The sequence below is a fragment of the Corynebacterium sp. CCUG 71335 genome, assembly GCF_024454075.1.
Classification (GTDB): Bacteria; Actinomycetota; Actinomycetes; order Mycobacteriales; family Mycobacteriaceae; genus Corynebacterium; species Corynebacterium genitalium.
Map to the genome: position 1 here is coordinate 56,953 of NZ_JAGPYY010000010.1, position 45,966 is coordinate 102,918.

Below are 45,966 nucleotides of genomic sequence, written 5' to 3' on the forward strand. Positions count from 1 at the left end.
CGGATGTCATGGAGCGAGAAGGTGTGACCAACCCGGCTGTGTACGTCATCGGGGAGGTGGCGGGCCTTGAGGTCCTTGGATAGCCTCATCCTCGAGGTCGCCGACCTTTCTACGCCTGGGGCTGTGGTCGTGTGCGACGACCCGACAGGTGACCTTGTTGCTGCTGCCCTGGAGACGGGGGTGCCGGTGTACTGCGTTGATTCCGACTACACCCGCGCCCACGCAGCCCACGCAGCTGGGGCCGTTGTCGCCGGCATCGACGGTCCCTTGCGTGCCGATGAGTTCCTCGCCTCCCGCGCTCCTGCGGGAGCAGTGGCCGCCGGAGAAATGCCGAAGTCTTTGGGTCGGCTCGACTATCTCGCGCGCTCACTGGCTTCGGCTGGTGTCGAACGTGTGGTGTTCGGAGGGAACAACAAGCACCTTGCTCGTTCCATGAACGACGTGCTTGCCTCCTCCTTTGCGGAGGTCGCTGCCTCCCGAGGCCGCGGCAAGTTTCGCTGCCTCGTCGCGTCAGGGCCGCGCGATGTTGCCTACTCGCCGGTGGAGGTAGGCGGGTTCACTGCCGTCGGAGGAGTGTTCTCCGGCGCGCGGGAGGACTACGGCGGGGCGCTGCTCGCGTCCACGCTCCTGGATTCCAGGGCGGAACTGGGGAAGGTGCTGGATTTGGGGTGCGGGAACGGGAGCGTCGTCAAGCGACTGCTCGAAGCGGGCGTCGATGCGACCGCGACGGACGCTGATGCTGACGCCGTCCTCTCCACCCGTGCTCTGGGCATTGAGGCGACCTGGGACGATGCAGGTTCGCAGTGGGAGGCGGGGACTTTCGACACAGTCGCCCTGAACCCGCCGTTTCATGACCGCGCAGGTGTAGACGCGACGCTGGTCCAACACCTGCTTGACGCCTCCGCGCGCCTGTTAGCGCCTGACGGTCAGCTGTTCATCGTGCACAACTCGCACCTGCGCTACCGCGGCGAGGTCGAGGCGCGGTTGAAGTCCGTGGAGCAGGTGGCGAGGAATCAGAAGTTCACCGTCCTGCGTGGCACTCGGGGCTGAACATCCCCAACTGCGCTTGGCGGGCGGCGGCCTCCGCCGACTGCATGCGCGAATAGTAGGTGTCATTCGACTGATAGACCACAGCGCGCGCTAGCCCCTCTTCGACCAGAACCTCGTTGATGAAGACGTCCCCGTCGAACACGGCAGCAAGGTCGCGGCCGTACTGGTCCTGGCGCTCCTTGTCGTAGACGAGGGTGACTGTTGAACCGACGGGAGCCAGTTCCTCGAGACGCTGCGCGGCCGCGCTGCCCATGCACTCCTCTGGCTGGCCGTCACGGGCGAGCTCCGGGGCATCGATGTTGAGCAGGCGGAGCCGCAGCCGCTCACCGTTCGAGTGGACGACGAGGGTGTCGCCGTCCACAACCCGCTCCACCTTTGCAGTTTCGCCATTGGCCAGAGCCGGGGTCGGAGCGTCTTCCTGCAGCGTCATCTCGAGGACAACGCCGAAGACAATCAACAAAGCGGCGAGAAAACCGAGAGCAGTTTTGCGCATGCTTACCCTTAGATGAACACTGCCACGAAGACGACTACGAATGCAGCCAGCATCAGGAAGGTGCGCTGCCGCACCGGCTTATGAGCCCAGTTCATCTCCACATTCGCGTTATTAAACGGCGAAATCTGCATCACCATCGGGTCGTTCGGCTCTTTGTACACACCCATTGCGCTGCCATAGCCGAAGTGCTTCTTACGCTCCACTTCGTCCTCATCGGTAGGCATTTCAGCCAGGACGTTTTGCCATTGCAGCATGCTACGGAAGAGGTTGACCATTGCTGCGCCGATGGCCACGATGAGAACCACAATGCCGACCCCTTCAGGAACCCGGAAAGCGGGCAGGCTCATCGTGATCTGCAGGAAAGCACTCGAGACGGCCACCGCGAGGGCCATCCACGCCAGAGCCCGGTCCTGACTGGCCAAGAAACGCGCCGTCTTGTCCGCCGCCGTCTGAGAGAACGGGATGTCGGAATTGTCGGGGACAGGCATGCGTCGATAAGCAAAGGGCGCTTTGGGGACCGACACCCACAGTGCGAACGTCAACAACGCGGCGAACCACACACCGAACGTCGCCGACTTCACCGACTTCAGATCCGTGCGGTTCACAGTGCCATCAAATCCAGTCTGCATGGGAACCTGGTCGGGAATCTGGTCGAACTGCAGCATGATGAACACGAACGCAGCCAATGAAACCAGCAGAGACGCGATGTAAATGTGCCGGGTGCGCATTGTTTCAGGGTAACAGGGAACCGGAAGAGGGTCGTGAGCAGTCTAACGAGATAAGGCTGAGTGTTAGGCGGAACCGTGAAGAAGAATCGTGCGGAAGAATTGTTGGGGATGCTCGTGGATGTGCGCGAGGCGTCCCGGGGGAACACAGAGTTGCTGCAGCGGCTCGTGGACGGGGAACTTATCGCTCTCTCGCGCCAGTACGCCATCGAAAGAACAGTCCTTACCAAGCTCAAATACCACGAAAAACAATGGCTCCGAGCAGTAGCGGTGGGAAAAACTATGAAGAAGGCTGTCCTGAGCGGAAGGACAGCTGCGCGAGTTCTTGGGATGTGGGTAGTCGCAACCAGCACGGAACAAGCCGAGTTGATGCTGTCGTCCGGAGCAGTGCCGGGGAAGCACAAATGGGGAAGAGGGATCGTATACAGAAAAGGGGCTCTATGCGACACCGAAGTGCTAGACATCGACGGGGTGCGGGTAACCGACCACGTACGGACCGCCTTCGACATTGCAGTGACTCATGGGTTCAAAGAAGGACTCGTCGCGTTCGACTGGTTGCTAATGACCGGCACGGTGACCAAACGCGAACTCAGACGGCGCATACAGTTGATGCGCGGCCGACGAGGTGTACCAGTCCTACGGCAGATCCTGGCCTACGCAGTAGACAACTCGCAATCAGCCTACGAGAGCTACGCTCGAGCACTTCTCATCGAGGACGGGATTACCTGCATCCGAACCCAGGTGCAGATCGGACCGTTCACGGTGGACATGATGATAGGCCGCTTGGGTGTCGAAGTGGACGGTGAAGAGAAGTACGACGGCGTCACCTACAAACCGCTAGATGAGACCCTGCGCAGAGAAAGAGATCGAGCCGTCTACATCCAGAATCAAGGCTATCCACTACGGCGGGTTCAGCCAGCTGAGCTCCTCCGGGATCCCGGCGGGTTTGTGGGGATGGTCAGGGAAGCACTGATGGGGATCGAGAACGGTGCTGCGTAGCGGTTTGGGGTTGGTGGTTCACCGTTGGTGGTTCGCCTTCGATGGTTCGCCGTTCCGCAAAACCCCTGGTCGCGCTAGAAGGCGAACCATGATCGGCGAACCATGATCGGCGAACCGTGCGAGGCTCGCTGGCCGGGCCAGTGTGCGGGCGGCCGGGCCAGCGTGCGGGCGGACGGACCAGCGGCTAGCGGGCCGCGGCGATGAGCTCCTGGACGCGGGAAACAATCTCGTCAGCCGGCACCTCGAGGATCTCCCCACCGTTCTCACCGCCGCGGATGCGCAGCTCGATGATGCCGTCTGCAAACGAGCGCCCAAGGATGACGATGAACGGCATGCCCAGCAGCTCGGCGTCTTTGAATTTGACGCCGGGGGACACTTTGGGGCGGTCGTCGACAAGCACGTCGATACCGGCGGCCTCGAACTCGCCGACGAGGCGCTCGCTAGCTTCCATCGCAGCGGCGTCCTTGTTCGCCACCGCCAGGTGTACCTGGTAGGGGGCGATTTCGACAGGCCAGACGAGGCCTTTGTCGTCGTGAAGCTGCTCAGCGATCACGGCGAGCATGCGGGTCACGCCGATGCCGTAGGAGCCCATGGTGGGCACGGCGCGCTTGCCGTTCTCGTCGAGGATCTGCACGTCCATGGCTTCGGTGTACTTGCGGCCGAGCTGGAAGATGTGGCCGAGCTCGATACCGCGCGCCAGGCGAAGGGTGCCGTTGCCGGTCGGGGAGGGGTCACCCTCTTTGATCTCTGCGGCTTCGATGTAGCCGTCGATCTCGAAGTCACGTCCGGCGACGAGGCCGACGACGTGCTGCTGCGCAGCATCGGCACCCGTGATCCACGAAGAGCCAGCCACCACTCGCGGGTCGGCGAGCACGCGCACGCCGTTAGCGTTGAGGCCGCGCGGGCCGACATAGCCCTTGACCAGGAAGGACGACTTCGCGAAGTCCTCATCGGAGGCAAGCTCAAACGTCGCGGGCTCGAGCGAGGCTTCGAGGCGCTTCTCGTCCAAAGCGCGGTCACCGGGCATAAGGATGCCGGTCAGCTGCGGTCCGACAGGCGTGCCATCCTCAGAAACAACGCGCGGGTCATCGATCTTGACCACCATGCACTTGAGCGTGTCAGCGGCGGTGACCTCGCGGTTCTCGACAGTCACGCCGGTCGAATTCGCCCAATCCACGAGCGACTCGATCGTTTCGGACGCCGGGGTCTCATGGACAACGGCCTCCGGCAGCCCCTCGACCGGACGGTCTGCAGGGGCGATCGTCTGCACGGCCTCCACATTGGCAGCGAAGTCGCCTGCAGTGGACACCACGAAGGTGTCTTCACCGTTGTCGGAGTAGGCGAGGAATTCCTCGGACGCGGAACCGCCCATGGCACCGGACGTAGCTTGGCAGATCTCGTATTTCAGGCCGACACGGTCGAAAATCGCCTGGTAAGCACGACGGTGGGCAGCGTAGGACTCGGACAGTCCCTCGTCGGTCATGTCGAAGGAGTAGGAGTCCTTCATCACGAATTCACGGCCGCGCAGGATTCCGGCGCGCGGGCGCGCCTCGTCGCGGTACTTGGTTTGGATTTGGTACAGCGTGACCGGGAAGTCCTTGTAGGAGGAGTAAAGGTCCTTCACCGCGAGGGTGAACATTTCCTCGTGCGTTGGGCCGAGCAGCATGTCGGTGCCCTTGCGGTCTTTGAGGCGGAACAGGTCGTCGCCGTACTCGGTCCAGCGGTTGGTCGCCTCGTACGGTTCGCGCGGCAGCAATGCGGGGAACAGCAGCTCTTGGGCGCCGATGGCGTTCATCTCTTCGCGCACAATCTCCTCGATGTTCCGCACGGCCTTCAACCCCAGCGGCAGCCAGGAGTACACGCCCGGCGCGGCGCGGCGAATGTACCCGGCCCGCACCAGCAGCTTGTGGCTGGGCACTTCGGCGTCGGCGGGGTCTTCGCGCAGCGTGCGCAGGAACAGGGTGGAGAGGCGTGTGATCATAAGCTGCAAGTTTAGCGCTAGGGTGTGGGCCATGCTCATCGTGCTCCCACCGTCTGAAACGAAGGCCCCCGGCGGCGAGTCGGACGGCCTCGACGTGTCATTTTCCAGCCTCGATCCGATCCGCCAGGAGATCATGGAGGATCTGGCTGCGCTCGATGTCGACGAGATGATGGCCGCGCTGAAACTGCCCGCGACCAAGCGCGAGGAGGCCGAGGAGAACAGAGCGCTCATGCGCGCCCCTGTCATGCCGGCCATCTACCGCTACACCGGGGTGCTTTACGACGCCCTCGACGCCGCCACCCTGACCGACCCCGCCGTCTCGCGGATCGCGATCGGTTCAGCACTCTTCGGCGTGGTGATGGGGTCGGACACGATTCCGCGCTACCGACTCTCGGGCGGGTCGAAGTTGCCTGTACGGCAGACTGATGCTGCTGCACAGAAGAACTCGATCCCCACCATGAAGAAGCGCTGGGGCAGCGCGATCACGGATGTCTTACAGGAGCAGGGCTTCGTCGTGGATATGCGCTCCGGCGCGTACCAGCAGCTCGGGCCGGTGCCCGGCGCGGTGACGGTGCGGGTGGAGTCGGTGCAGGAGGACGGCAGCCGGAAGGTGGTCAGCCACTTCAACAAGCACTACAAAGGCGAGCTGGCCCGCGTGCTGGCATCGGCACCGGATGCGGATTCGGTGACGGATATTCAAGGAGTTGCCGCGATCGCCGAGGCTGCAGGGATGACCGTCGAGATCAGCGGCAGAGAGCTCACGCTGGTGGTCTGAGCCACTCCGCCACTGTTAAGCCGGTTAAGCGGTGTTGGCGGCGTGCTGGGCGTGCGCCGCCAAATGGATCACCAGTGTGCGCCACTCGGCCGGGGCATCCTCGGTGAACGCATCGGAGGCAGCTGTGCGCCACCGGTCAACAAGGGTGGCTTCGATGTTGTCCACAAATGCGGCAGCTTCGCCGGGGTTGGTGGGGCCTCCGCCGTCGACCTCATAACCGGGCGCACGCGGGGGAAGGTCGGGGAAGGCGTCGCGCATGGCGTCGATGCGCATGTCGTGAAGCGGACGCAGATTGTCGATGCGTGCCTGGAGCTCGTCGTCAGCGTAGGCGGAGGCGAGATCGAGGCCGAACTGAACGGCATGCTCTTCTTTGATCAGCCCGGCGGCGGTCTCTGCCACGGACTCGTCGGCGATGGGTTCCTCCGGCACCGGGAAATCCCAGTCGTCGGATCCGGGAGCGTCCAGGCTCGCTGTCAGGTCGACCGCCTGCGCCACGACCAACGGAACGGACTCGTCGGGAAGCTTGCCGCTCTGGGTGACGAGTGCGTCAGTCAAGGCGACCGCCGCTGCCACATCGTCCTTGGCGCCGGTGGCGTCGCCGGGGCCGCGCTCCACCTCACAGGATGAGGGAGGAAGACCTGCGGAGTCGGTGCCGCAGAGGCGGGTGATTTCGTCGAAAAGCTGGCGGGCGTGGAACTCGCGCATTCCTGCAGCATCCCCGTCGAGCGTTCCCGCGTCCGCTTCCGCTTGGCGCGCCAGGGTGAGCAGGTCTCCGTCGGGGTGGGGGCCGAAGACGTCGATAGGCGAGCAGGCGGTCAAGGGCGCCGCCGCGGTGAGAGCTACTGCGGCGAGGGTGCGGGAAAACTTCACGTGGAAGACTGTACCGGCCCGCCCGTACAGTGGTTCTCATGGCATTTCCGGAAGTCGAAGAACTCAAAGAGCTCATCCGCCCCGTCACAGACGCACGAGGGTTGGACATTGAGGCTGTGCGCACCGTCAAGGCCGGCAAGAAATCGCAGGTGGTCGTCGCTCTCGCGGCTGACGAAGCACCGACGTTGGACCAGCTCGAGGAAGTCTCGGGCGAGCTCAGCGAGCTTTTCGACGCCGCAGAAGCTGCCGGCACCGTTAACTTCGGCGCGGGATACACCCTGGAGGTGACTACTCCGGGCGTGGATCTTCCGCTGACGCAGCCGCGTCACTGGCGGCGCAACCGGGGGCGCCGCGTGAAGCTAGGTGGTGACATCTACCGCGTTGGCCCGCTCGATGACGCGGAGGAAAATGTCGCGTTGATCAGCCCAGCCGCTAAGAAGTCCGACGAACCGGGCGTGCGGGTCGCTCCCATTTCGGATGTGTCGGGTGCGGTGGTAGAAATTGAGTTCAACGCAGCACCGGAGGCAGAAGTTGAGCTGTCGAACATGAGCTTTGCCGACGTGGAGGGCCGTGCGGAGCAATCCGGTGCAGAAGCTGAAGTCAGGAAGGACGACAAGTGAATATTGACATTGCCGCGCTGAAGCAGATCGAGTCAGAGGCAGGAATCCCCGTCGATGACCTGCTGGGCACGATCGCCAGCGCGCTGCTCTTCGCCTACCGCGAGGGCAAAGATGAATTCGGTACCGGCGCAGCGGGGGAGGGCACGAAGGCTCGTGTCGACATTGATACGCAGACCGGTGCCGTGGCCGTCATGGTCAGCGAGCTCGACGACGACGGCAACGTCATCTCCGAGTATGACGACACCCCGGTGAACTTTTCCCGCGTAGGTGCGCAGGCGGTGCGCGAGGCAATTCTCAAGCGCATGCGCACGGCCGCCGACAACCGCGCTTACAGCGCGTACTCGGAGCTGGAAGGCCAGGTCGTCTCCGGTGTCGTGCAGCGCGACGCCAGCGCGAACGAGCGCGGCATCGTCGTGGTGCAACTGGGTACGGAATCTGACCCCCAAGACGGCATCCTTTTGCCCGCGGAGCAGATTCCGGGCGAGAAGCTGGAGCACGGTGACCGCGTGAAGTGCTATGTCGTCGGTGTCTCCGGCGGCGACCGCAGGACCACCGTCAACCTCTCGCGGACGCACCCGGAGCTCGTGCGCGGCCTGTTCGCCCTCGAGGTCCCTGAGGTCGCTGACGGCTCCGTCGAGATCGTCGCGATTGCCCGCGAGGCCGGCCACCGCTCAAAGGTGGCCGTCAAGGGTGTGGCCAAGGGCATCAACGCCAAGGGCGCATGTATTGGGCCGCGCGGCGCCCGAGTCACCAACATCATGGAGTCCCTCGGTGGGGAGAAGATCGATATCGTCGACTTCTCCGACGACCCGGCTGTGTACGTCGGTAACTCGCTCGCACCGTCGAAGGTCGTGCGCGTGGACGTGGTCGACCACGACGCGCAAACAGCCCGCGTGGTCGTGCCGGATTACCAGCTCTCACTCGCCATCGGCCGCGAGGGCCAGAACGCACGCCTGGCGGCCCGACTGACGGGGTGGAAGATCGACATTCACTCCAATGCAGACCTCAGCGCTGGGCAATAGCGGCTGAGTAACAGTTTTCTGCCTGGGTGGCGTAAGGTAAGACACTGGCTTCTTTCCCGCACGCCCGTGCGGGGTCGGGGCCGCACAAGGGAGTATGAGCGAAAAACATGTACCTATCCGGACGTGCATTGGCACACGCCGTGCACTGCCGGATGCTCGCCTTCTCCGTGTGGTCGTCGACCCGGATGATCCGTCGCGGATCGTCCCGGACCCGAAGCGGTCCATGCCGGGCCGCGGTGCGTGGCTGACCCCCACGCTGGAAGCGTTTGAGCTGGCGGAGAAACGCCGCGCCTTCGGGCGGGCTCTCCGCGTGTCCGCGCAAGTGGACACAAGCGATGTACGGAAGTACGTAAGTGAAAAGGACTAAAGAACTGATGAGTCTTCAACCATGAAGCAGAAAATGCATCAGCGATGAACGTCATGACCATCGTCTAGAGTCCGGTCGCGTAGCAGCGGCCCGTCTCTAGCCCAACCACGAGGAGACACGTGCCCGGAAAGCTACGCGTTCACGAGCTTGCGAAGCAGCTCGGCGTAACAAGTAAGGAATTGCTCGCCACCCTGAAGGAGGAAGGCGAGTTCGTCAAAACCGCTTCCTCCACCATCGAACCGCCGGTGGTGAAGAAGATGAAGGCGGTTTATGAGGCACGCGGCGGCGCAGACAGCGGCGACGCGAAGAATGCTAAGGACACCAAGGCCGATTCGGCTGCGAAGAAACCGGCTGCGAAGAAACCGGCTGCTAAGCCGGCAGCGAAGCCTGCCGCCAAGACGCCTACCGCGAAGAAGCCGGCTGCCCCGAAGTCTGACAGCGCTCAGGCTGAGTCTGCGGCGCCGAAGCCGGCAGCGGCAAAGCCCGCCGCGAAGCCGGGCCCGAAGCCCGCGGCACCCAAGCCCGCGTCCAAGCCGGCTGCTGAGAAGCCTGCGGACAAGCCCGCTCCGAAGCCGGCAGCGGCGAAGCCTGGCGCACCGAAACCGGCGGCGAAGCCCGGCCCGAAGCCGGGTGCTAAGCCTGGTGAGGGCGATGCTGGATCCGCCATGCCGCGCCCGATGCCGAAGCCGGGTGGCCGCCCCCGCGTGGCCAATAACCCGTTCTCTTCGAACGCGGGCGGTCCGCGCCCGCAGCCGCGTCCGGGCGGTGGCCCCGGCGGCCAGCAGAAGCGCGGCGGTGGCCAGGGACAGCGCGGCGGCGGCCAAGGCGCACCGCGCCCGGGCGCACGTCCCGGTGGCGGCAGAGGAGCTCCGAGCCCCGCAGATATGGCGAACCACCCGAACCCGGCACAGATGCCGTCCCGCGCCGCAGGTAAGCGCGGCGGCGGTGCGGGCGGCCGCGGTGGACAAGGCGGCGGTGGTCGTGGCCGCGGTGGCGGCTTCGGCGGTCCCGGCGGTCCCGGCGGCGGTTTCCGCGGTCGCGGTGGGCGCCGTGGCGGTACCGCCGGTGCATTCGGTCGTCCCGGTGGTGCACCGGGCAAGCGCCGCAAGTCCAAGGGCCAGAAGAGGGCCGAGTATGAGGAGATGCACGCACCGAACGTCATTGGTGGCGTTCGCCTGCCCGACGGCGGCGGCAAGACCGTCCGTCTGCGCCAGGGTGCAACTCTGACCGACCTGGCTGAGAAGATCGGCACCGAGGCATCGAGCCTCGTGCAGGCTCTGTTCAACCTCGGTGAGATGGTCACCGCGACCCAGTCTGTGTCTGAGGAGACACTGCAGCTGCTGGGTGCGGAGATCAACTACGAGGTGCAGATTGTCTCCCCGGAGGACGAGGACCGCGAGCTTCTCGAGTCCTTCGATCTGCAGTTCGGTGAGGACGAAGGTGGCGAGGAAGCTCTCGAGCAGCGCCCGCCGGTGGTCTCCGTCATGGGTCACGTCGACCACGGTAAGACCCGCCTGTTGGACTCCATCCGCCAGGCCAATGTTGGTAAGGGTGAGGCCGGCGGCATCACCCAGGGCATCGGTGCTTACCAGACCGAGGTCACCCTGGAAGACGAGCCGCGCAAGATCACCTTCCTGGATACCCCGGGTCACGAGGCCTTCACGGCGATGCGTGCCCGCGGTGCGAAGTCGACCGACTTGGCTATCCTGGTGGTCGCAGCCGATGACGGTGTCATGCCGCAGACGGTGGAGGCCATCAACCACGCCAAGGCTGCGGAGCTGCCGATCGTGGTGGCTGTGAACAAGGTGGATAAGGAAGATGCCCAGCCGGACAAGATCCGTGGCCAGCTCACCGAGTACGAGCTGGTTCCGGAGGAGTACGGCGGTGACACGATGTTCATCGACATCTCGGCAAAGCAGGGAACGGGCATCGACGAGCTGCTCGAGGCCGTCCTGCTCACCGCCGATGCAGCGCTCGAGCTGACTGCGAACCCGGACATGGACGCTCAGGGTCTGGCCATCGAGTCCCACCTGGACCGCGGCCGCGGCCCTGTCTCCACGGTGATCATTCAGCGCGGTACCCTGCGCGTCGGTGACTCCATCGTCGTCGGCGGCAACTTCGGCCGCGTGCGCCGCATGGTCGACGAGTGGGGCAACGACGTCGAGGAGGCTGGCCCGTCCCGACCGGTTCAGGTCCAGGGTCTCAACGGCGTTCCCGGCCCCGGCGACAACCTGCTCGTGGTGGAGGACGACCGTGTCGCGCGCCAGATTGCTGCACAGCGTGATGCGCGTCAGCGCGCCGCGATGCAGGCCCGCCGCAAGAAGCGCGTCTCCCTGGAGAACCTGGACCAGGCGCTCAAGGAGACCAGCACCCTCAACCTCATCCTCAAGGGCGACAACGCCGGTTCGGTGGAAGCCCTCGAGGAGGCTCTGCTCAAGATCGAGGTGGACGACGAGGTGGAGGTCAACATCATCGACCGCGGTGTCGGTGCTGTGACCCAGACCAACGTCTCGCTGGCTGCGGCGTCCGACGCTGTCATCGTGGCCTTCAACGTCCGCTCCGAAGGCAAGGCCACCGAGGAAGCCAACGACGAGGGCGTGGAGATCCGCTACTACTCCGTCATCTACCAGGTCATCGACGATGTCGAGGCCGCTCTCAAGGGCATGCTCAAGCCCATCTACGAGGAGCGCGACCTGGGTGCGGCGGAGATCCGCCAGATCTTCAAGGCCTCTGCTGTCGGCCTCATCGCCGGTTGCATGGTCACCGAGGGTTCGGTCAAGCGCGGTGCGAAGGTCCGTTTGGTCCGCGACGGCAACGTCATCACACCGGACGCGACGATCGATTCGCTGCGCCGCGAGAAGGACGATGTCACCGAGGTGGCCAGGGGCTACGAGTGCGGTATGGTCCTGTCCTACCCGGACATTCAGGTCGACGACATCATCCAGACCTACGAGATGGTCGAGGTGCCGCGCACGTAACGTCGAAAAGCAATAATTGCTTATCGACGATTCCCCGGCAGCGCCCCGCGACGAGAGAGACCCCTCTCGCGCGGGGCGTTTTGCATGCGCGGGGTAGAGTGGTGGCTTGAATTGACGGCAGCTCAACGTGAGTCAAGGAGTGGTTACTGTGGCGGATAACACGCGCGCACAACGACTAGCTAAAAGGATCCAGACGATTGTCGCTAGCGCTATTGAGCGCCAGATCAAGGATCGCCGGCTGGAGCTTGTCACAGTGACCGATGTCCGTGTGACCGGTGACCTCCACGACGCGACGGTGTACTACACGGTGCGCGGCGAGAGCATTGATGATGAGCCTGATTACGACGCTGCTGCAGAGGCACTCACCCGCCACAAGGGACAGCTGCGCAAGATTGTCGGTGAGGAGCTGGGCGTTCGGTTCACTCCGACGTTGACGTTTGAGCTGGACACGGTTCCGGAGGCGTCGGCACGCATGGAAGAGCTGCTGGCCCGTGCCCGCGCGCGCGACGAAGAGCTCGCGGAGCTGAAGAAGAACGCGCAACCGGCTGGTGCCGCAGATCCCTACAAGACCCGAGCGGGGGACGAGTAATGGCCGTAGTGCCCGGTTTGTTTGCGCCGGGCGAAGGTGAGTTTGCGGCGGTGGCGCAGCGCCTGCGGGATGCCCCTGTCGTGCATGTGGTGACCCATATTCGCCCGGACGCAGACGCTATCGGGTCCGCATCGGCGCTCGCTCTTGGGTTGCAGTCGATCGGCGTGGAGGCCACCGTGCGCATCGGCCAACGCGAAGCCGTGCCCGAGAACTTGGACTCGATCCCGGGTGTTACCGATGTCATCCTCGGCGAACCGCTGCCCGCTGAGGGCTTGGTAGTCACCACTGACTGCGCTTCGATCGACCGCACTGGGTCCTACCGCTCGGTGATCCAGCAGGAGCGTGACCGCGTCGTGGTCATTGACCACCACGAGTCCAACCCAGGCTTTGGAAGCATGAACCTGGTCTTGCCCTCGGAGTCCACGACCGTGATCATCCGCGAGCTGCTCGGGCACCTGGGTGTGGAGATCACCCCGGAGATGGCTTACTGCCTGTACGCCGGTCTGGTGACCGACACGGGCAGTTTCCGCTGGGGCACCCCGCGGATGCACCTGCTCGCCGCTGAGCTGATGGAGCTGGGCGTGGAACCGCGCTCTGCCGCGATGGCGCTCATGGATGCGGTCTCTGCTGAGGATCTGCGCTTGATGGGTGCTGTCATGGCCGGAATGGAGACCCGTGTGGCCGGCCACCACACCATGTCGGTGCTGGCTATTGATGACGAGCATCTGCACGGCATGAACCAGACCGCTGTGGAATCCATCATCGAGTACTCCCGCGCGCTGACCGGCAGCGACATCGGTGTGGTATTCAAGGAGCTCCACCCCGGTTATTGGTCGGTGTCGCTGCGCTCCAGCGTGGTAAATGTCGCCGAGATCGCTGCAGTGCACGGCGGCGGCGGGCACATCCCGGCGGCCGGTTATTCGGCCCGCGGTCCTGTCGCAGACGCCATTGATGAGCTGCACGCGACCGTGGCTGCCCTCGACGCGACGGCGCTGTGACCTGTGGTTGAATCACCTGCTGAAACTGTCACTGCGCGGCGAGTTCTCGCCTTGGCGCTACCTGCGCTTGGCGTGCTTGCGGCCAACCCGCTGTATCTCTTGCTGGACACAGCCGTCATCGGCCGGCTGGGAGCAGGCGAGCTCGCTGCGCTTGCCGCCGGCGCGACCGTCCAGTCGACGGTGACCACGCAGCTGACGTTCCTGTCCTACGGAACGACCGCGCGGGCCTCCCGCTTCTACGGGGCAGGGAAGAAAGAAGATGCCGTGGCCGAAGGAGTCCAAGCGACGTGGGTGGCCGTGGGGGTCGGGTTGCTGCTAGCCACCATCGTGTGGATGTTCGCCCGCCCGATCGCCTTGTTCCTCACTAACGACCCCGCCACCGCGGACCTCGCTGCGACATGGATGCACGTTGCTGCCATCGCGATCCCGCTCACGCTGATCATCATGGCGGGCAACGGCTGGCTGCGCGGGATCCAGAACACCAAGCTGCCGTTCTATCTGACTCTGTGCGGACTCATCCCCGGCGCGGCGGCGCTACCGCTGTTGGTCAACCGCTTCGGGCTCGTGGGGTCGGCGTGGGCGAATGTGATCGGCATGGGCATCACGGCTGCTGGGTTCCTCATCGCACTGACCCGGTCCCACAACGGCGGGTGGGCTCCCGACTTCGCGGTCATCCGCCGCCAGCTGGTGCTCGGACGCGACCTGATCCTGCGGTCCCTGTCGTTCCAGGTGGCTTTCGTCTCCGCAGCGGCTGTGGCAGGTCGTGTGGGTGTCGCTGCGTTGGCGGCGCACCAGATCATGCTGCAGCTGTGGAACTTCCTCACCCTGGTGCTTGACTCGCTGGCGATTGCTGCCCAGACAATGACGGGGTCCGCGTTGGGTACCGGCCGGGTGCAGGACGCGCGCCGGGTGGGGGAGCAGGTGACCAAACTCTCCGCCGGGTTCGCGTTCCTCCTCGCCGCTGTCTTCGCGCTTGGCGGGCCGTTGATCCGCGGGCTATTCACCACGGACGCTTCTGTTCTCGACGTCATGGCCACACCGTGGTGGCTGCTCATCGCCATGATCGTGGCAGGCGGAGTGCTCTTCGCGCTCGACGGCGTGCTGCTCGGCGCCAGCGATGCGGCGTTTTTACGCAACCTCACCATCAGTTCGGTGCTCCTTGGATTCCTGCCCGGCGTACTCATCGCCTACTGGGCTGGCACTGGTCTGACAGGAATCTGGGCGGGGTTGGCCGCGATGATCGCGATCCGGCTCACTGGTGTCATCTGGCGTTTCACGTCGATGCGGTGGGCGCAGTAAGCAGCGGTTAGAGTGAACTCACCATGACTACCGCGACCAGCACGACCAGCACGACCAGCACGCTGTGGGCAGTTTCGGACCTTCACCTCGCTGTGAAAGCGAACCGGCCATGGCTAGATGAAATCCAGCCGCAGGATCCCTCCGACTGGCTCATCGTTGCCGGCGACGTCGCCGAGCGCACTGATCTGGTGGTTCGTGTCATGGCGAAACTCACTGAGAGGTTCGACACTGTCGTATGGGTTCCGGGAAACCATGAACTCTTCAGCCGCAGTATGGATAGGTACAAGGGGAGGGAGAAGTACGCGGATCTCGTCGCAAAGCTGCGCGCTTTAGGCGTGATCACCCCGGAAGACCCGTACCCCGTTTTCGGGGGCGTGACCATCGTGCCTTTGTTCACGCTGTATGACTACTCGTTCCGCATGCCCACCATGACTGTGGAGGAAGCGCTCGAGTCGGCGCACGCGCAGCAGATCGTGCTGACTGACGAAGTGGCTATCGCGCCGTTTGTCGACATTCGTGCGTGGTGCTGGGACCGCTTGGCGTACTCCACCCGCCGGCTGTCGCGCATTGAAGGCGAGACCATCCTGGTCAACCACTGGCCCCTGGTGCAGGAACCGACGAACTACATGATGTTCCGTGAGATCGCGCTGTGGTGCGGCACCCGGCACACGCGCGGCTGGGCCAAGCGCTACAACGCGCGCGCTGTCATCTACGGACACCTGCACATGCCCGGCGTGCAGCGGATCGACGACGTCGACCACATCGAGGTATCTCTCGGCTACCCCGAAGAATGGAAGCGCCAGACCAACCGCCCCACGTGGCCGTACCCGGTGATGGAGGTGCAGCAGTGATCGACAAAGAGCTGTTCCCTGACCCGGCGCGGGTGGTGTACATGCGTATCGACGACACCGCAGAGACCACCGACCTGACTAACTACAACGACCTGCATCCAGAGGAAAGGGTGGTGGTCAGCCGGGCCGTCGACATTCGGAAGAGTGAATTCGGCGATGCCCGCTGGTGCGCTCACCGCGCGCTGCAAGAGCTCGGGTTGGAATCGGCGGGCTCGATCCTCAAGGGTGAGAAGGGAATGCCGCTGTGGCCGGACGGTTACACAGGCTCCCTTACCCACACGGAAGGTTTGCGCGTTGCCGTCGCCGCCCCGTCGAGCGAGTTGCTCTCCGTCGGCATTGACGCTGAGCCTGCCGAGCCGTTGCCCGAAGGCGTGCTCGACCAGATCGCACGCTCAACCGAACGCCACTGGGTGGATAAGCAAAAGTCTGCCGGCAATGCGTGGGCAGACCGCCTGTTGTTCTGCGCGAAGGAAGCCACCTACAAGGCGTGGTTCCCCATGACGCGGCAGTGGCTCGGTTTCGAAGACGCCGAGATCGAAATCCGCTCCGACGGCACCTTCATCGCGTACCTCCTGGTGCGGCCCACTCCGGTCCCGTATATCCGCGGCCGGTGGGTCGTGCGCGGAGGGTACGTCTACGCCTCGACGTTCGTGCCGGCGTCACAGCGTCGAGGGACGGGCGACAAAGAGCGTCGATAAGCGCTTGCCCTTTTCGCGAACAAGCGCCACGGCGCGGCCATCCGGTCCCACAGCGGCGTGAACGCCGTCGAGCCCGCGCGGCTCGAGCCACTTGCCCATGGCCAGCGCAGCGTATTCGTCAGCGGTGACGTTCAAGACGGGCCACGCGGCAGTGAGCGCTTCATCGAGCGAGAGCGACAACGCGGGGGAGTCCTCGAGCCGCTCGAGCGTGCGCGCGTGCTCCAACGTGAAAGGGCCGACTGCTTCACGGCGCAGCGCCGTCAGGTGCCCACCCACTCCGAGCGCCTCGCCCATGTCCCGGGCGAGCGAGCGAATATACGTTCCCGAAGAGCAGTGCACCCGTGCATCCACGTCGACGAAGGAACCCTCGCGGCGGATGCCGGCGACGTCGAAAGAAAACACTGTCACCGGCCGCGCCGGGATGGTCACCTCTTTGCCTTCGCGGACGAGCTCATGGGCGCGCTTGCCGTCGATTTTGATGGCAGAGACTTTCGACGGCACCTGCATGATCTCCCCGGTGAGTGCAGTGACCTGCTCCATGACCTGTTCGTCGGTGAGCGTGGACGCGTCGGTCTCAGCGAGGACATCGCCCTCGGCATCATCGGTCGTGGTGGAGGCACCGAGGCGGATCGTGGTCGCATAGACCTTGTCATCGGCCACCAGGTGCGCAAGCAGCTTCGTGCCGCGCTCAATGCCCGCGACCAGCACACCAGTGGCCATCGGGTCGAGCGTTCCCGCGTGTCCCACCTTGCGCGTTTCGAAGAACCTGCGTAGCCGCGCGACCACATCGTGGCTGGTCATCCCTGCCGGTTTATCCACGACGACAATGCCGGAGTGTGCCAGCGGATCGGTGTGGTTGGCGGTGTGCGCATCAGAGTTCATGGATCCAACCCTATGCACTACGCTGGCGCGGGTGGATATTTTGTCTGGGCTCGAGGACATTCCCGCTGATCTTAAGGACCCGGTAGTCACCATCGGCGTGTTTGACGGTGTGCACCGCGGCCACCAGATGCTGATCACCCGGGCGGTTGAGCACGCCCAAGCGGCCGGAGTGCCCAGCGTGGTCATGACGTTCGACCCGCATCCCGTCGCCGTGTTCGCGCCCGACCAGACACCGCCTGTATTGCTTCCGCTCGCCGAGCGCGCTCGTCTGATCGCGGACCTCGGTGTGGACTACATGCTCGTCATCGACTTCACCCGGGAGCTCGCAGGAGAGAGCCCGGAAGAGTACTTCGAGTCGGTGATCGTCAATAGGCTGCACGCCTCCCGCGTTGTCGTCGGCGAGAATTTCACGTTCGGTGCACGCGCCTCCGGCACCGCGCAGACCATGCTGGCGCTCGGTGAAAAGTACCGCGTCGACGTCGATGTCGTTTCCTTGCTTTTCGACGGATCCGCCCGCATCTGCTCCACCTCCATCCGCTCAGCGCTGCGCGACGGTGACGTCGCCGGGGCAGCCGAATTCCTCGGCAGGGAATTCTCCATCACCGCCCCGGTGGAGCGCGGCGCCGGCCGCGGCGGGCGCGAACTGGGCTACCCGACAGCGAACCAGTACGTCGCCGACACCGATGCGGTACCTGGCGACGGGGTCTACGCCGGCTGGTTCACTGTCCTCGACTCCTCACCTCTCGACGGGGACATGGAACCTGGAATCCGCTATCCGGCTGCGATTTCGGTGGGCACTAACCCGACCTTCGGCGACGACCGCCGCAGCGTCGAATCGTTCGTCCTCGACCGCGATGCCGACCTTTATGACCGTCTCGCCCGCGTGGAGTTCATTGCCAAGGTGCGCGACATGGTCAAGTTCGACTCCGTCGATGAGCTGCTGGAGAACATGGCCCGGGATGTTGCCCGGGTCCGCGAAATCCTGTCCTAGCCCGTCGGTGCCTGTAGGGCCTAACGGCTAGTGTGGAGTCCCATGAGCAAAAAGATGATTCTGGATCTGGACACCGGCATCGACGACGCGCTCGCCTTGGCGTACGCCCTCGGTTCCGAGGAAGTCGACCTCATCGGTGTGACCGGCACTTATGGCAACGTGCTGGTGGACACCGGTGTGCGCAACTCCCTGGCCATCCTCGAATTGTTCGGCCGCACCGACGTGCCGGTCTTCGCGGGACCGGACCATGCGCGTGTGAAGGACTCTTTTGAGGTGCTGGAGATTTCCGAGTTCATCCACGGGGCCAACGGCGTTGGCGAGGCTCAGCTGCCGGAGCCGACTCGCTCGGTGGAGGAAAAGTCCGCGGTGGACTTCCTCGTGGAGTCGGTGGAACAGTACGGAGACGACCTGGTCATTGTCCCGACAGGCCCGTCGACGACGATTGCCGCAGCGATTGAGGCGAGTGAGACCTTCGCTAAGAAGGCCCACATTGTCATGATGGGCGGTGCGCTGACCGTCCCCGGCAACGTCGCACCGTGGGCAGAAGCGAACGTCAACCAGGACCCGGAAGCTACTGATCTGCTTTTCCGCCGGGCGAAGGACGTCACCATGATCGGCCTCGACGTCACCCTGCAGACGTTGCTCACCTACGACGAGACCGCGAAGTGGGAAGCACTGGGCACCCCGGGTGGAGACTTCTTAGCCGCGGCCACGAACTACTACATCAAGGCCTACGACACCACGGCCCCGCACCTGGGTGGCTGCGGCCTGCACGACCCGCTGGCTGTCGGTGTGGCGATTGACCCGTCGCTGGTGACCACCATCGACATCAACCTCAAGGTCGACACAGAAGGGGAGACCCGCGGCCGCACAATCGGCGACGAGACCCGGCTCAATGACGAGGAGAAGACGGCGCGGGTTGCTGTTGGCGTCGATAAGCAGCGCTTCTTGGATGAGTTCATGCGGCGCATCACCGCGCTTGCCGCGAACTCCTCGCGCAGTGGCGATTAGGATCTCGCACGGCACGTGCGTTAACATGCTCATTCGGCCGTGAAACCAACGACTGTGGTCCGCAGCAGTCCTTCCCACGGCCAGATCCGAAGATTGCGGACTGAAACAAACAAGGAGAAACACTCATGGCTCTTTCCACTGAGAAGAAGGCTGAAATCCTCAAGGAGTACGGCGTCCACGAGACCGACACCGGCTCCCCGGAGGCTCAGGTCGCACTGCTGACCGAGCGCATCAACAACCTGACCGAGCACCTGAAGACCCACAAGCACGACCACCACTCCCGTCGTGGCCTGCTGCTGCTCGTCGGTCGCCGCCGCGGTCTGCTGAAGTACCTGCGCGAGAACAATGTTGAGCGTTACCGTGACCTCATCGCTCGCCTGGGGCTGCGCCGCTAAGCCCACGCGCTGAAGCGCACAGCGCCTCGTGCCCAGTTCTTCTGAACTGGGCATTTTTCATGCCCACCTGGTAGTATGCCGGGGTGTTGCAAGTCAAACATGCGGCGGCACCGATGATCGCCGAATCAACCCCCCAGAAAGGGATCTTTTGAGCAAGAACAAGCACACCCCGGACAACGCTGTTGAGGTCAATGTCGACGAGGAGTTCGGGATCACCGAATCCGTCGCTGTTCTGGACAACGGTGACTTCGGTGAGCGCACCATTCGTTTCGAGACGGGCCAGCTGGCACGCCAGGCTGGTGGCTCGGTGACGACCTACCTTGACGATGACACGATGCTGCTGTCCACTGTGACCGCATCCAACCAGCCACGCGAGGGTTTTGACTTCTTCCCGCTGACCGTTGACGTGGAAGAGCGCATGTACGCCGCGGGCAAGATCCCGGGTTCGTTCTTCCGCCGCGAGGGCCGTCCCTCCACCGAGGCTATTCTGGCCTGCCGCCTGATCGACCGTCCACTGCGCCCGACGTTTGTGAAGGGTCTGCGCAACGAGGTGCAGGTTGTGGTCACGGTCATGAGCTGGAACCCGGAGGAGTACTACGACGTCGTTGCCATCAACGGTGCATCCGCCGCAACGCAGCTGTCCGGCCTGCCGGTCTCGGGTGCTGTCGGTGGTGTGCGCATGGCGCTCATCGCCGATGACCAGCACCCGGAGGGCCAGTGGGTCGCGTTCCCGAACCACGAGCAGCATGAAGCCGCTGTGTTCGAGATGGTCGTTGCCGGCCGCATTGTGGAAAAGAAGAAGGGGCGGAAGAAGGTCCAGGATGTCGCGATCATGATGGTCGAGGCAGGTGCGGGCGCTAACGCCGTGAAGCTTATCGACGGTGGCGCTCCCGCCCCCACCGAGCGCACCGTCGCCGAGGGCCTGGAGGCTGCTAAGCCCTTCATCCAGACTCTGTGCGAGGCGCAGAACGCTTTGGCAGACAAGTCTGCGAAGGAAACCCAGGACTTCCCGCTGTTCCCGCCGTACTCCGACGAGGTCTTCGACGCTGTGGAGAAGAAGGCGTCCAAGAAGCTGTCGAAGCTCTTGACCATCCCGGGCAAGCACGAGCGCGATGACGCGACCAACGAGTACATGGAAGAGATCGAGGCGGATCTGCTCGAGACTTTCGCTGGCGAGGATGCAAGCAAGGAAATTCGCGCCGCATACAACGCGGTGATGAAGCAGATCGTCCGCGACAAGATCCTTTCCGAGGGCTTCCGTATTGACGGCCGCGGTGTCACCGACATCCGCGACCTCGAGGTCGAGGTCGAGCTCATTCCGCGTGCGCACGGCTCCTCCCTGTTCGAGCGCGGCGAGACCCAGATCCTCGGTGTGACCACCCTGGACATGCTGAAGATGGAGCAGCAGCTGGACTCCCTCCACCCGGAGACATCCAAGCACTACATCCACCACTACAACTTCCCGCCGTACTCCACCGGTGAGACTGGCCGGGTTGGCTCTCCGAAGCGCCGCGAGATCGGCCACGGTGCTCTCGCCGAGCGCGCCCTGATTCCGGTCATTCCTTCGAAGGAGGACTTCCCGTACACGATCCGCCAGGTGTCGGAGGCTCTCGGCTCTAACGGATCGACCTCCATGGGTTCTGTTTGTGCCTCCACGCTGTCGCTGTACAACGCTGGTGTGCCGCTGGCTGCTCCGGTGGCCGGCATCGCCATGGGCCTTGTTTCTGGTGAGGTCGACGGTGAGACCAAGTACGTGGCACTGACCGACATCCTCGGTGCTGAGGACGCGTTCGGCGACATGGACTTTAAGGTCGCTGGTACGTCCGAGTTCATCACTGCTTTGCAGCTGGACACCAAGCTCGACGGTATCCCGTCCGATGTTTTGGCTAGCGCTCTGGAGCAGGCGAAGGAAGCCCGCGAGACCATCCTGGACACCATGGCTGAGGTCATCGAAGGCCCGGATGAGATGAGCGCGCTCGCCCCGAAGATCACCACTGTGCGCGTCCCCGTCTCCAAGATCGGTGAGGTCATCGGCCCGAAGGGCAAGACCATCAACCAGATCACCGAGGACACCGGCGCTGACGTCTCCATCGAGGATGACGGCACGATCTACGTGTCCGCCGCTACCGGTGAGGCTGCTGACGCTGCGATCGAACAGATCAACTCGATTGCCAACCCGCAGCAGCCGAAGGTGGGGGAGCGCTACTTGGGCACCGTGGTCAAGACGGTCGCGTTCGGCGCGTTCGTCTCGCTCACCCCGGGCCGCGACGGCCTGGTGCACATCTCCAAGCTCGGCGGCGATAAGCGCATTGAGAACGTCGAGGATGTGGTGAACGTCGGCGACAAGATCGAGGTGGAGATCGCCGACATCGACAACCGCGGCAAGATCTCGTTGGTCCCGGTCTCTGAGGACGAAGACGAGAACTAAGCCGAAAACAAAATCCCTCCGTTCCGGCTGATAACCGGGTCGGAGGGAATCGCGGAGAAGCGCCCCACGGGGCGTTTTTCTATTTCTCGAAGTCGACGACTAGGCGCGTCGGGTTCTCCAGGATGCTCACCTTGTACGGGCGGGTGTCCTTCAAGCCCACGAAGTACTGGGATGCGCCCTCGAACGTGCCTTGGTTCACGACATCTACGACCGCACCGCTAGCCAAACCCAGGTTGGTCTTGCCCGCGTACTTGTGGTCCGGGGTCATATCCAGCGAGGTGCCGTGGATGAGCAATTCGAAGTGCGCATCGCCGGGCACCTCGACCGGATTGCCCGACGTATGCTGGCGCGGATCATCCGTGTATCCAGCGTGGAACCTCGGTTGACCGGTTCCTTCGAACTCGAAGACAAGGCGGTCGTAATTCTCGTGGCTACCCACGCGGATATCGGTCGTGCGCAGTTCCGCAGGGTCGCCGTCGAACTGCTCTGTGGGTTCAGTGCTGAAGTCGCCGTCAGCGCCGGGTTGCATGTCTGCGGCCCCCAGTGTGTTCTGCTGGCCATCTTCCGTTCCTGTCGGCTTCGTCGCAGAGTTCTCCGCGTCCTTATCGGCAGTGTCGGCATCAGGGTTTGTGGAGGTGCTCATCTGGGGTTCTGGAACGGTGTCGCCGGTGTCGCAGGCAGAAAGAGCAAGACCAGCCGCCGCGAGGACAGCGACAGCCGCTGAGGCATGTGTCTTCTTCTGTGGTGTGTGTTTCATATGTGACAGCCTAGCTGGGTGCGGACTCCGGAGCGGTTGCGACGGGCCGGGGACAGCACGCAACGGTGGCGAACGGCGGCCAGCGATGCCGCGCTAAGGTGGTCCAGAGAAAACAGACGAAGCAAAGTACGACAGAAAGGGCAACGCATGACTATCAAGGTGGGAGTTCTCGGAGCGAAGGGCCGCGTGGGCTCGGCAGTCGTGGCGGGTGTGAACGCCGCTGAGGACTTGGAACTGGTCGCAGAGGTTGGCGCAGGCGATTCTTTGGATCTGCTCACCGACAACGGTGCTGAGGTCGTGGTGGACTTCACCACCCCGGGCGTGGTCATGGACAACCTGGAGTTCTGCATCAATAACGGCATTCACGCCGTGGTGGGCACGACTGGTTTCGACGAGGAGCGTTACGGCCAGGTGCGTTCCTGGCTCGAGGCCAACGAGGGCGTCGGTGTACTCATCGCGCCGAACTTCGCTATCTCCGCTGTGCTGGCCATGGCGTTCGCCCGCCAGGCAGCCCCGTTCTTCGACTCTGCAGAGGTCGTGGAGTACCACCACCCGAACAAGCTTGACGCTCCGTCGGGCACGGCGGTGAAGACCGCCCAGGGCATTGCGCAGGCCCGCAAGGACGCCGGCATGGGTGCCATGCCTGATGCGACAGAGCAGGCTCTCGACGGTTCACGCGGTGCCGATGTCGACGGTGTCCACGTGCACGCCGTGCGCATGCAGGGCATGGTCGCCCACGAGGAAATCATCTTCGGCACCACCGACCAGTCCCTGACCATCCGCCAGGATTCCTATGGGCGTGACTCGTTCGTGCCGGGTGTGCTGACGGGTGTTCGGAACGTCGATAAGCATGCGGGACTGACGATCGGCCTGGACTCCTACCTGGGGCTGTAATGACGCAAAGCAGGAATCTCGACGTCCAACTGATCGCCGCAACATCGTTTGCGGCGCCAGCGGATGTCGCGTGGGAGCAGGATGGGCAGGCCACGGACGCGGAAGCGCTCGTGGAGTTCGCGGGCCGGGCGTGTTATGAGACCTTCGACAAGCCCAACCCGCATACCGCTGCCAACGACGCGTACCTGCGACACATCCTCGAAGTCGGGCACGACGCGTTGCTCGAGCACGCCACCGCGACGCTGTACATCCGCGGGCTGTCGCGTTCTGCAGGCAACGAGTTGCTGCGCCACCGTCACCTGTCGTTTTCGCAGTTGAGCCAGCGCTTTGTGCCTGCCGCTGAAGCAGATGTGGTCATCCCGGACGCGATCGCGGACGACGCGGATCTCAAACGCATCTTCCTCGCCGCTGTCGATGAATCGCGCTTCGTCTACGAGGAGCTTTTGGGCGCGCTGGATGAGAACACTGAGGACGAGCCGAACGCGCTGCTGCGCAAGAAGAAGGCCCGCCAGGCCGCGCGCGCGATCCTGCCGAATGCCACTGAGACGCGCTTCGTGGTCACCGGCAACTACCGCGCCTGGCGCGGCTTCATTGCGGCGCGCGCCAGTGAACACGCTGACGTGGAAATCCGCGCGCTCGCCATCGCGTGCTTAGAGATTCTTAAAAAGCAAGCACCAGCGCTTTTCGACGACTTCCTCATCAGTACGCTTGCCGACGGTTCCGTCATGGCCACCAGCCCGTACGCCGGATAGTAACCTGTTGAGCTATGGGCATTATTAAGAATGAATTAGGAACCGTCGGCGTTGCCATGGCCACCCCGTTCGACAGCAACGGTGACCTGGATCTCGAGGCAGGCCGGAGGTTGGCGGCCCACCTCGTAGACAACGGGGTCGACCTGCTGATCTTGGGTGGCACGACCGGAGAATCGCCGACCACGTCCGCCGATGAGAAGCTCCAGTTGATCACAGCGGTGCGTGAGGAGCTCGGCGACCGCGTCAAGATCATGGCCGGCTCGGGCACGAACGACACCCGCTCCTCGATTGAGCTGTCGCGGGCCTCCCGCGACGCCGGCGCAGACTCCCTGCTGGTTGTCACCCCGTACTACTCCAAGCCGTCCCAAGCGGGACTTCTCGCTCACTTCAGCGCTGTGGCGGAGGCGACGGAACTGCCGATCTGCCTCTACGACATTCCCGGCCGCTCCGCGATCCCCATCGCCGGCGACACCATCCGCGCGTTGGCGGAACTGCCTACCGTCAAAGCCGTGAAGGATGCGAAGGGCGACATGCTGGAGGCCACCGCGATTATCAATGACACGGGGCTGGACTGGTACTCTGGCGACGACGTTCTCAACCTGCCGTGGTTCTCCCTCGGCGCGATCGGTGTGATCTCCGTGATTGCGCACGTCGCACCAGGGTTGATGAGAGAAATGGTGACAAGCTTCGAGGAAGGCGACCTCGCCCGAGCCCGGGAAATCAACGCCAACACCATGTGCGTGCTTGCTGGACAGCAGGCCGTGCTTGGTGGAGTGACATTTGCAAAGGCAGCCCTGCGCTTGCAGGGCATCGAGGTCGGAGACCCCCGTCTGCCCATCGTCGCACCCGACGAGAAGCAGCTGGAGGCGCTGCGACGTGACATGGAAAAGGCTGGAGTCCTTTAAGTATGAATGAATCCCGTAACCGCTCCCGCAAGGTGTCCCGCAAGGCGGGCCCGCCAGAGGCTGGCGACCAGCAACCGGTGTTCCAGACCCCGGACACCTCGCCCGCCGACAACAATGCCGATGCCGGCAACGACCGTGGGGGCCGGGATAACCAGGGCTCCAACAATAACGGCGGCGGCAACGGCAAGAACGACAACGGCGGCAACGGTGGCGGTTCGAACAACGGCGGTAACCGCTCTGGCAACAACCGCGGCGGTAACGGTGGCAACGGCGGAAATGGCGGTGGTGGAAACAACCGTGGCCGTGGACGCGGACGTGGCGGCCGTGGGGGAGGCCGCGGTGACAACCGCCGTAACCCAATGAAGTCGATGCAGGGTGCGGACCTGACGAAGCGTCTGCCCGCCCCGCAGAAGCCGGCAAACGGTGCGCTGCGTATTTACGCGCTCGGCGGCATCTCTGAGATTGGCCGCAACATGACCGTGTTCGAGTACAACGGCCGCCTGCTCATTGTGGACTGTGGTGTGCTCTTCCCGTCTTCGGACGAGCCGGGTGTGGATCTCATCTTGCCGGACTTCGGTCCGATCGAGAACAAGCTGGATAAGGTTGAGGCGCTCGTGGTCACGCACGGGCACGAGGACCACATCGGCGCGATTCCGTGGCTGCTCAAGCTGCGCCCGGACATCCCGATTTACTCCGCGCGCTTCACCAACGCGCTCATCGCGGCCAAGACCCGCGAACACCGCCAGAAGCCGAAGCTGCACGAGGTCAACGAGAAGTCGGAGATCACAGCAGGCCCGTTCAACCTGCGCTTCTGGCGCGTGGGCCACTCGATTCCGGACTGCCTCGGTGTGGTGATCAAGACCGGTGCCGGCACCGTATGCATGACCGGTGACATCAAGCTGGACATGACCCCGTACGACAACAAGCCGACGGACCTGCCCGCGCTGGCCCGCTACGGCGACGAGGGCATCGACCTGTTCCTCTGCGACTCCACGAACGCCACCATTCCGGGCATCTCCAGTTCGGAGGCCGGCATCGAGGAGACGCTGATCCGCCTTGTCCAGGGTGCGAAGCAGCGCGTCGTCCTCGCATCCTTCGCCTCGAACGTGTCCCGCGTGCAAATGGCGATCAACGCTGCGGTGGCGTCGGGCCGTAAGGTCGCCTTCAACGGCCGCTCCATGATCCGCAACATGGAGATCGCGGAGAAGATGAGCATGCTCAAGGCTCCGCGCGGCACGATCATCCCGATCGAAGAGGCCGCGAAGATGGCCCCGCACCGCGTCATGCTCATCACCACCGGTACGCAAGGTGAGCCGATGGCGGCGCTGTCGCGCATGTCGCGCCGCGAACACCGCCAGATCACGGTGCGTGACGGCGACCTGATCATCCTGTCCTCCTCGCTCATTCCGGGTAACGAGGAAGCGGTCTTCGCCGTGATCAACAACCTCGCCCAGATCGGTGCGACGGTGGTGACCAACGAGGACGCCCACGTCCACGCGTCCGGTCACGGCTATGCCGGTGAGCTGCTGTTCCTCTACAACATCGCCCGCCCGCGTAACGCCATGCCGGTCCACGGCGAGTGGCGTCACCTGCGTGCCAACAAGGAGCTGGCAATCGCGACTGGTGTGAAGCCAGAGAACACTGTTCTGGCGCAGAACGGTGTGGTCGTGGACATGATTGACGGCAAGATCACGGTCGCTGGCCAGTACCAGGTTGGTCACCTCTACGTTGATGGCACCACGATGGGCGATGTCGACCCGGATGTTCTGGCAGACCGCACTTCGCTGGCGTCCGGCGGTGTCATCTCCATTACCTGTCTGATCGACGACCGCACAGGCAGCCTCATCGAGAAGCCGAAGGTGTCTACCACAGGTCTCATCGACGATGATCGTGGTGTCGTCCCGGTCATCCAGGAGCTGGTGGAGACCACCATGTCTGACCTGGCTGCCGAGGGTGAGAATGACCCGTACCGCATGGTGCAGCAGCTGCGCCGGCGCATTTCCCGCACCATCGAGCAGAAGTACAAGCGCGAGCCAGTCATTCTGCCGACCGTGGTGCCGATGAACACCGACGACATCACCCCGGCGTCGCCCGAGGAGATCGCGGAGTCCCGCGAGTCGCTGTAGACGAGCATTGCTTATCGACGCGCCCTGCCGTAGTAACGGCAGGGCGTTTCCTTGTCATCTGGGCGGTAGATGCGCACAGACTCGCTCGCCCCAGCCGCGCTAGGCTGGGGCTCATGTCGTTTCAGCAAAAAGAACGCGAGAAGCTCGCCGAACTCATGCTCGAGGTCGGCCCCGATGCCCCGACTTTGTGCGAGGGCTGGACTACCTATGACCTAGCAGCCCACCTGTTCATCCGCGAGCACCGCACGCACCTCGCGGGTGGGTACGTCGTATCGGCCCTCAAAGACTTGACTCGATCTGCGCAGGAGAAAGCCAAGCAGCAAGAGTCGTATGAGCACTTGGTCAACGAGTGGGCGGCGGGACCACCGCTGCACATCAAGCCTCTGGACAGTTTCATGAACGTCTCCGAGAACTTCATCCACCATGAGGACGTGCGTCGCGGTTCCGGCACCGTAGAACCGCGCGAGTTCTCTCGCGCTGTCGAGACGAAGCTGATGGGCGCAGCCAAGATGATGGGGAAGATGGCCTTGACGTCCTCTGACGTGCCGGTGGTGCTCACCCCGCCGAACCACCCTCCCGTCACGCTCGGCGGCAAGCGCGGTGTCGCTGAGCAAGGCGACCGCGTCGTGCGCGTGAAAGGCGAGCCGGGCGAGTTGCTGCTCTGGGTCACCGGCCGCGACGCCGTCCAAGTCGAAATCGAGGGCGACGAGGCGGACATCCAGGAAGTCAAGCGCCAGTTCTAGTCTTTAGGCTTGACGCTCATTCTCCACCATTGAACCGCTGAAACCGGTGTGGCGTATGTGACTTGAGGTGTGCTGGCCATTAACATGGTGACCATGTCTGTCACCAGTACCCAGCGCCGCGGCGGCGCGCGCAACACCGGCGGAACTCGCCCGTACCGCGGCCGCTCTACGTCCGATTCCACCGGCTCCACACGCGCAGCCGACACCGCCAACGAGCGTGTCGGCTCTGCTGTCGGCGCCGTCGGGCGCGGGCTGGGCAACGCCGCTCGCGAGGCCACCAGCTCATTCCGGGCCGTTGGTGGGGGAGCCAGCGGTGGGCGCGGCCGTAAGCGCCGCGACGAGAACTTGCTTGACGACTCTCAGCCCACCACTGGCCGCGGATCCCGCGCCTTGACCCCTGAAGAGGCCTACGCCGACGAGACCACCCCGAAGTCGACACGGCGCAAGCGGACGACGCGCGACACTTCTCCCGCAACGGAACCGGCAGCTGATTCCCGTTCTGCTGACGCTGATTATGCCGACGACGCTGTGGGGCTCAACGGCCGACGCGTTGACGCGGTCGGCCTTGTGCTCATCGGCCTAGCGGCGATCCTTGGCGCTTCGGTGTGGTTGGATATTGCCGGCCCGGTAGGGGCGGCCATTGCGAACGGGACCCACTGGGTCATTGGTGCCGGCGCTCTGGTGTTGCCCGTGATCCTCGTCTGCGTTGCCATCGCGATCATGCTCCGCCTGGGGTCGAACGCGTCCGAGCGCGCGCACAGCGGTTTGGGTCTGACCATCATCGGCATCTGCATGCTCGGTCTGATCCACATCTTCGCTGGAACGCCCGAAACATGGGAAGGCCGACGCGTCGCCGGGGGTGCGATCGGCGCTTTCGTCGGTGGCCCGCTCAGCGCAGGCTTTAGCCCGTACGTCGCTGTGCCGCTGTTGATTCTCGTCATCGTCTACGCTGCGCTGTTGGCTACGGGTATTACCGTGCGTGAATCCTTCGACTACATCCGCGCACTGTTCCGCAGCATCGCTGACAATGCGCGCACGCCCGACCCGGAGGACGACCTCGCTGACGATGACATGTACGGCCATGTCGAAGACGACCTCGATAACATCGCCGAGGGTCGCTCACGCCGCCCGCGCGGGTCCAGCGCTCGCGTAGAGCCCACGCTTTTCGACGTCCCCACCGACAGCAACTACGACGACTACGACCAGGTCGACCGTGGCGGTGGCGCTAACCGCACCCAAGTGCTGGACCCGCAGGCAGAACCACCGCGGAAGAAGCGTTCGACCCGCAAGAAGGTCGCTGTCGCACCGACCACCGTGGACGAGGACATCGACGGCACTGACATTGACGGTGCCGACACCCACGCAACGGACACCGCTGACGCTGCTGACTCTGCAGACCCTGTCGCTCAGTCGCGTGAGCAGATGCGCCAGGCGATCATCGCTCGCTCCGGCATTGATGCGTCGGCTGTGCCCGCATCTACTCCGAACTCGGAGAAGGAGAAGGCGAAGTCCGGCCAGGCCGACAAGGGTGACGCCGCTGACCAACCTCAGGCGCGTGAGCCGGAGACGTGGTCGCAGACGGATTACACGGTGCCGTCGACAAGCTTGCTCGTGGCTGGCCAAGCGCCGAAGACACGCACTGAGGCCAATGACCGGATGATCGAGGCGATCACCGATGTCTTCGAGGAGTTCAATGTCGACGCGCGCGTGACCGGGTTCTCGCGTGGTCCGACAGTCACGCGTTATGAGGTCGAGCTCGGCCCTGGTGTGAAGGTCTCCAAGATCACGAACTTGCAGTCCAACCTGGCGTACGCTGTGGCAACCGACAACGTCCGTCTGCTCACCCCGATCCCCGGCAAATCTGCTGTGGGTATTGAGGTCCCCAACGCCGACCGTGAGATGGTCCGCCTGCGCGACGTGCTCGAAGCGCCGAATGTGCGTGGCGACCATGACCCGATGCTCATCGGCCTGGGCAAGAACATCGAAGGCGATTTCGTGTCCGCGTCGGTGCAGAAGATGCCGCACCTGCTGGTGGCGGGTTCGACCGGTTCCGGTAAGTCGGCGTTTGTGAACTCGATGCTGGTGTCACTGCTGACGCGCGCGACGCCGGAAGAGGTGCGCCTGATCCTCGTTGACCCGAAGATGGTCGAGCTCACCCCGTACGAAGGCATCCCGCACCTGATCACCCCGATCATCACGCAGCCGAAGAAGGCCGCGGCCGCCCTGCAGTGGCTCGTGGAGGAGATGGAGCAGCGCTACATGGACATGAAGTCCGCGCGCGTGCGCCACATCAAGGACTTCAACAAGAAGGTCCGCTCCGGCGAGCTACAGGCGCCTCCGGGGTCCGAGCGTGAAATGCGTCCGTACCCGCTCATCATCTGCGTCGTTGACGAGCTGGCCGACCTCATGATGACCGCGCCGAAGGAGATCGAGGATTCCATTGTCCGCATCACCCAGAAGGCGCGCGCGGCGGGCATCCACCTGGTGCTGGCCACGCAGCGTCCGTCTGTCGACGTTGTCACCGGCCTGATCAAGACGAACGTGCCGTCGCGCCTCGCATTTGCCACGTCTTCTCTGACGGACTCCCGCGTCATCCTGGATCAGGGCGGCGCCGAGAAGCTCATTGGTATGGGTGACGGCCTGTTCATCCCGCAGGGCGCTGGCAAACCGCAGCGTCTGCAGGGTGCGTTCGTGTCCGACGAGGAGATCCAGGCCGTTGTGGACGCCGTCAAGGAGCAGGGCGAGCCGCATTACACCGAGGGTGTCACCGAGGAGAAAGCTGCCGAGAAGAAGGACATTGACGAGGAGATCGGCAAGGACATGGACGACCTGCTCGAGGCCGTCGAGCTTGTGGTCACCTCCCAGCTCGGCTCTACGTCCATGCTGCAGCGCAAGCTGCGCATCGGCTTTGCCAAAGCCGGCCGCTTGATGGACCTGATGGAAAGCCGCGGCGTCGTCGGCCCGTCCGAGGGTTCAAAGGCCCGCGAGGTGCTGGTCAAGCCGGAAGAGCTGGACACCATCTTGTGGATGATCAAGGGTGCAGATCCGGCAGACGCGCCCAAGGAGGTGCTCGAGGAGCAAGCACTGCAGGAGGAGAGCTCCTCCGATGCTGACTCCGTTTCGAACGACGGCGCCGACGCCGATCCCCAGACCGTGAAGGCCGCCTACAATCCGACCGGTGGAGCATTCTAAATGGGAGTCGATGGCTCCCGTCTGCGGGTGTCGGTCGTTCTGTTCGACGATGTCGAGCTACTAGATGTCGCCGGACCTGTCGAGGTTTTTTCCAAGGTCGACGACATCGAAGTGGAGATGCTGTCGGCGGACGGCGCGTCTGTTACAACCTCCCAAGGGGTTCGCCTAGGTGTAGACGGGGAACTCAGTGCGAAATCTGGAGACGTCCTCTTCGTCCCCGGGGGTCTGGGTACCCGCCAGCTCGTGAAAGACGAGAGTTTTCTGACCGACTTGAAGTCTTTGGCCGCCGATTCGCAGATCTTGATGTCGGTATGCACCGGTTCGGGACTATTGGCGGCCGCCGGGCTACTCGAAGGATACGCTGCAACGAGCAATAAGAATGCGTTCGCCTGGGCGACCACGTTCGGCAGCGCTATCGAATGGCGTCGCTCCGCACGGTGGGTTCATGACCGTGATCGGTGGACATCGTCGGGAGTCACTGCCGGAATCGATATGGCGGCCGCCTTCATCGCGCATCGTTTCGGCTTTGATGCCATCGCTGAGGTTGCGGGCTCGATTGAGCTGCGACTTAATCTTGACCCCGAGGATGATCCGTTCGCTGTTTAAACCACAGTGCAGCGGGCCAGGGCGTGTGGCGGCCGCGACGATCAAGTAGGGTTGCTTCCTGTTGGAGGGGAGTACCCCGAAAGCGCCTTGGATCGTCAACACGGTTCGACGGGCGGCTGCATGGTCGCGCGTTGCCCGGTCCAGGCGGCCCGCCGTCGCAACGCGCAGGTGGGGGAGACCTCCGGTCCGTACCCGTTTTGACCGGAGGTCACATCATGCACGTCCCTTTGTGGATCTGGCTTGTCACGTCGGCAGTCATCCTCGGCTTCTTCATCTTTGACTTCGTCTCCCACGTCCGCACCCCGCACGAGCCCTCCATGAAGGAATCGGGTGGTTGGGCTGCGTTCTACATGACCATGGCGGCGATCTTCGGCGGCATTGTCTGGTGGCAGTGGGACGCGGAGCACGGCGTGCAATTCTTCACCGGTTACATCACCGAGCTGTCGCTGTCGGTGGATAACCTCTTCGTCTTCGCGCTGATCATGGGCGCCTTCAAGATTCCACGCGCGTACCAGCAGAAGGTGCTGCTCATCGGAATCGTCATGGCGCTCGTGTTCCGCCTGATCTTCATTCTGCTGGGGGCTGTGATCATCTCGGCGTGGTCGTGGGTGTTCTACATCTTCGCCGCGTTCCTGCTCTACACGGCGATCAAGCTGGTGTATGACGAGGCTACCGATCAACCGGAGACCGACCCGAACGACATGCTGGTGGTCAAGACGCTGCGCAAGGCTATCCCGGTGACGCAGTCCTACCACGGCGACAAACTCATGTCTGTCACCGAAGCAGGCAAGAAGGCCGTCACCCCGCTGTTCGTGGCCCTGCTGGCGATCGGCTTCATCGACGTGATGTTCGCCTTCGATTCCATCCCGGCCATCTTCGGTATCACCACCGAACCGTTCCTCGTCTTCACCGCAAACGCTTTCGCGCTGCTCGGCTTGCGCCAGCTGTACTTCCTGCTCAACGGTTTGCTGGACAAGCTGGTGTACCTGCCGTACGGCCTGGCCGTGGTGCTGGGATTCATCGGAATCAAGCTTTTGCTCCACGCCCTGCATGAGAACAACCTGCCGTTCATCAACGGCGGCGAAGGCTTTGCAGTGCCTGAGATTGGCACGGTCACCTCGCTCGTTGTGATTGTCGGCGTGCTGGCCATTACCGCCATCGCTTCTCTGATCAAAGAACGCCAGATGGTCAAGAACGGCGAAAAGGACCCGAACGGCCCGCAGTTCCACATCGATTACGACGACCACGGCAACCGCCGCAAGGTCGACCCGGACGGCAACCACCTCGAGTGGATTGATGACCCTGCGACGTCCGGCAAGGGCGACCACACCGCCACTGGATCGCGCGACACCGGCCACCTCGACGTCTCACGCGGCGGCCAGCAAGCGTAACCGTCGCAGGCGGAGCTAGAACGCGTTGATCACCGGGTTCCACTCGCGGATTTCCCGGTCTGCGAGCGCTCCCGCCTCGGTGTAGGGGTCCGCGGCGAGAATCTCCTCGAGAGCCGCCCGGTCCGCCACGCGGAAGAGAATAAGCGACTGGGCGTCGCCCTCGAACGGCCCGGCCGCGACCACGATGCCGTCGTCCTTCAGGGCGGTCATGTAGTCGCGGTGGCGGGGGCGGGTGGCGCTGATGAGCGAGCGCTCACCATAGGTGTAGGTCACTGCGTAGTACGTCATGGACCCCGAGTCTAGGGATGTAGGGTTAGAACTGTGACCGAACCAGCACCCAGACAGTCCAACTGGAACCTGCCCAACATTCTGACCTCGCTGCGTATCCTGTTCACGCCCGTTTTCGCGTGGCTGGTGCTTTCCCAGCAGTGGTGGTGGGCGTTCGGGGTGTTCGTTGCACTCATGATCACCGACAAGCTCGACGGCGACATTGCGCGCTCGCGCGGGCTGATCACGGACTTCGGCAAAATCGCCGACCCGATCGCCGACAAAGCACTGATGATCACGGCGCTGGCCACCCTGAACATTGCCAGCAACCTGCCGGTGTGGATCACGGTGGTCATCGTGGTACGTGAGCTGGGCATCACGTTTTGGCGGATGTGGATGTTGCGCCAGGGCAAGGTGGTTCCGGCGTCGAAAGGCGGAAAGCTCAAGACTGTCCTGCAGACTGTCGGTGTGGCGATGTACCTGTGCCCGCTGCCTGGCTGGATGGACATCCCGACGCTGGCGGTCATGCTCATCGCGGTCGCGGTCACCGTGGTCACGGGCGTGCAATACCTTGTCGATGGCGCGCGGGCCAACGCAGCAGGTAAGGCCTCCGCATGACCCGCTCCCTAGTCCCCCGGATCGAACAGGTCGATGTCGAGCGCAGCGTCCAGATTCGTGTCGCGGAGGCACTCGCAGCCGACATTATCGACGCGCTGCGCCGGCGGAAAGAGACCCTGGCACTGTGCGAATCCCTCACAGCCGGGCTGGCCACCGCGACCATTGCCTCCGTGCCGGGAGCATCCGACGTGTTGCGCGGGGGACTGGTCACCTACGCGACCGACCTGAAGGAATCTCTTGCGGGTGTGCCCGAAGAGGTGCTCGATCTGCATGGCCCGATCCACTCGGCCACGGCACGCCACATGGCGCGCGGCGCGAGAACGGCATGCGGCGCCGACTGGGGAGTTGGGCTGACCGGAGTCGCAGGACCCGATAGCCAAGACGACCACCCCGTGGGAGAGGTGTACATCGGGGTATCGGGGCCGCGGCGTACCGCAGCGACGAGAGCCGCCGGCATTCTCGCGCTCGACTACCCGAACGCGGTGCGGTACTCGCTCGTCCCGTGGTCCGCGACCCCGCAGCGGGTCGTGGCAGGCAACCGTCAACAGATTCGCGAGAACGCTGTGCTCGCCGCCATGTTCGCCCTGCGCTATGAAATCGAGGGTGTGAGCAGGCGCTAGACTGTCGGGAACACGACGGGAACAATATCTGCCGACCAACCGTTGAATAACACGATGGCAACTACAACAACGCTCAAGTACCAGCCCGCACATGCTGCTCCGGTGGAGCAGCCGGCGACGTCGACACGCATTCGTGAACCGCTGCTGCGTGAGGCGCTCGGCATGTCCCTGCGCGCTTTCCGTGCAGATAAGGGAGTGACTCTGCGCGAACTGGCCGCGCAGGCGCGCGTGTCGCCGGGCTACCTCTCCGAGCTCGAACGCGGCCGGAAGGAAGTCTCCTCCGAGCTGCTCGCCTCCGTGTGCCTGGCGCTTGATACCACCGTGTCCGATCTGCTGCTCGAGGCAGCAGCGAACCTGTCGCTGCAGGCGATGGCCGACGAACTGGCTCACACCCCGCCGGCAGCCGCCGAGGTCTAAGCGCTGCCTGTTCGCCGCGTTCTCCCGCGCACGGCTGGCACCACTCGGCTACCATGTAGGCGTTAAAGATTCTTTAGACATCGCCGCAGAAAGGCTCGAACACTCATGGCTAACCCGTTCACCAAGTTCTGGAACTACCTCATGGCCCTCTTCGATAACAAGATCGAGGAGAACGCAGACCCGAAGATCCAGATCGAGCAGGCGATTGGCCAAGCCCAGCGCCAGCACCAGGCCCTGAGCCAGCAGGCAGCTGCCGTGATCGGCAACCAGCGCCAGCTGGAGATGCAGCTCAACCGCCGTCTGGCAGATGTCGAGAAGCTGCAGGCGAACACCAAGCAGGCGCTGCAGCTGTCCGACAAGGCACGGTCCGAGGGCGACATGCAGAAGGCCACCGAGTACGAGAACGCGGCCGAGGCTTTCGCCGCCCAGCTGGTCACTGCGGAGCAGGGCGTGGAGGACACCAAGGTTCTGCACGATCAGGCGCTGCAGCAGGCACAGCAGGCTAAGCAGGCCGTCGAGCGCAACTCCATGCAGCTCCAGCAGCAGGTCGCTGAGCGTTCCAAGCTTCTGTCCCAGCTGGAGCAGGCCAAGATGCAGGAGAAGGTCGCCGAGTCCCTGCAGTCCATGAATTCCATCACCGGCGGCAACCAGCCGAACCTGGACCAGGTCCGCGAGAAGATCGAGCGCCGCTACTCCAACGCACTCGGCCAGGCTGAACTGGCACAGAACTCCGTCCAGGGCCGCATGGCTGAGGTGGAGCAGGCAGGCATCCAGATGGCCGGCCACTCCCGTCTCGAGCAGATCCGCGCAGAAATGGGCGGTGGCGCTCTCGAGTCCGGTCAGCAGCAGGCTCTGCCGCAGGCCAACCAGGCGCCGAGCCAGCAGCCGCAGATTCAGGGTGGCTACCAGTCCAACACCGATGCGCCGGACGTGTCTAGCGACGCTGTCGCAGAGCGCATGCGTGAGCTGCGCGGCGATCACTAAAAACCCCTGCGGGGAAGCCGCTAATCGACGGCTCCTCGCGCCATGAGCGCCTCACCCGTGAGCTGAGCGCGGCGAACGCTGCGGATCACCAGCGGAGTCCCGAAAGCCAGGAGCGACGTATTCGCGCCCCTGGCTTTTCGCGCGTCTAGGGACTCGTTGGCGGTGTTGAACAGCAGCGGGATCTGACGGATGGTCAGGGCGATAGCCAGGCTGATCGTGTCCACCGGCACCCCGATGCGTGCGAGCGGCGCCATGTTCGACTCGAGGGCCTCCATGAGTTCCTCGATGGTGGTCGTCAGGGTCAGCAACGTGGCCGCCATGAAGGTGGCAATCAGCCCGACCAAGGTGGTGAGCATGTTCATCCACCCGTTCTGCCACCACATGAATGCGCCGAGGAACGCCATGATCGGCAGGACCGGGGCGACTTGCCGCCATGCTGTGTCCACCGGAATGCCGGCAATGGCGTAGAAGCCGAAGATCCCAGCAAGGACACCCAGCGCATGCCACGGCTGGGTGGGCAGCCACACCACGAGGATGATGAACACGACGAGCGCGAGGAACTTCGCAGTTGGGGACGCGCGGTGCAGCAGTGTGTCGCCGGGCACGTAAACACCGAGCGGGAGTTCTCGCAGTCTCATGGCGTGTGCTTCATCAAATCGCGGTAGAACGCGACCGCGTCAGCGGGAGGGCCGTCGTAGACGAGCTCACTGTCGTTGATGCACAGCACGCGGTCGAAGTTGTCGAGCATCTCCAGGTCATGCGTGACGACGATCAACTGCTGGTCCAACCCCTCCAACTCCTGAATAATCCGGCGCCGGTTACGCAGGTCCAGAAGGGTGGTTGGTTCGTCCGCAATGATCGTCTCCGGTTCGATGACGAGCACGGCGGCTAGCGCGAGCATCTGCTTTTCGCCGCCGGAGAGGGTGTGGGGCGAGTTTTCGGCGCGGTCGCCGAGCTGGAAACGTTCCAGCATCTCGTCGACTCGGGCGTTGACCTCCTGTTTGGGCAGTTTGAACCGGCGCAGAGAGAAGGCGATGTCGTCGCGGACCCGCGGCATGACGATCTGGGCTTCGGCGTCGGAGAAGATGAACCCTACCCGGCGGCGGATGTCTTTGCCGTGGGAGTGGGTGGCTAGTCCGTCGTAACGCACGGCGCCCGACGTCGGCTCAATGAGACCGTTGACCATGCGCACCAACGTCGACTTGCCTGAACCGTTGGAGCCGATGATGCCGATGCGCTGCTCAGACAGTTCGAAGGACAGCGGCTGGAGAATGACCGAGCCGTCGTAGGCGACGCACGCGCGGTCGAACGTGATTGTGGGCACGGTGCACGCCTAGCTGCGGCGCAGTTGCGGGAATGCCGCGTGGACAGCAAGCGCGATGGCGATCATGACGGCGAGCTTGCCCAAGTCGGGGAGAACGAACGCCCCCTGGGCGGCGATCGCCGCGCCGAAGCTCATGTCCGCGCGCCACATCATGCCCAGCGAACCGAAGAGGTACTGCAAAGCGAGGGCGACCACGCCGGCGAGAATGAACATGGCCACGGTCGCCCCCTTCTTTGCCCAGGGGGAGCGGTAGGCGATCAGGCCGGCGACGAAGGCACTGATGAGGTAACCGACCAGATAGCCGAATGTCACGCCCGCGAAAGCTTGAATGACGGTGCGGCCGCCGGCGAGAACCGGAAGAAAAAGTCCCACGAGAAGGAACAGGCCGGTGGCAAGGAACCCCCGACGGGCACCGAGGACGAGGCCGGCGAGGATGGTGGCGGCGTTCTGCAGGACAATCGGCACACCGGCAGCGCCGACCGGGATGGCCAAGAAACCGAGCACGGCGATCAGGGCGGCGAAGACTGCGACGTAGGCGATGTCGAGCGCGGCGGAAGAGCTGCCGGTGCCGCGGGCAGAAGTGTCAGTCGTTGTCGTCATGGACAACACAATAGCGGACCCAATTGAACACCGTTCAAGAGGTGCTGCGCGGGGAACCCTGCGTTAGCTCGCTGCGGCGTACTGCACGGTGCCGAAGAGCGCGTCCATTGCTCCGTACGGATGCTTCGTGTTCGTCCGCGGGTAGCCCCTCGGTGAGACGTACACCGGGCGGCCCGCGCGGATCTCGATGCGGCCGCGCTTGCTGATGTGGGGATCATCGTCGTTGACGCGGTTGTGGTACTCGCAGACGATGGCCAAGTTGTCAATGTTGGTGACACCGCCGTTTTTCCACGGGTCGACGTGGTGGACTTGGCAGAGGTCGGCGGGCATCCGGCAATCCGGGTTCGCGCAGATAGGCTGAGTGATTTTGGCCAGGGTGCGCTGCTTCTCCGACGCGAAACGCAGGTCCCGGTAATGGTTGAGCGGGCCCTCGGTTGGGTGGAACAGGGCGGCCTCAAGGCCGTAGGCGGGATTCTGGAAGTACTGTGCCAGGAAGTCCTTGCCAGTGATGGTGGTGCCGTCGGTCAAGCCTAGGAGGACGTCATCACCCTTGCCGGCGTGAATCTGCGCCAGGTCAGGGGCGGGGACGATGATGGTCGGCCGCGGTGCCGCCTCGGGGACTCCTGCGCCTGAGCGCATCAGCTCTTCGAAGGCGTCGGCCATCTGCGGCGCGGCCGGCAAATCGCGAGAAATGTTCGAGCGCAGCGTCGCTTCGAGCGCCGCCATGACGTGCTCGCAGGCGGTGATGACTGCCGTGCGCATCCCCTTGACCGATGCGCCGAATGACACGCCCTTGCGCGGGTTGACTTCTTTCGCCGGAAGAATCGCCTTGGCGTAGCGCGCCAGCCCCGCACACGTTGTTACGGTGCTGGCAGCCGCAGCGATGAGCTTTGCCCGGAACCCGGCGCGCTCGACGTCGGAGGTGACGTGCTTGATGGAGCGTTCGATCTGGGCGAGCATGTCGACGCACACCCCGCCCGACCGGGCGGCGTCGGCGGCGTCGCGCTGCGCCACGGCTAACGACGACGACCGTGCTGGCCCGTAGTAGGCCGCATGCACCAAGGTCAGCTCGGCTACCCGGGCTGGTGCAAGGCCGGCCGCGAGGAAGGCATCGCGGTCGAAACCCGCGAGGTCGTCCACCCCGATGCTGGTGAGGAAGTCAAGTAAGTTCACGCCCTCACGCTAAGTGGGCCTCACCATGGCTGGCAAGGGATGTTTGCGCACTACAGTGAGCAAACTCAAAGAACGTGTCCCGTTGCCGGGCAGTCTTATATGGGGTTGGGCAATGGCCGTCGATAAGCGAACGGCGGTGCGCGTATCCTTGGCCGCATGCGCTTGACGGAATTCCAACAGCTAATCCACGACGAGTTCGGCGACGCGAAAGGGCAGTGGGTCGTGTCGTCGCACGTCTTTCCTGGGGAAGGTAAGACGGCGGAGGAGTTGATCGAAAGTGGAGTCGATCCGCGCTTTGTGTGGGAAGGGTTGTGTGAGGCGTTTGATGTGCCGGAGGAGCGCAGGTTGGGCGTGGATAAGCCGGGGGAGTGACGCGGCGGAAACTTTCTTTTCGAACATTCGTGCGTGTATGTTCGAAACAATGTCCGTTGCCGAAGTAGATTGAGTTTCTGACAACGGGGAACCGGAAACGGGTCTTCGGCGGTCTAACGAAATATGCAGACCGCAACCGACCCAGATAACAGCACAGACAGCAAAGTTATTAGCGAAAGGACTGACCACGCGATGGCGACGAAGAAGAAGGCAAGCAACACAGGCAACGACCGGCAGAACGCGCTCGACGCGGCAATGGCCATGATTGAGAAGGACTTCGGCAAGGGCGCCATTATGCGCCTGGGCGACGATAACCGCCCGCCGATCCAGGCGATTTCCTCCGGCAACACTGCCGTCGACGTGGCGCTGGGCATTGGCGGGTGGCCGCGCGGCCGCATTGTCGAGATCTACGGCCCGGAGTCGTCCGGTAAGACCACGGTGGCGCTGCACGCGATCGCAGAGGCGCAGCGCGCGGGCGGCATCGCAGCGTTCATCGACGCGGAGCACGCGCTGGACCCGGAGTACGCTAAGAAGCTCGGCGTGGACACCGACAACCTGCTGGTCTCCCAGCCGGACACCGGTGAGCAGGCGCTGGAGATTGCGGACATGCTGGTGCGTTCCGGCGCGATCGACATGATCGTCATCGACTCCGTCGCCGCCCTGACCCCGAAGGCTGAAATCGAGGGCGAGATGGGCGACAGCCACGTCGGCCTTCAGGCCCGCCTGATGTCTCAGGCGCTGCGCAAGATGGCCGGTGCGCTGTACAACTCTGGCACCACCGCGATCTTCATCAACCAGCTGCGCGAGAAGATCGGCGTCATGTTCGGCTCGCCGGAGACCACCACCGGTGGTAAGGCCCTGAAGTTCTACGCGTCCGTGCGGTGCGATGTCCGCCGCATCCAGACGCTCAAGGACGGCCAGGACTCGATCGGTAACCGCACGCGCCTGAAGATCGTGAAGAACAAGGTTTCCCCGCCGTTCAAGGTCGCCGAGTTCGACATCATGTACGGCGAAGGCATCTCGCGCGAGTCGTCGATCATCGACATGGGTGTGGACAACGGGATCATCAAGAAGTCCGGTTCGTGGTTCACCTACGAGGGCGATCAGCTGGGCCAGGGCAAGGAAAAGGCGCGCGTCTTCTTGAAGGAGAATCCGGAGCTGGCGAATGAGTTGGAGCGCAAGATCTTCGAGAAGCTCGGGGTGGGCGAGTTCGCTGGTCAGGACCAGCTGTCCGACGACCCGGTGGACATGGTGCCCAACATCGACTTCGACGACGATGAAGCCGACGAGCTCGCCGGCGCCGCTCAAGAGTAGTGCCGGACTATCCCGCGCCTGACCCGGAGAAGCTGCGCAAGCTGCAGGAAGCGCTCGACGAGTATGCGGCGGGCCAACACGCCCCGCTTATCGACGAAGCCCACGAGAAGGAAACCTCGCGCATCCGCGAGAAAGCACTGCGGTTGTTGGACCAGCGCTCCCGGTCGCGCCACGAGCTGCGCGAGCGGCTGGTGGGCACGGGGCCAGAGCCGCAGTTCGAGCCGGACCTCATCGACGAGGTGCTGGGCGCCTTGGAGTCGAGCGGGCTTATCGACGACGCATCCTTCGCCCACGAATGGGTCCGCCAGCGCGCTACTGCCCGGGGCAAGTCCGCCCGCGCCCTTGACCTCGAGCTGCGGAACAAGGGCGTTGCCGAGCCGCTGCGTGCCGAAGCGCTCGCGCAGATCACGGCCGAGGATGAGGAAGCTCAGGCGCGGGTCGTCGCGGAAAAGAAAGTCCGCGAGGTGAAGGTGCCGCCGGAAGACCGCGCCGAGTACGACAAGGTGCTCCGCCGCGTCGTCGGCGTGCTGGCTCGTCGTGGGTATAACTCGGAGCTGACCATGCGCGTTGCGCGGGAAACGCTCGACGCGCGCATCGCTGAGGTGGGCTGAGCCCGGGCGACGTCGGCAGTGCTAGTTCAGGAAGGACATATCGCCCGGGGTGTCGGCCTGCACTGCGGCATCAGAGGCGAGGTGCTCATCGACGAAACGGTCGAAGGAACCGTCCTCGTGCATTTTCGCCAGCGCCTCATTGACGGCTGAGACGCTGGCATCATTGTCGCGGGGGAGGCCGAGGCCGTAGTGCTCGTCGTTAAGCGGTGCGCCATCGCGCTCCAACGGGACGAGCTGGAACACCCCTGGCTCGTGCGCGGAGAACCCGGAGAGAATCGCCGCGTCGGTGGACAGGGCGTCGACCTCCCCGGCGCGCAGAGCGTCGAGGCACGCGGTGTAGCTGTCGTATTCGGCAAGGACCACGCCCGGAATGTCCTCACGCAGTGTTTTCGCGGCCGTCGTGCCGGTGACAAAGCACAGGTTCTTGCCGTCGAGCGACTCCAGCCCCGTGATGTGAGACCCGTCCACCGTGAGTAGCGCCTGGTGGGTCAGCAGGTACGGCCCGGCGAAGGAGACCTCCTCGGCACGCTTGGCGTCGATGGAATAGTTCGAGGCGACCATGTCCACGTACCCGTTGTCCAGCAGTGACGCACGTTGGCCGGGCGGGGTCTCGCGCCATTCGATCTCGGGGTGGTCCCACCCGTTGTCGTCGGCGATCGAGTTGATCACGTAGGTGGCGATGTCGATGTCGAGGCCGGCAGGGGAGCCGTCGTCACGCATCATGCTCAGACCGGGATTTGTGAACGCGGAGCCCACATCGACGCGGCCGGATTCGATCTGGGACAGAAGATCCTGATCATCCGGCGAACCGCACGCACTGAGTCCACTGACTCCGAGAACCGAGACGAGCGCGGCAGCAAGGTGGATCGAGCGCATGAGACCAACGTTACGCGGTTAGGACTCTCTCGGTGCGCGGAATACACTGTGTCACCGTGACACTAGCGACGAGCACCGTAAACGGAACCAGCCAGCACCCCCGCACCTACGAGGTGCGCACGTTCGGCTGCCAGATGAACGTGCACGATTCCGAACGGCTGTCTGGCCTGCTGGAAGACGCTGGATACGTCGCGGCGACTGACGACAACGCCGACCTGATCGTCTTCAACACCTGCGCCGTCCGCGAAAACGCTGACAAGCGCCTTTACGGCACGCTGGGTGCGCTGCGCGACAAGAAGCGGCACCACCCGGGCATGCAAATCGCCGTCGGTGGCTGTCTTGCGCAGAAGGACCGCGACACGGTGGTGGAGAAAGCGCCCTGGGTCGACGCGGTCTTTGGCACGCACAACATGTCGGCCCTGCCGGCACTGCTTGACCGCGCCCGGGTTGAGGAGGAGGCGCAAGTCGAGGTCGTCGAATCCCTCGAAGTCTTCCCCTCGGTGCTGCCCGCAAAGCGAGAGTCCTCCTACGCCGGCTGGGTATCGGTGTCGGTAGGGTGCAACAACACGTGCACGTTCTGCATCGTGCCGTCGTTGCGCGGCAAGGAGCAGGACCGCCGCCCGGGCGACATCCTCGCTGAAGTGCAGGCGCTCGTTGACCAGGGCGTGTCCGAGGTGACTCTCCTGGGCCAGAACGTCAACGCGTACGGCGTGAACTTCGTCGACCCGGACATGCCGCGCGACCGCTCGGCGTTTTCGAAGCTCCTGCGCGCGTGCGGCGAGATCGAGGGCCTGGAGCGGCTGCGGTTCACCTCCCCGCACCCGGCGGAGTTCACCTCTGATGTCATCGACGCGATGGCCGAGACGCCGAACATCTGCCCGCAGCTGCATATGCCTTTGCAATCCGGCTCCGACAAGGTGCTCAAAGACATGCGCCGGTCCTACCGTTCTGCGAAATTCCTGCGCATTTTGGACGAAGTTCGCGCGAAGCTGCCGCACGCGTCCATCACCACGGACATCATCGTGGGTTTCCCGGGTGAGACGGAGGAGGATTTCCAAGCGACGCTCGACGTTGTCGAAAAGGCACGGTTCACCTCGGCGTACACCTTCCAGTACTCGCCGCGCCCCGGCACGCCCGCCGCGGAAATGGACGGCCAGGTTCCCAAAGAGGTCGTTCAGGAGCGTTTCGAGCGCCTGCTCGCCCTGCAGGAGCGGATCAGTTACGAAGAGAACCTCAAGCTCATCGGCACATCCCAAGAGTTGCTCGTCCAGGAGACGAACGAGAAGAAGGCGGACCGCGCGCAGAGTACGCGACTGTCCGGGCGCGCACGCGACGGACGGTTGGTGCACTTCGACGCCGGTTCGCTTATCGACGCCGTCCGCCCCGGCGACATCGTCCACACCACCATCACTGACGCCCGTCCCTTCTATCTGATCGCGGACTCCCGCGTGACGGCGCACCGCCGCACGCTGGCCGGCGACAACTCTGAGGCCGGCCAGGTGCCCACGACCGCGCCTGTCGGCGTGGGGTTAGGCATGCCGAAGATCGGTGCGCCGGTGGCTGCGCCCGCTGCAGCTGGCGCGGCCGGCGCGGGCGGGGCATGCGGGAGCTGCGGATAGGAGGATCATGAGCAACCCGACGCAGACCGAACTCGCCCAGCAGGAGAAGCACTCCGCTGACACGCTCGACCTAGGCTGGCACCGCTGGCTGCTGGTCGGTGCGATCGTTGTTTACGTGGTGTCTCTGTTCCTACCCTTCGCTGGCGACACCACGGGCCTGCAGATGCTCACGTTCACCGAGGCGGACGGCATGTCGATCGCGGTCACGGAGCGGCTATTCACTGTCTTGTCGTTCCTCTGCTTGGTCGTCTTCACGCTGCTGACGGTGATCCTGCGGCGCACGTCGTTAGCCTTGCTGGCGTGGATGGCCGGTTGCGTCGCGTTAGTCATGGCGCTGCTGGGCTTGTGGCTGCGCCAGACCAGCTCAGCAGCCGCCGCGGGGGTGACATCTGGGGCCGGTATTTACGTGGCAATCCTCGCGGTCATCGTGGCTATTCCGGTGCTGTCGGTCGCCTGGATGCGCCGCACCCCCGAGCAAAAACGCCTGGAGGAGCAGCGGCGCGAGCAGACGGAGTTCAACCCCGTCGCTGATCTGCAGACGGATGCGGCGACGCAGGCCGTGCGGCGCACAGACGGCGCGGGCTCCATTGTCGACGACCGCCGCCAGCGGGCAGCCCAGCGCCACCGTCAAACCGGGCACGCGCACGACTAAATAGGGGCGGGACGCAGTACGCAGAGCATAGGCTCACCGCCCGGGATCGGTACAACCACCGCAGCATCAGGAACTTTTCATACTGACGCAGCATTCCACTTCCAGAGTGTGAATGGACGGAGTGCAGCGTGAACGAGCAGCGAAGAAGGTTAGAGAAGCCGACATACGGTGGCGGTACCGACACCCATCCGGAGTACCGCATTACCCCGAACGGGTTGGAGCCTCCGGGCAAGCTGAAGCCGTGGACCATGTTGTACATGGGCAACATGGTGTTGCACCCACCCATGGGCCTAGCGTTCATGTACTGCTTTGCTGCGGGATTGCCCTACGTCGGTAATTCTGGGTGGTTGGGTTTGACCTACGGTGGTGCGCCGTCGGAGCCTGCGGCCGCGAATCTAGCGGAGACGATCTCCTTCTGGGCGGGTCTCCTCGGCATTTTGCTCGTGATGCTTGTCGCAGCGAATTTTCGGTTCTACTTCCTCATCGTCACAACGACACTGACGTGTGCTGTTTCCACTGCATGCTGGTGCATCGGCGCATTGCAGCGATTCGCCGAGTCGATGACTAACCCATCTTCTGCGGCAGCCGACCAGGTGCACATTGGTTACTTCCTGCTGCCCGTGCTGACGGCGAGCCTCACACTGATGCTCGGCAGCGTGTGGAAGGGATGCGAATGGGCCACCCGTCCGAACGGCAACCAGTTGTACGAGCGGAACCGCTATGCGTGGGACCGCCGCTACTTCAAGATGGATGAAATCAAACGGCCTTTCGAACGGGTCCCGCGTCGTGAGGTCGGCGGCAAGCGATGGCTGCTTCTCGGATGTGTGGGCGCGTTCGTTTTCTTTCTGTCCGCACCGGTGGTGGATGGCTTGAACACGTTTGATGTCTTTTCCGTCGTGGGCGATAACCAGCCCATTAGCAGTACCGGAATCGAGCTGATATTCCTCGTACTTGCCATCGTTGGAGTCGTTGGTTTTGGCATGTGGGTGGTTCTGAGCAACCGTGCCGGCAATGCCGTTTACTGGGCGTGGTTGTTGTCCTGCTCAGCTCAGTGGTGAAGCGTCCTGGTTTTCGTTCCGCTTATTGAACGCCCAACGGGTGGGCGTGTGATTGTTGATAGTAGGCGTCTTC

The 45,966-nt window shown here is 63.8% G+C and carries 47 protein-coding genes (1 of these 47 only partly in view); 35 read left to right on the forward strand and 12 right to left on the reverse strand.

What is annotated here, in order from left to right; translation table 11 throughout:
* Both cobA and KBX19_RS08255 read left to right on the forward strand, forming a co-directional pair.
* Positions 1–83 carry the final stretch of a uroporphyrinogen-III C-methyltransferase gene (gene cobA, locus KBX19_RS08250; protein ID WP_255998332.1) on the forward strand. It extends 658 nt beyond the left edge of the window, so 83 of the gene's 741 nt are visible here — the last part of the coding sequence; its start codon lies off the left edge, out of view; the stop codon is at positions 81–83.
* The gene (locus KBX19_RS08255; protein WP_255998333.1) at positions 67–1,050 is read left to right on the forward strand and encodes a class I SAM-dependent methyltransferase; all 984 of its coding nucleotides are present in this window, start codon (positions 67–69) and stop codon (positions 1,048–1,050) included. The genes cobA and KBX19_RS08255 overlap by 17 nt, the downstream gene beginning before the upstream one ends.
* Here the strand turns inward: KBX19_RS08255 and KBX19_RS08260 are convergent.
* Both KBX19_RS08260 and KBX19_RS08265 read right to left on the reverse strand, forming a co-directional pair.
* Positions 1,022–1,543, reverse strand: a complete 522-nt coding sequence (locus KBX19_RS08260) for a thermonuclease family protein (RefSeq protein WP_255998334.1) — start codon at positions 1,541–1,543, stop codon at positions 1,022–1,024. The two genes, KBX19_RS08255 and KBX19_RS08260, sit on opposite strands and share 29 nt — an antisense overlap.
* 8 nt (positions 1,544–1,551) lie before the next feature.
* Positions 1,552–2,271, reverse strand: coding sequence for a DUF1648 domain-containing protein (locus KBX19_RS08265; protein ID WP_255998335.1), 720 nt, complete (start codon positions 2,269–2,271; stop codon positions 1,552–1,554).
* A gap of 75 nt (positions 2,272–2,346) precedes the next feature.
* On the opposite strand from KBX19_RS08265, the gene KBX19_RS08270 reads away from it, so the two are divergent.
* Positions 2,347–3,267: a hypothetical protein gene (locus KBX19_RS08270; RefSeq protein WP_255998336.1), complete on the forward strand. Its 921-nt coding sequence runs from the start codon at positions 2,347–2,349 to the stop codon at positions 3,265–3,267.
* A gap of 184 nt (positions 3,268–3,451) precedes the next feature.
* On the opposite strand, the gene KBX19_RS08275 is transcribed toward KBX19_RS08270, so the two are convergent.
* Entirely contained in the window at positions 3,452–5,248 is a 1,797-nt protein-coding gene (locus KBX19_RS08275; RefSeq protein ID WP_255998337.1) for a proline--tRNA ligase, read from the reverse strand.
* 31 nt (positions 5,249–5,279) lie between these two features.
* Here KBX19_RS08275 and yaaA point away from each other — a divergent pair, with 31 nt between their 5' ends.
* Complete coding sequence (gene yaaA, locus KBX19_RS08280) at positions 5,280–6,023, forward strand: peroxide stress protein YaaA (protein WP_255998338.1); 744 nt, start codon at positions 5,280–5,282, stop codon at positions 6,021–6,023.
* 24 nt (positions 6,024–6,047) lie between these two features.
* On the opposite strand, the gene KBX19_RS08285 is transcribed toward yaaA, so the two are convergent.
* Entirely contained in the window at positions 6,048–6,893 is an 846-nt protein-coding gene (locus KBX19_RS08285) for a hypothetical protein (RefSeq protein ID WP_255998339.1), read from the reverse strand.
* 38 nt (positions 6,894–6,931) lie between these two features.
* On the opposite strand from KBX19_RS08285, the gene rimP reads away from it, so the two are divergent.
* From rimP to KBX19_RS08330, 9 genes are all read left to right on the forward strand, one after another.
* Positions 6,932–7,513: a ribosome maturation factor RimP gene (gene rimP, locus KBX19_RS08290; RefSeq protein ID WP_040423632.1), complete on the forward strand. Its 582-nt coding sequence runs from the start codon at positions 6,932–6,934 to the stop codon at positions 7,511–7,513.
* Positions 7,510–8,535, forward strand: a complete 1,026-nt coding sequence (gene nusA / locus KBX19_RS08295; protein WP_255994988.1) for a transcription termination factor NusA — start codon at positions 7,510–7,512, stop codon at positions 8,533–8,535. Before rimP ends, nusA begins: the two co-directional genes overlap by 4 nt.
* A 94-nt stretch (positions 8,536–8,629) precedes the next feature.
* Positions 8,630–8,902, forward strand: coding sequence for a YlxR family protein (locus tag KBX19_RS08300; protein WP_255994989.1), 273 nt, complete (start codon positions 8,630–8,632; stop codon positions 8,900–8,902).
* A 119-nt stretch (positions 8,903–9,021) separates the two neighbouring features.
* On the forward strand, positions 9,022–11,880 hold the full coding sequence (gene infB / locus KBX19_RS08305) for a translation initiation factor IF-2 (RefSeq protein ID WP_255998341.1): 2,859 nt from the start codon (positions 9,022–9,024) through the stop codon (positions 11,878–11,880).
* 148 nt (positions 11,881–12,028) lie between these two features.
* Positions 12,029–12,469 carry a 30S ribosome-binding factor RbfA gene (rbfA, locus tag KBX19_RS08310; protein WP_255998342.1) on the forward strand — a complete coding sequence of 147 codons (441 nt, stop codon included), beginning with the start codon at positions 12,029–12,031 and terminating at the stop codon, positions 12,467–12,469.
* Positions 12,469–13,467: a bifunctional oligoribonuclease/PAP phosphatase NrnA gene (locus tag KBX19_RS08315; protein ID WP_255998349.1), complete on the forward strand. Its 999-nt coding sequence runs from the start codon at positions 12,469–12,471 to the stop codon at positions 13,465–13,467. Before rbfA ends, KBX19_RS08315 begins: the two co-directional genes overlap by 1 nt.
* 3 nt (positions 13,468–13,470) lie before the next feature.
* Positions 13,471–14,766, forward strand: coding sequence for an MATE family efflux transporter (locus KBX19_RS08320; protein ID WP_255998351.1), 1,296 nt, complete (start codon positions 13,471–13,473; stop codon positions 14,764–14,766).
* Between the two features lie 23 nt (positions 14,767–14,789).
* Positions 14,790–15,617 (forward strand): metallophosphoesterase, encoded by an 828-nt coding sequence (locus tag KBX19_RS08325; RefSeq protein WP_255998353.1) that lies wholly within the window; start codon positions 14,790–14,792, stop codon positions 15,615–15,617.
* Positions 15,614–16,315: a 4'-phosphopantetheinyl transferase gene (locus KBX19_RS08330; protein WP_255994995.1), complete on the forward strand. Its 702-nt coding sequence runs from the start codon at positions 15,614–15,616 to the stop codon at positions 16,313–16,315. The genes KBX19_RS08325 and KBX19_RS08330 overlap by 4 nt, the downstream gene beginning before the upstream one ends.
* On the opposite strand, the gene truB is transcribed toward KBX19_RS08330, so the two are convergent.
* Complete coding sequence (gene truB, locus KBX19_RS08335) at positions 16,277–17,197, reverse strand: tRNA pseudouridine(55) synthase TruB (protein WP_255998355.1); 921 nt, start codon at positions 17,195–17,197, stop codon at positions 16,277–16,279. The two genes, KBX19_RS08330 and truB, sit on opposite strands and share 39 nt — an antisense overlap.
* On the opposite strand from truB, the gene KBX19_RS08340 reads away from it, so the two are divergent.
* The 4 genes from KBX19_RS08340 (at position 17,196) to KBX19_RS08355 (ending at position 22,022) form a co-directional block, all read left to right on the forward strand.
* A complete protein-coding gene (locus KBX19_RS08340) occupies positions 17,196–18,188 on the forward strand; it encodes a bifunctional riboflavin kinase/FAD synthetase (protein WP_255998357.1) in 993 nt (330 codons plus the stop codon). The genes truB and KBX19_RS08340 overlap by 2 nt on opposite strands.
* Positions 18,189–18,230: 42 nt before the next feature.
* Complete coding sequence (locus KBX19_RS08345) at positions 18,231–19,199, forward strand: nucleoside hydrolase (RefSeq protein WP_255998359.1); 969 nt, start codon at positions 18,231–18,233, stop codon at positions 19,197–19,199.
* A gap of 125 nt (positions 19,200–19,324) precedes the next feature.
* Complete coding sequence (rpsO, locus tag KBX19_RS08350; protein WP_255994999.1) at positions 19,325–19,594, forward strand: 30S ribosomal protein S15; 270 nt, start codon at positions 19,325–19,327, stop codon at positions 19,592–19,594.
* Between the two features lie 124 nt (positions 19,595–19,718).
* Positions 19,719–22,022 (forward strand): polyribonucleotide nucleotidyltransferase, encoded by a 2,304-nt coding sequence (locus tag KBX19_RS08355; RefSeq protein WP_370687014.1) that lies wholly within the window; start codon positions 19,719–19,721, stop codon positions 22,020–22,022.
* Between the two features lie 79 nt (positions 22,023–22,101).
* Here KBX19_RS08355 and KBX19_RS08360 read toward each other — a convergent pair whose 3' ends face one another.
* Positions 22,102–22,779, reverse strand: coding sequence for a hypothetical protein (locus tag KBX19_RS08360; protein ID WP_255998362.1), 678 nt, complete (start codon positions 22,777–22,779; stop codon positions 22,102–22,104).
* Positions 22,780–22,926: 147 nt separating this feature from the next.
* On the opposite strand from KBX19_RS08360, the gene dapB reads away from it, so the two are divergent.
* The 8 genes from dapB to KBX19_RS08400 all read left to right on the forward strand — a co-directional run bounded on the left by dapB (position 22,927) and on the right by KBX19_RS08400 (position 33,388).
* On the forward strand, positions 22,927–23,673 hold the full coding sequence (gene dapB, locus KBX19_RS08365; protein WP_255998363.1) for a 4-hydroxy-tetrahydrodipicolinate reductase: 747 nt from the start codon (positions 22,927–22,929) through the stop codon (positions 23,671–23,673).
* Complete coding sequence (gene thyX / locus KBX19_RS08370) at positions 23,673–24,425, forward strand: FAD-dependent thymidylate synthase (RefSeq protein WP_255998365.1); 753 nt, start codon at positions 23,673–23,675, stop codon at positions 24,423–24,425. The genes dapB and thyX overlap by 1 nt, the downstream gene beginning before the upstream one ends.
* Positions 24,426–24,439: 14 nt before the next feature.
* Positions 24,440–25,330, forward strand: a complete 891-nt coding sequence (dapA, locus tag KBX19_RS08375) for a 4-hydroxy-tetrahydrodipicolinate synthase (protein WP_255998367.1) — start codon at positions 24,440–24,442, stop codon at positions 25,328–25,330.
* Positions 25,331–25,332: 2 nt separating this feature from the next.
* Positions 25,333–27,456, forward strand: a complete 2,124-nt coding sequence (locus tag KBX19_RS08380; protein ID WP_305083787.1) for a ribonuclease J — start codon at positions 25,333–25,335, stop codon at positions 27,454–27,456.
* Between the two features lie 113 nt (positions 27,457–27,569).
* On the forward strand, positions 27,570–28,199 hold the full coding sequence (locus KBX19_RS08385; RefSeq protein WP_255998369.1) for a TIGR03085 family metal-binding protein: 630 nt from the start codon (positions 27,570–27,572) through the stop codon (positions 28,197–28,199).
* Between the two features lie 93 nt (positions 28,200–28,292).
* A complete protein-coding gene (locus KBX19_RS08390; protein ID WP_255998371.1) occupies positions 28,293–31,391 on the forward strand; it encodes a DNA translocase FtsK in 3,099 nt (1,032 codons plus the stop codon).
* Complete coding sequence (locus tag KBX19_RS08395; protein ID WP_255998372.1) at positions 31,392–31,997, forward strand: DJ-1/PfpI family protein; 606 nt, start codon at positions 31,392–31,394, stop codon at positions 31,995–31,997. It abuts the gene before it with no gap.
* 215 nt (positions 31,998–32,212) lie between these two features.
* Complete coding sequence (locus KBX19_RS08400; RefSeq protein WP_255998373.1) at positions 32,213–33,388, forward strand: TerC family protein; 1,176 nt, start codon at positions 32,213–32,215, stop codon at positions 33,386–33,388.
* 15 nt (positions 33,389–33,403) lie between these two features.
* Here the strand turns inward: KBX19_RS08400 and KBX19_RS08405 are convergent, their stop codons facing one another.
* Entirely contained in the window at positions 33,404–33,676 is a 273-nt protein-coding gene (locus KBX19_RS08405; RefSeq protein WP_005289767.1) for a YciI family protein, read from the reverse strand.
* A gap of 33 nt (positions 33,677–33,709) precedes the next feature.
* Here KBX19_RS08405 and pgsA point away from each other — a divergent pair, with 33 nt between their 5' ends.
* The 4 genes from pgsA to KBX19_RS08425 all read left to right on the forward strand — a co-directional run bounded on the left by pgsA (position 33,710) and on the right by KBX19_RS08425 (position 36,294).
* The gene (pgsA, locus tag KBX19_RS08410) at positions 33,710–34,273 is read left to right on the forward strand and encodes a CDP-diacylglycerol--glycerol-3-phosphate 3-phosphatidyltransferase (RefSeq protein WP_255998375.1); all 564 of its coding nucleotides are present in this window, start codon (positions 33,710–33,712) and stop codon (positions 34,271–34,273) included.
* Positions 34,270–34,893, forward strand: a complete 624-nt coding sequence (locus KBX19_RS08415) for a CinA family protein (RefSeq protein ID WP_255998377.1) — start codon at positions 34,270–34,272, stop codon at positions 34,891–34,893. Before pgsA ends, KBX19_RS08415 begins: the two co-directional genes overlap by 4 nt.
* A gap of 54 nt (positions 34,894–34,947) precedes the next feature.
* Positions 34,948–35,310: a helix-turn-helix domain-containing protein gene (locus KBX19_RS08420; RefSeq protein WP_255995011.1), complete on the forward strand. Its 363-nt coding sequence runs from the start codon at positions 34,948–34,950 to the stop codon at positions 35,308–35,310.
* Between the two features lie 105 nt (positions 35,311–35,415).
* Entirely contained in the window at positions 35,416–36,294 is an 879-nt protein-coding gene (locus KBX19_RS08425) for a PspA/IM30 family protein (protein WP_005289774.1), read from the forward strand.
* 20 nt (positions 36,295–36,314) lie between these two features.
* Here KBX19_RS08425 and KBX19_RS08430 read toward each other — a convergent pair whose 3' ends face one another.
* The 4 genes from KBX19_RS08430 to KBX19_RS11380 all read right to left on the reverse strand — a co-directional run bounded on the left by KBX19_RS08430 (position 36,315) and on the right by KBX19_RS11380 (position 39,391).
* On the reverse strand, positions 36,315–36,932 hold the full coding sequence (locus KBX19_RS08430) for an energy-coupling factor transporter transmembrane protein EcfT (protein WP_255998379.1): 618 nt from the start codon (positions 36,930–36,932) through the stop codon (positions 36,315–36,317).
* A complete protein-coding gene (locus KBX19_RS08435) occupies positions 36,929–37,618 on the reverse strand; it encodes an ABC transporter ATP-binding protein (protein ID WP_255998380.1) in 690 nt (229 codons plus the stop codon). Before KBX19_RS08435 ends, KBX19_RS08430 begins: the two co-directional genes overlap by 4 nt.
* A gap of 9 nt (positions 37,619–37,627) precedes the next feature.
* On the reverse strand, positions 37,628–38,218 hold the full coding sequence (locus tag KBX19_RS08440; protein ID WP_255998382.1) for a biotin transporter BioY: 591 nt from the start codon (positions 38,216–38,218) through the stop codon (positions 37,628–37,630).
* A 63-nt stretch (positions 38,219–38,281) separates the two neighbouring features.
* Entirely contained in the window at positions 38,282–39,391 is a 1,110-nt protein-coding gene (locus KBX19_RS11380) for an HNH endonuclease signature motif containing protein (protein ID WP_005289786.1), read from the reverse strand.
* A 156-nt stretch (positions 39,392–39,547) separates the two neighbouring features.
* Here KBX19_RS11380 and KBX19_RS08450 point away from each other — a divergent pair, with 156 nt between their 5' ends.
* From KBX19_RS08450 to KBX19_RS08460, 3 genes are all read left to right on the forward strand, one after another.
* Entirely contained in the window at positions 39,548–39,763 is a 216-nt protein-coding gene (locus tag KBX19_RS08450; protein ID WP_255998384.1) for a DUF3046 domain-containing protein, read from the forward strand.
* Positions 39,764–39,955: 192 nt separating this feature from the next.
* A complete protein-coding gene (gene recA, locus KBX19_RS08455) occupies positions 39,956–41,077 on the forward strand; it encodes a recombinase RecA (RefSeq protein WP_255998385.1) in 1,122 nt (373 codons plus the stop codon).
* Positions 41,077–41,688, forward strand: a complete 612-nt coding sequence (locus KBX19_RS08460) for a regulatory protein RecX (protein ID WP_255998386.1) — start codon at positions 41,077–41,079, stop codon at positions 41,686–41,688. The genes recA and KBX19_RS08460 overlap by 1 nt, the downstream gene beginning before the upstream one ends.
* 21 nt (positions 41,689–41,709) lie before the next feature.
* Here KBX19_RS08460 and KBX19_RS08465 read toward each other — a convergent pair whose 3' ends face one another.
* Positions 41,710–42,564 carry a glutamate ABC transporter substrate-binding protein gene (locus KBX19_RS08465; protein WP_255998387.1) on the reverse strand — a complete coding sequence of 285 codons (855 nt, stop codon included), beginning with the start codon at positions 42,562–42,564 and terminating at the stop codon, positions 41,710–41,712.
* Between the two features lie 32 nt (positions 42,565–42,596).
* Between KBX19_RS08465 and miaB the strand changes: the two genes are divergently transcribed.
* The 3 genes from miaB to KBX19_RS08480 all read left to right on the forward strand — a co-directional run bounded on the left by miaB (position 42,597) and on the right by KBX19_RS08480 (position 45,893).
* Positions 42,597–44,183, forward strand: a complete 1,587-nt coding sequence (miaB, locus tag KBX19_RS08470) for a tRNA (N6-isopentenyl adenosine(37)-C2)-methylthiotransferase MiaB (protein ID WP_370687013.1) — start codon at positions 42,597–42,599, stop codon at positions 44,181–44,183.
* Positions 44,184–44,190: 7 nt separating this feature from the next.
* Positions 44,191–44,835, forward strand: coding sequence for a hypothetical protein (locus tag KBX19_RS08475; protein WP_255998388.1), 645 nt, complete (start codon positions 44,191–44,193; stop codon positions 44,833–44,835).
* Between the two features lie 128 nt (positions 44,836–44,963).
* Entirely contained in the window at positions 44,964–45,893 is a 930-nt protein-coding gene (locus tag KBX19_RS08480) for a hypothetical protein (RefSeq protein ID WP_255998389.1), read from the forward strand.
* Positions 45,894–45,966: the final 73 nt, after the last annotated feature.

Coding starts and splice junctions, on each gene's coding strand:
- KBX19_RS08325 (WP_255998353.1), top strand. CDS start 14,790: ATGACTACCGCGACCAGCACGACCAGCACGACCAGCACGCTGTGGGCA.
- KBX19_RS08265 (WP_255998335.1), bottom strand. CDS start 2,271: ATGCGCACCCGGCACATTTACATCGCGTCTCTGCTGGTTTCATTGGCT.
- recA (WP_255998385.1), top strand. CDS start 39,956: ATGGCGACGAAGAAGAAGGCAAGCAACACAGGCAACGACCGGCAGAAC.
- rpsO (WP_255994999.1), top strand. CDS start 19,325: ATGGCTCTTTCCACTGAGAAGAAGGCTGAAATCCTCAAGGAGTACGGC.
- KBX19_RS08425 (WP_005289774.1), top strand. CDS start 35,416: ATGGCTAACCCGTTCACCAAGTTCTGGAACTACCTCATGGCCCTCTTC.
- KBX19_RS08360 (WP_255998362.1), bottom strand. CDS start 22,779: ATGAAACACACACCACAGAAGAAGACACATGCCTCAGCGGCTGTCGCT.
- KBX19_RS08260 (WP_255998334.1), bottom strand. CDS start 1,543: ATGCGCAAAACTGCTCTCGGTTTTCTCGCCGCTTTGTTGATTGTCTTC.
- KBX19_RS08415 (WP_255998377.1), top strand. CDS start 34,270: ATGACCCGCTCCCTAGTCCCCCGGATCGAACAGGTCGATGTCGAGCGC.
- KBX19_RS08275 (WP_255998337.1), bottom strand. CDS start 5,248: ATGATCACACGCCTCTCCACCCTGTTCCTGCGCACGCTGCGCGAAGAC.
- KBX19_RS08430 (WP_255998379.1), bottom strand. CDS start 36,932: ATGAGACTGCGAGAACTCCCGCTCGGTGTTTACGTGCCCGGCGACACA.
- KBX19_RS08345 (WP_255998359.1), top strand. CDS start 18,231: ATGAGCAAAAAGATGATTCTGGATCTGGACACCGGCATCGACGACGCG.
- KBX19_RS08380 (WP_305083787.1), top strand. CDS start 25,333: ATGAATGAATCCCGTAACCGCTCCCGCAAGGTGTCCCGCAAGGCGGGC.
- yaaA (WP_255998338.1), top strand. CDS start 5,280: ATGCTCATCGTGCTCCCACCGTCTGAAACGAAGGCCCCCGGCGGCGAG.
- truB (WP_255998355.1), bottom strand. CDS start 17,197: ATGAACTCTGATGCGCACACCGCCAACCACACCGATCCGCTGGCACAC.
- dapB (WP_255998363.1), top strand. CDS start 22,927: ATGACTATCAAGGTGGGAGTTCTCGGAGCGAAGGGCCGCGTGGGCTCG.
- KBX19_RS08420 (WP_255995011.1), top strand. CDS start 34,948: ATGGCAACTACAACAACGCTCAAGTACCAGCCCGCACATGCTGCTCCG.
- KBX19_RS08315 (WP_255998349.1), top strand. CDS start 12,469: ATGGCCGTAGTGCCCGGTTTGTTTGCGCCGGGCGAAGGTGAGTTTGCG.
- KBX19_RS08390 (WP_255998371.1), top strand. CDS start 28,293: ATGTCTGTCACCAGTACCCAGCGCCGCGGCGGCGCGCGCAACACCGGC.
- dapA (WP_255998367.1), top strand. CDS start 24,440: ATGGGCATTATTAAGAATGAATTAGGAACCGTCGGCGTTGCCATGGCC.
- rimP (WP_040423632.1), top strand. CDS start 6,932: ATGGCATTTCCGGAAGTCGAAGAACTCAAAGAGCTCATCCGCCCCGTC.
- KBX19_RS08465 (WP_255998387.1), bottom strand. CDS start 42,564: ATGCGCTCGATCCACCTTGCTGCCGCGCTCGTCTCGGTTCTCGGAGTC.
- KBX19_RS08405 (WP_005289767.1), bottom strand. CDS start 33,676: ATGACGTACTACGCAGTGACCTACACCTATGGTGAGCGCTCGCTCATC.
- KBX19_RS08400 (WP_255998373.1), top strand. CDS start 32,213: ATGCACGTCCCTTTGTGGATCTGGCTTGTCACGTCGGCAGTCATCCTC.
- KBX19_RS08340 (WP_255998357.1), top strand. CDS start 17,196: ATGGATCCAACCCTATGCACTACGCTGGCGCGGGTGGATATTTTGTCT.
- KBX19_RS08395 (WP_255998372.1), top strand. CDS start 31,392: ATGGGAGTCGATGGCTCCCGTCTGCGGGTGTCGGTCGTTCTGTTCGAC.
- KBX19_RS08300 (WP_255994989.1), top strand. CDS start 8,630: ATGAGCGAAAAACATGTACCTATCCGGACGTGCATTGGCACACGCCGT.
- KBX19_RS08475 (WP_255998388.1), top strand. CDS start 44,191: ATGAGCAACCCGACGCAGACCGAACTCGCCCAGCAGGAGAAGCACTCC.
- KBX19_RS08440 (WP_255998382.1), bottom strand. CDS start 38,218: ATGACGACAACGACTGACACTTCTGCCCGCGGCACCGGCAGCTCTTCC.
- KBX19_RS08450 (WP_255998384.1), top strand. CDS start 39,548: ATGCGCTTGACGGAATTCCAACAGCTAATCCACGACGAGTTCGGCGAC.
- thyX (WP_255998365.1), top strand. CDS start 23,673: ATGACGCAAAGCAGGAATCTCGACGTCCAACTGATCGCCGCAACATCG.
- KBX19_RS08385 (WP_255998369.1), top strand. CDS start 27,570: ATGTCGTTTCAGCAAAAAGAACGCGAGAAGCTCGCCGAACTCATGCTC.